This is a genomic window from Pseudomonas sp. NLJ1 (genome assembly GCF_049486705.1).
Taxonomy (GTDB): domain Bacteria; phylum Pseudomonadota; class Gammaproteobacteria; order Pseudomonadales; family Pseudomonadaceae; genus Aquipseudomonas; species Aquipseudomonas inefficax.
Map to the genome: position 1 here is coordinate 1,196,490 of NZ_CP137735.1, position 56,866 is coordinate 1,253,355.

Annotated in this window: 49 protein-coding genes and 1 pseudogene (2 of these 50 only partly in view); 24 read left to right on the plus strand and 26 right to left on the minus strand. The window is 63.6% G+C overall.

What is annotated here, in order from left to right:
* A protein-coding gene (locus R9B85_RS05360) for a Spy/CpxP family protein refolding chaperone (RefSeq protein ID WP_112253174.1) crosses the window boundary here: on the plus strand, positions 1–239 show its 3' portion. The gene continues 178 nt to the left of window position 1, outside the view; 239 of the gene's 417 nt are visible here — the last part of the coding sequence; its start codon lies beyond the left edge, outside the window; the stop codon is at positions 237–239.
* Positions 240–299: 60 nt separating this feature from the next.
* On the plus strand, positions 300–1,640 hold the full coding sequence (locus tag R9B85_RS05365; RefSeq protein ID WP_112253175.1) for a sensor histidine kinase: 1,341 nt from the start codon (positions 300–302) through the stop codon (positions 1,638–1,640).
* A gap of 254 nt (positions 1,641–1,894) precedes the next feature.
* On the opposite strand, the gene R9B85_RS05370 is transcribed toward R9B85_RS05365, so the two are convergent.
* Positions 1,895–2,452, minus strand: a complete 558-nt coding sequence (locus R9B85_RS05370) for an NAD(P)H nitroreductase (RefSeq protein WP_112253176.1) — start codon at positions 2,450–2,452, stop codon at positions 1,895–1,897.
* Positions 2,453–2,554: 102 nt separating this feature from the next.
* On the opposite strand from R9B85_RS05370, the gene R9B85_RS05375 reads away from it, so the two are divergent.
* Entirely contained in the window at positions 2,555–4,009 is a 1,455-nt protein-coding gene (locus R9B85_RS05375; protein WP_112253177.1) for a TrkH family potassium uptake protein, read from the plus strand.
* On the opposite strand, the gene R9B85_RS05380 is transcribed toward R9B85_RS05375, so the two are convergent.
* Positions 3,966–5,027, minus strand: a complete 1,062-nt coding sequence (locus R9B85_RS05380) for an AraC family transcriptional regulator (protein WP_112253178.1) — start codon at positions 5,025–5,027, stop codon at positions 3,966–3,968. The genes R9B85_RS05375 and R9B85_RS05380 overlap by 44 nt on opposite strands.
* A gap of 153 nt (positions 5,028–5,180) precedes the next feature.
* Between R9B85_RS05380 and R9B85_RS05385 the strand changes: the two genes are divergently transcribed.
* The gene (locus tag R9B85_RS05385; RefSeq protein WP_112253179.1) at positions 5,181–5,492 is read left to right on the plus strand and encodes a DUF962 domain-containing protein; all 312 of its coding nucleotides are present in this window, start codon (positions 5,181–5,183) and stop codon (positions 5,490–5,492) included.
* A gap of 19 nt (positions 5,493–5,511) precedes the next feature.
* Here R9B85_RS05385 and R9B85_RS05390 read toward each other — a convergent pair whose 3' ends face one another.
* On the minus strand, positions 5,512–6,324 hold the full coding sequence (locus tag R9B85_RS05390) for a UDP-2,3-diacylglucosamine diphosphatase (RefSeq protein WP_112253180.1): 813 nt from the start codon (positions 6,322–6,324) through the stop codon (positions 5,512–5,514).
* Between the two features lie 130 nt (positions 6,325–6,454).
* Here R9B85_RS05390 and R9B85_RS05395 point away from each other — a divergent pair, with 130 nt between their 5' ends.
* A complete protein-coding gene (locus R9B85_RS05395) occupies positions 6,455–7,222 on the plus strand; it encodes a helix-turn-helix domain-containing protein (RefSeq protein ID WP_112253258.1) in 768 nt (255 codons plus the stop codon).
* A gap of 184 nt (positions 7,223–7,406) precedes the next feature.
* The gene (locus tag R9B85_RS05400) at positions 7,407–8,297 is read left to right on the plus strand and encodes a DMT family transporter (protein ID WP_112253181.1); all 891 of its coding nucleotides are present in this window, start codon (positions 7,407–7,409) and stop codon (positions 8,295–8,297) included.
* Position 8,298: 1 nt separating this feature from the next.
* On the opposite strand, the gene R9B85_RS05405 is transcribed toward R9B85_RS05400, so the two are convergent.
* Positions 8,299–8,580: a SelT/SelW/SelH family protein gene (locus tag R9B85_RS05405; RefSeq protein WP_112253182.1), complete on the minus strand. Its 282-nt coding sequence runs from the start codon at positions 8,578–8,580 to the stop codon at positions 8,299–8,301.
* A gap of 67 nt (positions 8,581–8,647) precedes the next feature.
* Between R9B85_RS05405 and R9B85_RS05410 the strand changes: the two genes are divergently transcribed.
* The gene (locus R9B85_RS05410) at positions 8,648–10,834 is read left to right on the plus strand and encodes a patatin-like phospholipase family protein (protein ID WP_112253183.1); all 2,187 of its coding nucleotides are present in this window, start codon (positions 8,648–8,650) and stop codon (positions 10,832–10,834) included.
* 33 nt (positions 10,835–10,867) lie between these two features.
* Here the strand turns inward: R9B85_RS05410 and R9B85_RS05415 are convergent, their stop codons facing one another.
* Positions 10,868–11,305, minus strand: coding sequence for a MarR family transcriptional regulator (locus R9B85_RS05415; RefSeq protein ID WP_013973685.1), 438 nt, complete (start codon positions 11,303–11,305; stop codon positions 10,868–10,870).
* 150 nt (positions 11,306–11,455) lie between these two features.
* Complete coding sequence (recQ, locus tag R9B85_RS05420) at positions 11,456–13,603, minus strand: DNA helicase RecQ (RefSeq protein ID WP_207876879.1); 2,148 nt, start codon at positions 13,601–13,603, stop codon at positions 11,456–11,458.
* A gap of 246 nt (positions 13,604–13,849) precedes the next feature.
* Between recQ and R9B85_RS05425 the strand changes: the two genes are divergently transcribed.
* The 3 genes from R9B85_RS05425 to R9B85_RS05435 all read left to right on the plus strand — a co-directional run bounded on the left by R9B85_RS05425 (position 13,850) and on the right by R9B85_RS05435 (position 16,479).
* Positions 13,850–14,437 (plus strand): YecA family protein, encoded by a 588-nt coding sequence (locus tag R9B85_RS05425; RefSeq protein WP_112253185.1) that lies wholly within the window; start codon positions 13,850–13,852, stop codon positions 14,435–14,437.
* The gene (locus tag R9B85_RS05430; RefSeq protein ID WP_181457368.1) at positions 14,391–14,810 is read left to right on the plus strand and encodes a YbaN family protein; all 420 of its coding nucleotides are present in this window, start codon (positions 14,391–14,393) and stop codon (positions 14,808–14,810) included. Before R9B85_RS05425 ends, R9B85_RS05430 begins: the two co-directional genes overlap by 47 nt.
* 310 nt (positions 14,811–15,120) lie before the next feature.
* Complete coding sequence (locus tag R9B85_RS05435) at positions 15,121–16,479, plus strand: TolC family outer membrane protein (protein ID WP_112253187.1); 1,359 nt, start codon at positions 15,121–15,123, stop codon at positions 16,477–16,479.
* A 41-nt stretch (positions 16,480–16,520) separates the two neighbouring features.
* Here R9B85_RS05435 and R9B85_RS05440 read toward each other — a convergent pair whose 3' ends face one another.
* The 3 genes from R9B85_RS05440 to R9B85_RS05450 form a co-directional block, all read right to left on the minus strand.
* Positions 16,521–17,120 carry a tRNA-uridine aminocarboxypropyltransferase gene (locus R9B85_RS05440; RefSeq protein ID WP_112253188.1) on the minus strand — a complete coding sequence of 200 codons (600 nt, stop codon included), beginning with the start codon at positions 17,118–17,120 and terminating at the stop codon, positions 16,521–16,523.
* A 164-nt stretch (positions 17,121–17,284) separates the two neighbouring features.
* Positions 17,285–18,850: a methyl-accepting chemotaxis protein gene (locus tag R9B85_RS05445; RefSeq protein WP_207876884.1), complete on the minus strand. Its 1,566-nt coding sequence runs from the start codon at positions 18,848–18,850 to the stop codon at positions 17,285–17,287.
* A 139-nt stretch (positions 18,851–18,989) separates the two neighbouring features.
* Complete coding sequence (locus R9B85_RS05450) at positions 18,990–19,883, minus strand: LysR family transcriptional regulator (RefSeq protein WP_112253190.1); 894 nt, start codon at positions 19,881–19,883, stop codon at positions 18,990–18,992.
* 223 nt (positions 19,884–20,106) lie between these two features.
* Between R9B85_RS05450 and speB the strand changes: the two genes are divergently transcribed.
* Both speB and R9B85_RS05460 read left to right on the plus strand, forming a co-directional pair.
* Positions 20,107–21,057, plus strand: a complete 951-nt coding sequence (gene speB / locus R9B85_RS05455) for an agmatinase (protein ID WP_133974558.1) — start codon at positions 20,107–20,109, stop codon at positions 21,055–21,057.
* A gap of 132 nt (positions 21,058–21,189) precedes the next feature.
* Positions 21,190–22,569 carry a sodium:solute symporter gene (locus R9B85_RS05460; RefSeq protein ID WP_112253191.1) on the plus strand — a complete coding sequence of 460 codons (1,380 nt, stop codon included), beginning with the start codon at positions 21,190–21,192 and terminating at the stop codon, positions 22,567–22,569.
* 188 nt (positions 22,570–22,757) lie between these two features.
* Here R9B85_RS05460 and R9B85_RS05465 read toward each other — a convergent pair whose 3' ends face one another.
* Together R9B85_RS05465 and ptrR are read right to left on the minus strand one after the other, a co-directional pair.
* Positions 22,758–22,886: a PA1414 family protein gene (locus tag R9B85_RS05465; RefSeq protein ID WP_009683677.1), complete on the minus strand. Its 129-nt coding sequence runs from the start codon at positions 22,884–22,886 to the stop codon at positions 22,758–22,760.
* A 124-nt stretch (positions 22,887–23,010) separates the two neighbouring features.
* Complete coding sequence (gene ptrR / locus R9B85_RS05470; RefSeq protein WP_112253192.1) at positions 23,011–23,904, minus strand: putrescine utilization regulator PtrR; 894 nt, start codon at positions 23,902–23,904, stop codon at positions 23,011–23,013.
* Between the two features lie 106 nt (positions 23,905–24,010).
* Between ptrR and R9B85_RS05475 the strand changes: the two genes are divergently transcribed.
* The gene (locus R9B85_RS05475) at positions 24,011–25,183 is read left to right on the plus strand and encodes an MFS transporter (protein WP_112253193.1); all 1,173 of its coding nucleotides are present in this window, start codon (positions 24,011–24,013) and stop codon (positions 25,181–25,183) included.
* Between the two features lie 129 nt (positions 25,184–25,312).
* Here R9B85_RS05475 and R9B85_RS05480 read toward each other — a convergent pair whose 3' ends face one another.
* The 4 genes and pseudogenes from R9B85_RS05480 to R9B85_RS05495 all read right to left on the minus strand — a co-directional run.
* Entirely contained in the window at positions 25,313–26,239 is a 927-nt protein-coding gene (locus R9B85_RS05480) for a DMT family transporter (RefSeq protein ID WP_112253194.1), read from the minus strand.
* A 106-nt stretch (positions 26,240–26,345) separates the two neighbouring features.
* Positions 26,346–26,741 carry a hypothetical protein gene (locus R9B85_RS05485; RefSeq protein WP_013973698.1) on the minus strand — a complete coding sequence of 132 codons (396 nt, stop codon included), beginning with the start codon at positions 26,739–26,741 and terminating at the stop codon, positions 26,346–26,348.
* Between the two features lie 77 nt (positions 26,742–26,818).
* Entirely contained in the window at positions 26,819–27,073 is a 255-nt protein-coding gene (locus tag R9B85_RS05490) for a BrnA antitoxin family protein (protein WP_046614667.1), read from the minus strand.
* Positions 27,051–27,137, minus strand: a pseudogene (locus R9B85_RS05495) (BrnT family toxin); the annotation flags it as partial. The pseudogene R9B85_RS05495 and the gene R9B85_RS05490, both read right to left, overlap by 23 nt.
* Before the next feature lie 229 nt (positions 27,138–27,366).
* Here R9B85_RS05495 and R9B85_RS05500 point away from each other — a divergent pair.
* Positions 27,367–27,639: a hypothetical protein gene (locus R9B85_RS05500; protein WP_112253195.1), complete on the plus strand. Its 273-nt coding sequence runs from the start codon at positions 27,367–27,369 to the stop codon at positions 27,637–27,639.
* A 125-nt stretch (positions 27,640–27,764) separates the two neighbouring features.
* Here R9B85_RS05500 and R9B85_RS05505 read toward each other — a convergent pair whose 3' ends face one another.
* A complete protein-coding gene (locus tag R9B85_RS05505; RefSeq protein ID WP_112253196.1) occupies positions 27,765–29,126 on the minus strand; it encodes a DEAD/DEAH box helicase in 1,362 nt (453 codons plus the stop codon).
* Between the two features lie 103 nt (positions 29,127–29,229).
* On the opposite strand from R9B85_RS05505, the gene R9B85_RS05510 reads away from it, so the two are divergent.
* Positions 29,230–30,531, plus strand: a complete 1,302-nt coding sequence (locus R9B85_RS05510; protein ID WP_039612589.1) for a mechanosensitive ion channel family protein — start codon at positions 29,230–29,232, stop codon at positions 30,529–30,531.
* A 297-nt stretch (positions 30,532–30,828) separates the two neighbouring features.
* On the opposite strand, the gene R9B85_RS05515 is transcribed toward R9B85_RS05510, so the two are convergent.
* The 4 genes from R9B85_RS05515 to R9B85_RS05530 form a co-directional block, all read right to left on the minus strand.
* On the minus strand, positions 30,829–32,205 hold the full coding sequence (locus R9B85_RS05515) for a purine-cytosine permease family protein (RefSeq protein WP_112253198.1): 1,377 nt from the start codon (positions 32,203–32,205) through the stop codon (positions 30,829–30,831).
* 78 nt (positions 32,206–32,283) lie between these two features.
* Positions 32,284–33,159, minus strand: coding sequence for a carboxylate/amino acid/amine transporter (locus R9B85_RS05520; RefSeq protein ID WP_112253199.1), 876 nt, complete (start codon positions 33,157–33,159; stop codon positions 32,284–32,286).
* A gap of 284 nt (positions 33,160–33,443) precedes the next feature.
* Positions 33,444–34,043 (minus strand): FMN-dependent NADH-azoreductase, encoded by a 600-nt coding sequence (locus R9B85_RS05525; RefSeq protein ID WP_112253200.1) that lies wholly within the window; start codon positions 34,041–34,043, stop codon positions 33,444–33,446.
* Positions 34,044–34,152: 109 nt separating this feature from the next.
* The gene (locus R9B85_RS05530) at positions 34,153–34,467 is read right to left on the minus strand and encodes a 3-phosphoglycerate kinase (protein ID WP_207876890.1); all 315 of its coding nucleotides are present in this window, start codon (positions 34,465–34,467) and stop codon (positions 34,153–34,155) included.
* 48 nt (positions 34,468–34,515) lie between these two features.
* Between R9B85_RS05530 and R9B85_RS05535 the strand changes: the two genes are divergently transcribed.
* The 4 genes from R9B85_RS05535 (at position 34,516) to R9B85_RS05550 (ending at position 38,712) form a co-directional block, all read left to right on the plus strand.
* Positions 34,516–35,439, plus strand: coding sequence for a LysR family transcriptional regulator (locus R9B85_RS05535; RefSeq protein WP_012273620.1), 924 nt, complete (start codon positions 34,516–34,518; stop codon positions 35,437–35,439).
* Between the two features lie 13 nt (positions 35,440–35,452).
* Entirely contained in the window at positions 35,453–36,265 is an 813-nt protein-coding gene (locus R9B85_RS05540; RefSeq protein WP_207876892.1) for an alpha/beta fold hydrolase, read from the plus strand.
* Positions 36,259–36,816: a peptidylprolyl isomerase gene (locus R9B85_RS05545; protein ID WP_133974584.1), complete on the plus strand. Its 558-nt coding sequence runs from the start codon at positions 36,259–36,261 to the stop codon at positions 36,814–36,816. The genes R9B85_RS05540 and R9B85_RS05545 overlap by 7 nt, the downstream gene beginning before the upstream one ends.
* A gap of 63 nt (positions 36,817–36,879) precedes the next feature.
* Positions 36,880–38,712, plus strand: a complete 1,833-nt coding sequence (locus R9B85_RS05550) for an ABC transporter ATP-binding protein (protein ID WP_112253203.1) — start codon at positions 36,880–36,882, stop codon at positions 38,710–38,712.
* Positions 38,713–38,838: 126 nt separating this feature from the next.
* Here the strand turns inward: R9B85_RS05550 and R9B85_RS05555 are convergent, their stop codons facing one another.
* On the minus strand, positions 38,839–39,966 hold the full coding sequence (locus R9B85_RS05555; RefSeq protein ID WP_252379255.1) for a GNAT family N-acetyltransferase: 1,128 nt from the start codon (positions 39,964–39,966) through the stop codon (positions 38,839–38,841).
* Positions 39,967–40,229: 263 nt separating this feature from the next.
* Here R9B85_RS05555 and R9B85_RS05560 point away from each other — a divergent pair, with 263 nt between their 5' ends.
* A complete protein-coding gene (locus tag R9B85_RS05560) occupies positions 40,230–41,474 on the plus strand; it encodes a putative porin (RefSeq protein ID WP_114168310.1) in 1,245 nt (414 codons plus the stop codon).
* 199 nt (positions 41,475–41,673) lie between these two features.
* On the opposite strand, the gene R9B85_RS05565 is transcribed toward R9B85_RS05560, so the two are convergent.
* Both R9B85_RS05565 and hrpA read right to left on the minus strand, forming a co-directional pair.
* On the minus strand, positions 41,674–42,795 hold the full coding sequence (locus R9B85_RS05565) for a beta-ketoacyl-ACP synthase III (protein WP_215521073.1): 1,122 nt from the start codon (positions 42,793–42,795) through the stop codon (positions 41,674–41,676).
* Between the two features lie 219 nt (positions 42,796–43,014).
* Positions 43,015–46,920: an ATP-dependent RNA helicase HrpA gene (hrpA, locus tag R9B85_RS05570; RefSeq protein WP_423770888.1), complete on the minus strand. Its 3,906-nt coding sequence runs from the start codon at positions 46,918–46,920 to the stop codon at positions 43,015–43,017.
* Positions 46,921–47,435: 515 nt separating this feature from the next.
* Between hrpA and R9B85_RS05575 the strand changes: the two genes are divergently transcribed.
* Positions 47,436–48,800 (plus strand): glutamine synthetase family protein, encoded by a 1,365-nt coding sequence (locus tag R9B85_RS05575; RefSeq protein ID WP_112253209.1) that lies wholly within the window; start codon positions 47,436–47,438, stop codon positions 48,798–48,800.
* A gap of 23 nt (positions 48,801–48,823) precedes the next feature.
* Positions 48,824–50,131, plus strand: coding sequence for an NAD(P)/FAD-dependent oxidoreductase (locus R9B85_RS05580; protein WP_207876900.1), 1,308 nt, complete (start codon positions 48,824–48,826; stop codon positions 50,129–50,131).
* Between the two features lie 127 nt (positions 50,132–50,258).
* On the opposite strand, the gene fadD1 is transcribed toward R9B85_RS05580, so the two are convergent.
* Positions 50,259–51,956, minus strand: a complete 1,698-nt coding sequence (gene fadD1, locus R9B85_RS05585; RefSeq protein ID WP_423770889.1) for a long-chain-fatty-acid--CoA ligase FadD1 — start codon at positions 51,954–51,956, stop codon at positions 50,259–50,261.
* 359 nt (positions 51,957–52,315) lie between these two features.
* Complete coding sequence (gene fadD2 / locus R9B85_RS05590; protein ID WP_112253212.1) at positions 52,316–54,004, minus strand: long-chain-fatty-acid--CoA ligase FadD2; 1,689 nt, start codon at positions 54,002–54,004, stop codon at positions 52,316–52,318.
* A gap of 218 nt (positions 54,005–54,222) precedes the next feature.
* Between fadD2 and R9B85_RS05595 the strand changes: the two genes are divergently transcribed.
* Complete coding sequence (locus R9B85_RS05595) at positions 54,223–55,167, plus strand: lysophospholipase (RefSeq protein WP_423770890.1); 945 nt, start codon at positions 54,223–54,225, stop codon at positions 55,165–55,167.
* A 34-nt stretch (positions 55,168–55,201) separates the two neighbouring features.
* The gene (locus R9B85_RS05600) at positions 55,202–55,672 is read left to right on the plus strand and encodes a MaoC family dehydratase (protein ID WP_112253214.1); all 471 of its coding nucleotides are present in this window, start codon (positions 55,202–55,204) and stop codon (positions 55,670–55,672) included.
* Positions 55,673–55,798: 126 nt separating this feature from the next.
* Here the strand turns inward: R9B85_RS05600 and R9B85_RS05605 are convergent, their stop codons facing one another.
* Positions 55,799–56,866 carry the 3' portion of an RNA polymerase sigma factor gene (locus R9B85_RS05605; protein ID WP_207876902.1) on the minus strand. Its footprint extends 171 nt past the window's final position, so only the last 1,068 of its 1,239 coding nucleotides appear in the window; its start codon lies beyond the right edge, outside the window — the gene reads right to left on this strand; the stop codon is at positions 55,799–55,801.

Below are 56,866 nucleotides of genomic sequence, written 5' to 3' on the forward strand. Positions count from 1 at the left end.
TGAAACAGCGCCGCGACATCACCGAGCGCTACCTGTCCAAACTGCCGGCCGCCGACCAGAAGGCGATGAAAGACGAACTGCAGGCCAACCGCGACAAGACCGACGGCGCGGTCCGTGCCCTGCTCAAGCCTGAGCAGCAGAAGAAGTTCGACGAACTGCAGAAGGAACGCGCCGCAAAGAAAGCCGAGTGGCAGGAGTTCCAGGCCTGGAAAGCTGAAAAAGGCAACAAGGCCCAGTAAGCTGTCCGCCCGATGCCCGGCCCGCCTCAGTGCGAGCCGGGCTTTTCTTGTTTGCAGGAGGTGCACTTGCGTTCACTGTTCTGGCGCATCCTGGCCAGTTTCTGGCTGGCCATCACCCTGGTTGCGGGCCTGTCGATCCTGCTGGGCCATATGCTCAACCAGGATGCCTGGATCCTCAGCCGCCACCCGGGCCTGAATACCCTGGCCAGCAAGTGGGCCAAGCATTACGAACAGGAAGGCCTGGCTTCGGCACAACACTTCCTGGAACGGCGCAAGGACCGCTACAAGATCGACGTGCAGGTGCTCGACGACAGTGGCGAAGCCGTGGTGCCCGGCACTTTCCCGCGCCGTGCGGCGGCCTTCGAGGCACGCCAGCACAATGACCAGCGGCGCCTGCCGTGGCGCCGGCTGACCGAGGAATACACCAGCCCCGACACCGGTGAGACGTACCTGCTGATCTACCGCATACCCCACCCGGCGCTGGATGCCTGGCACCGCGAAAGCCTGTTGTGGCCGCTCAGTGCGCTGGGCATTGCGCTGGTGGTGCTGACCCTGTTCAGCCTGCTGGTGACACTGTCCATCACCCGCCCGCTCAGCCGCCTGCGCAGCGCCGTGCATGACCTGGGCCAGACCACCTACCAGCAGAACAGCCTGGCGCGGCTGGCGGCGCGGCGTGACGAGTTCGGCGTGCTGGCCAAGGACTTCAACAAGATGGGGGCGCGCCTGCAAAGCACCATCGGCAGCCAGCGCCAGTTGCTGCGCGATGTGTCCCATGAACTGCGCTCACCGCTGGCCCGGCTGCGTATCGCCCTGGCCTTGGCCGAGCGTGCCGAGCCTGAGCAGCGCGAGGCGCTGTGGCCACGCCTGACCCGCGAATGCGACCGCCTTGAGGACCTGATCAGCGAAATCCTTGCCCTGGCGCGGGTCGATGCCGAACAGGCGCATGCCGAGCCGGTCGACCTCAACGCCCTGCTCGGCAGCGTGCGCAAGGACGCCCAGCTCAGCGCACCAGAGCAGGATGTGCGCCTGGAAGCACAGCCGGGGTTGACCTTGCAGGGCTGGCCAACGCTGATAGAGCGTGCCGTGGACAACCTGCTGCGCAACGCCCTGCGCTTCAACCCGCAGGGCCAGCCGATCGAAGTCGGCGCCGTGCGCGAGCAGGGCCGTATCGTGATCAGCGTGCGTGACCATGGGCCGGGGGCAGCGGCGGAACACCTGGCGCAGCTGGGGGAGCCGTTCTTCCGTGCGCCGGGGCAGGATGCGCCGGGGCATGGGCTGGGGCTGGCGATTGCACGCAAGGCGGCGGAGCGGCATGGCGGTAGTCTGATTTTGGACAATCACCCACAAGGTGGATTTGTAGCTCGGCTGGAGTTGCCTGAGGCTGAGGCAATCGGCAGCTGATGATGTGAAGGCCTCTGGCCTCTTCGCGGGTAAACCCGCTCCCACAGGAACTGCGCAAGACTCAAGACTTAAGCCACACCTATGGGAGATTGAGGCAATCGGCAGCTGATGATGTGAAGGCCTCTGACCTCTTCGCGGGTAAACCCGCTCCCACAGGAACTGCGCAAGACTCAAGAATTATGCCGCACCTGTGGGAGCGGGTTTACCCGCGAAAGGGCCAGCGGCCCTGATACTGCAATCAGCCCAAGGCCAGGTTACTCGCCCCAGGCACTGACGAAATCAGCGGTTTCCAGAATCGGCGCGGTGCGCGGCTCGGTCAGCGGCGTACCAACATACAGGTAACCGATGATTTCCTCGTTCGCGGCCAGCCCCAGGCCCTTGTGCACATGGGCATCGAAAGCCATGTCCCCGGTGCGCCATACCGCACCGATACCTTGCGCATGTGCGGCAATCAGGATGCCGTGCGCCGCACAGCCCGCCGCCAGCCGCTGCTCGGACTTGGGTACCTTGAAATGGTCCTGCAGCTTGGCAACCACCACGATCAGCAACGGCGCACGCAGGGGCATGGCGCGGGCCTTGTCCAGGGCAGCCTGGCTGGCATCCCCCCGGTGCTGCAGCGCTTCGGCGAACAGCTCACCCAGCTTCTCGCGGCCCTGGCCTTCGATGGTGAGAAAACGCCACGGCCGCAGCTGGCCGTGGTCCGGGGCGCGCAGGGCGGCCTGGAACAGTGCCTCGCGCTGGGCGGTATTGGGCGCCGGGTCGGTCAGGCGTGGCACGGAAACACGGTTGAGCAATGCGTCGAGAGCCTCCATCGGCTACCCTCCTGGCAGGTAAATGTGTCGCCATTCTAGCGTTTACATCACCAGACCCATAGGTAGAATGGCGCCCTTCCGTTTCGAGTCAGAGCAGATCACATGGCGTTGCCGACCTTAAGGATCATTGGTTTCATCATCGGCATCTTCCTGATTACCCTCGCCGTCAGCATGGCCGTGCCCATGGCTACGCTGGTGGTCTTCGAACGCACCCGTGACATGCCGTCGTTCCTCTGGTCAAGCCTGATCACCTTCATCGCCGGCCTGGCCCTGGTACTCCAGGGCCGCCCCGAACACGTGCACCTGCGCCCGCGCGACATGTACCTGCTGACCGTCAGCAGCTGGCTGGTGGTATGCGTGTTCGCCGCCCTGCCGTTCCTGCTGACCCAGCACATCAGCTACACCGACGCCTTCTTCGAAAGCATGTCGGGCATCACCGCCACCGGCGCCACCGTGCTCAGCGGGCTGGACAACATGTCGCCGGGCATCCTGATGTGGCGTTCGATGCTGCACTGGCTCGGCGGCATCGGCTTCATCGGCATGGCGGTAGCAATCCTGCCGCTGCTGCGCATCGGTGGCATGCGCCTGTTCCAGACCGAATCGTCCGACCGCTCGGAGAAGGTCATGCCGCGCTCGCACATGGTCGCCAAGTCGATCGTGGGTGTTTACGTCGGCTTCTCGATCCTGGGCGCGCTGGGCTTCTGGTGGGCCGGCATGAGCCCGTTCGATGCCATCAACCACGCCATGTCGGCGATTTCCACTGGCGGGTTTTCCACCTCCGACCAGTCGCTGGCCAAGTGGGATATCCCGGCCGTGCACTGGGTCGCGGTGGTGGTGATGATCCTCGGCAGCCTGCCCTTCACCCTTTATGTGGCGACCCTGCGCGGCAACCGCAAGGCACTGATCCGCGACCAGCAGGTGCAAGGTTTGCTAGGCATGCTGGTGGTCACCTGGCTGGTGCTTGGCACCTGGTACTGGGCCACCACCAACCTGCACTGGCTGGACGCCCTGCGCCACGTGGCGCTGAACGTGACCTCGGTGGTCACCACCACCGGCTTCGCCCTGGGTGACTACAGCCTGTGGGGCAACTTTTCGCTGATGCTGTTCTTCTACCTGGGCTTCGTCGGCGGCTGCTCCGGCTCGACTGCAGGCGGTATCAAGATCTTCCGCTTCCAGGTGGCCTACATCCTGCTCAAGGCCAGCCTCAACCAGTTGATCCACCCGCGCGCAGTGATCAAGCAGAAGTACAACGGCCACCGCCTCGACGAAGAAATCGTGCGTTCGATCCTGACTTTCTCGTTCTTCTTCGCCATCACCATCTGCGTCATGGCGTTGCTGCTGTCTTTGCTTGGCGTGGACTGGATGACCGCCCTGACCGGCGCTGCCGGCACGGTCTCCGGTGTAGGCCCGGGCCTGGGTGAAGTGATCGGCCCGTCAGGCAACTACGCCACGCTGCCGGACGCTGCCAAGTGGATTCTCGCCAGCGGCATGCTGCTCGGCCGCCTGGAAATCATCACCGTGCTAGTGTTGTGCATGCCGGCGTTCTGGCGCCACTGACCACCTCAGGCTCGGCACCCAGGCGGGCGCGGTATTCGCTGGGCGTGGCATCGAACCAGCGGCGAAACGCCCGATAGAAGTTGCTGGGGTCGGCAAACCCCAGCAGGTAGGCGGTTTCCAGCAGGGTCATGCCTGGCTGCGCCAGGTACTGTTCGGCCAGTTCGCGACGGGTATCGTCGAGCAAGGTCTGGAAGCTGGTGCCTTCTTCCTGCAGCCGCCGCTGCAAGGTGCGCTGCGACAGGTGCAGGGCCTGGGCCAGGGTTTCGCGCTTGGGTTCGCCTTGCGGCAGGATACGGCACAGTACCTGACGCACGCGATGGGTGACCCGGCTTTCCGAGAAACGCGCCAGGTATTCGCCGGCAAAGCGGTCATGCAGGATGGCCATGGCTTCGTTGGCCGTAGGCAGCGGTGCCTCCATGTCGGCGCGTTCGAACACCAACGCATCGTGCGGCGCACCGAACACCAGCGGCGAGTGGAACGCCACCTTGTATGGCTCGATGTCCTTTGGTTGCGGCCCCTGCACCAGCACCCGGCGCGGTTGCACCGGCCGACCGCTGAGCCAGCTGCACAGCGCCAGCGCGCAGGCCAGCGACGCTTCGGCACTGTGCCGGGTCGGAGGCAGGTGATCGCCGTGTACGGTCAGGATCAGCGAATAGCCCTCGGGGCCGAGGACGAAGCTGAGGTCGGAGCTTTCGGCGATGATGCGCTGGTAACGCACCAGGCGCTCGAAGCCTTCGGCCAGGGTGCGGCTGGACATCAACGCATAACCCACCACATGGAACGAAGCCGGGCGCACCACCCTCGCCATGTTCAGGCCTATGGCCTCGTTGCCCGACAGTTCCACCGCCAGTTGCCAAAGCCGGGTCATGGAATCCTGGGGGAAGCGCGCGTCGGGGTCGTCGAGAGCTGCGAAGTCCAGCCCCAGCTGCTTGAACATGGCCCGACAGTCCAGCCCTTCCAGTTCGAGTGCCTTGACGATCCCTGATGCCCAGCTGGCCGACGTGGTTCTTTCGCTCATGACAGGCATCTTATGCTGACCGCTCCTGCGGTGAACCCCAAGGATATTCAATTGGCGCCTATTGTCACTGATAGGCCTCGCCAGTCACTCTAGACTCGAATCAGGCTCCATGCCGTGCATCTTGTCCAGAAGTATTAATCCCGGAGCACTGCCATGAACAGCACAGCGCAGTTTCGCAGTTTTGCCGAGTTCTACCCTTACTACCTGGGGGAGCACAGCAACCCCACCTGCCGCCGCCTGCACTTCGTCGGCACCAGCCTGGTGATTGCCCTGCTGGCCTATACCATCGGCAGTGGCAAATGGTTGCTGCTGCTGGCCTTGCCCGTGTTCGGCTACGGCTTTGCCTGGGTCGGGCACTTCTTTTTCGAAAAGAACCGGCCTGCGACCTTTACCCACCCGTTGTACAGCCTGATCGGGGATTTCGCGATGTTCAGGGATATCCTGTTGGGCAAGATCAGCCTGTAGATTTTTGGGGCCTCAAACCCTACACCGGTTCGCGCACCGCCGCCGCTGCCTGCGCTTCACGCGCCTGCGCCTCGGCCAACCGGTACAGCTCGATCGTGCCATCCCAATGCTCGATCAGCGCCGTGCACGACTCCACCCAATCCCCGCAATTGAGGTACTCCACCTCCCCCACCTGGCGAATCTCGGCATGATGGATATGCCCACACACCACGCCATGAAAACCACGGCGGGTGCACTCGTGGGCAATGGCATCCTCGAAGTCGCTGATGAAGTTCACCGCGCCCTTGACCTTGTGCTTCAGGTACGCCGACAGCGACCAATAGCCGTATCCATAGCGGGCACGCCAGTGGTTGAGCCAACGGTTGAGCACCAGAGTGAACTCGTAGGCTCGGTCACCGAGGAACGCCAGCCAGCGGTGGTAACGGGTGATTACATCGAACTGGTCGCCATGGATCACCAGCAGGCGGCGGCCATCGGCCGTCAGGTGCTCGGCCTCGTCCACCAGTTGGATGTTGCCGAGGATCAGCCTGGAGTAACGGCGCAGGAATTCGTCATGGTTGCCGGTGACGTAGATCACCTCGGTGCCCCGCTTGCTCATGGTCAGCAGGCGGCGGATCACGTTGGTGTGAGCTTGAGGCCAGTAGATTCCGCCGCGCAGCTTCCAGCCATCGATGATATCGCCCACCAGGTAGACGCGGTCAGCCTGGTAACCCTTGAGGAACTGCGACAGGTGTTCGGCCTGGCAGTCGCGGGTGCCCAGATGCACATCGGAAATCCACAGGGTACGCACGCGTTGCTTGCGCGAGGGGCGGGACAGTTCGGCATGGGTCATGGGCAAGCTCCGGCGCGGTTTGCTGGAGACTGGCAGGCGCGGATGACAGCGCAGTGGCAAAACCGTTACGAGTGATGGACTGCCGGGAATGAGGCACAATGCGTTTCTGCCCTGCGAGGACAACTTTTCCATGACCGCCGGCCCGATCCTCTCGCTGCGCCATTACCGCGACAGCCTGATCGCCCACAGCCACGAACACCCGCAACTGGTGTTCGGCCTGCGCGGTCGCCTGGAGTTCGAGGTGCAGGGGCATGGCGCCGGGATCGATCGACAAGGGCTGATCGTGGTACCGGCGGGCGCCCACCACACTTGCGCCAGCGATGGCGGCAGCGATTGCCTGGTGCTGGATGTACCAGGGGACCACTGGTTGCGCGAGCAACTGGGCGAACATGCCGATGCCAGCCGTCGCCTGCTCGACCGCCCCGCCGCCCTGGGCCTGGATGAACGCCAGCAACAATTGGTGGACTGGCTGGCGACCAGCCCCGTGCACGACCCACTGATTGCCCGGCAAGGGGCAGCGCTGCTGCTGGCCAGCCTCAACCCCACGGTGGCAGCCAGCGTCACGGCCAGCCAGCGTCTGCCTTATGCAGCCTTCGATGCGCATATCGAGCAGCATGCCGCCTACCCGCTGCAAGTGGCTGACCTGGCGCGCATCGCCGGGTTGTCCAGCGCCCGCCTGCATGCGCGCTTCACAGCGGAGTGCGGGATGACGCCAATGGACTACATTCGCCAGCGGCGCTTGCTCAAGGCGCGGCGGCTGGTGACGCAGACCTTGCTACCGATGGGGGAGATTGCGGCGCAGGTGGGGTACAGCTCGCAGAGTGCGTTTTCGGCGGCGATGTTGCGGGCGTTCGGGTGTACGCCATTGGCTTTGCGGCGAGAGTCTGGCGACAATTGACGCCAGTCTTGCGACAGACCGCCTTTGCCTGTGCCTATACACTTTGCCTGTGCCGGCCCTTTCGCGGGTAAACCCGCTCCCACAGGTACTGCACAGGCTTCAAAAGCGGTGCAGTACCTGTGGGAGCGGGTTTACCCGCGAAGAGGCCGGCACAGCCAGCAGAGATCTTGAGCAAGGACCACCCATGAACCACCGTACCGCCCTCGGCGCCCTGCACATCGGCGCGCTGTTCTTCGGCCTTACCGGCGTCTTCGGCAAACTGGCCGCCAGCGCCAGCCCGGCGATCATCGTCTTCGGCCGCGCCGCCTTCGCCGTGCTCGCCCTGGCCCTGTTCGCCAGCCTGGCCGGGCCGGGCTGGCAACGCCTGAGCGGTCAGGACGCCCGCCGCCTGCTGCTCGGCGGCGTCCTGCTGGCCGGGCACTGGGTCAGCTTCTTCATCGCGGTAAAGGTTGCCGGCGTGGCCATCGCCACCCTCGGCTTCGCCAGCTTCCCGGCCTTTACCGTAATCCTCGAGGGCCTGCTGTTCCGCGAACGCATCCGCCGCAACGAGGCTTTGCTGGTGCTGCTGGTCAGCATCGGCCTGGTACTGGTCACGCCGGCATTCGACCTGGCCAGTGAAGCCACCGGTGGCCTGCTCTGGTCATTGCTGTCGGGGCTGCTGTTCTCCCTGCTGTCACTCACCAACCGCGCTGGCTCCGGCCGCCTGCCTGCGGTGCAGGCGGCACTGTGGCAGAACCTGGTGGTGGGCCTGTGCCTACTGCCGTTCGCGGCACCGGGCCTGGCTGGCGTAACCACCATGGACTGGCTGTGGATCGCCCTGCTCGGCATCTTCTGCACCGGCGTGGCACACAGCCTGTTCGTCGCCAGCCTGTCGGTGATCAAGGCGCGCACCGCCGCCGTGGTGTTCGGCATGGAGCCGGTCTATGGCATCGCCGTAGCCTGGGCGGTGTTCGCCGAAACCCCGACCCTGCGCATGCTGCTGGGCGGCGCACTGATCATCTTCGCCATCGTACTGTCCAGCCGCCTGGCCGCCGAACAACCGCCCAGGCAGCCATCACTGGCCGAGGGCGCCTGATTCAGCGGTCGTTGTGGCCCAGGCCACGCTGCGGGTCGATCTGGTCGCGAACCCGCTGCTTCAGTACCTTGGCCTCGGGGAAGCCACCATCGGCCTTGCGCTCCCAGACCTGCACGCCATTGCAGGTGATGCGGAAGATACCGCCGGTGCCAGGCTCCAGTGCCACGCGGCCAAGGTCGTCGGTAAAGGTGCTGAGCAGTTCCTGGGCCAGCCAGGCGGCACGCAGCAGCCATTGGCACTGGGTGCAATACGTGATGACGATTTCCGGTTTGCTGTCGGCCATGGTGGGGCATCTCCAGGTGAGGGGCCGCTTATACTAGCGGTCTTTAGCCCACGGTTTGAGACTCACGATGCGCCGTTTGCTGTTCTGTTTCCTGCTCACCTTCACCTCCCTCACGGCATTCGCCACCGAACCCGCCAGGCCCAAGGTTGGCCTGGTGCTGTCGGGGGGCGCGGCCCGTGGCCTGGCCCACATTGGTGTGCTCAAGGCCCTGGAGGAACAGGGTGTGCGCATCGACGCCATCGCCGGCACCAGCATGGGGGCCGTAGTCGGCGGCCTGTATGCCTCGGGCTACAGCGTCGAAGAGCTGGAAAAGCTCGCCACCACCCTCGACTGGCAACAGGCGCTGTCCGACGCCCCGCCGCGCAAGGACGTGCCGTTCCGGCGCAAGCAGGATGACCGCGACTTCCTGGTCAAGCAGAAGCTCAGTTTTCGCGACGACGGCAGCCTGGGCCTGCCGCTGGGCGTGATCCAGGGCCAGAACCTGGCGCTGCTGCTGGAAAGCAAGCTGGCGCACACCGCCGATACCCGTGACTTCGACAAGCTGCCCATCCCCTTCCGCGCCGTGGCCACCGATATCGCCAGTGGCGAAAAGGTGGTGTTCCGCCGTGGCCACCTGCCCCAGGTGATCCGCGCCAGCATGTCGATCCCCGCGGTGTTCGCCCCGGTCGAGCTGGACGGCCGGCTACTGGTGGACGGCGGCATGGTCGACAACATCCCGGTGGACGTCGCCCGTGAAATGGGTGTGGACCTGGCCATCGTGGTCGACATCGGCACCCCACTGCGTGACCGCAAGCAGCTGGCCACGGTGGTCGACGTGCTCAACCAGTCGATCACCCTGATGACCCGGCGCAACTCGGAAGAACAACTGGCCAGCCTGCACCGCGATGACATCCTCATCCAGCCACCGCTGACTGCCTTCGGCGTGACCGATTTTGGCCGCGCCCAAGAAATGATCGAGGCCGGCTACCGCGCCACCCGCCTGCTCGACCCGCGCCTTGCCGCCCTGCGCCAGCCCGAAGGTGACAGCAGTCTGGCCGTGGCCCGTTCGCCGCGCCAGCGCACGCCGACCATCACCGCGATCAGGATCGAGAACGACTCCAAGGTCAGCGACGAGGTCATCCGCTCGTACATTCGCCAACCGATCGATGCGCCGCTGGAGCTCGGCCGCCTGCAGACCGACATGGGCACGCTGTACGGCCTGGACTACTTCGACCGGGTGCAGTACCGCGTGGTGCACAAGGGCGACGACAACACCTTGGTGATCAATGCCCGTGGCCGACGCGGTGGCACCGACTACCTGCGCCTGGGCCTGAACCTGTCGGACGACCTGCGCGGCGACAGCGCCTTCAACCTGGGTGCCAGCTACCGGGTCAACGGCATCAACAGCCTCGGCGCCGAATGGCTGACCCGTGGCCAGATAGGCGACCAGCAGGAGCTGTACAGCGAGTTCTACCAGCCGCTGGACGTGGGCTCGCGCTATTTCATCGCACCGTATCTGGACTTCGGCTCGCAGAACATCGAAGCCACCCTGGACAACGACCCGGTGGCCGAGTACCGCCTGGAGCGTTACGGCTTTGGCCTGAACCTGGGGCGGCAGATCGGCACCAACGGTGAAGTGCGCCTGGGCGTGGGCAAGGCCTGGGGCGAAGCCGAGGTGCGCATCGGCGACCAGGACCTGCCCAAGGTCAGTTTCAACGAAGGTTTCTACGAGCTGAAGTACTCGTTCGACACCCTCGACAACGTGTACTTCCCGCATCGCGGCGAAGATATCGGCCTGACCTTGCGCAAGTATGACCAGTCGCTGGATTCCGACCAGGATTACCGGCAGTGGATGTTCAACCTGGACAAGGCCATCAGCAGCGGGCCGAACACCTTCGTGCTGGGCGGGCGCTACGGGCGCACGCTGGATGATACCGAGGTGGTGACTTCGAGCTTCGTGCTGGGTGGCGCGCGGGAGCTTTCAGGCTTCCGCCAGGACTCGGTATCGGGCCAGAACGTGAGCCTGATGCGCATGGTCTACTACCGCCGCCTGACGCCACGGGCCTACGTGCCGCTGGACTTCCCGCTGTACATCGGTGGGTCGCTGGAGCGAGGGCGGGCATGGAACAACGATAACGAGTTCGACAGTGGCTACATCAACGCGGCGAGCATCTTCCTGGGGCTGGAGACGCCGCTGGGGCCGTTGAACCTGAGCTACGGGGCCAACAGTGCGCATGAGCAGGCGGTGTACCTGAACCTGGGGCATACCTTCTGAATCCTGGGGCCGCCTTGCAGCCCCAATGGCCCCTCAGGATTTCTCCAGGTTGGCCAGGATCTTCGCATGCACCCGCATGCACACCTGCAATTCCGCTTCATCCACGCCAGTGAACAGCTCGACCCGCAACTGATTGGCAATCGTCTCGATCTGGTCGATCAGTGGCTTGGCCGGCGGGCACAGCACGATCTTCTTCGCCCGCCGGTCCTCCAGCACTGCCTGCCGGCGTACCAGCCCCTGCGCCTCCAGGCTGTCGAGCAGGCGCGCCAGGGTCGGGCCTTCGACGCCCACGCTCTGGGCCAGCTCACGCTGGGTCGGGGCCTCTTCGAAACGGGCCAGGTGCAGCAACACCAGCCAGCGCGCCTGGGACAGGTTGAGCCCGGCCAGGCGGCGGTCCAGCTCGGCACGCCAACCCCGGGACATCTGGGCCAGCTGCATGCCGAAGCGGTGTTGGTTGTCGGTCAGGGGCATAAGCAACTCATTGAACAGATCTAATTATTAGGCAGCTAATCATGCCCCGCCCCACGAGGCAAGGCTCGGGCGCCCTGGAATATCCGATAATCGTCAAAAAACATGACAAAGGTCAGCAGATGGCAGTTCTGCCTTCGAACCTGTCGCCACTTACAGCTCGAATTCGGCCGCCAGCGCAGCCCGCACGCAGTACAGCACGCCCTCCGGCACCCGTGCCCCGAACAGCGGCGCAATCGCCGACACTGGTGGCAACTCGCCCTCGCCATCGAGGAAGGCATCCTGCACCTCCATCATCAGGTCTTCCGGCAGGTCCAGGGCCTGTTCCAGGCTCAATTCCTGGCGGCCCAGCGCCTCGGCCAGCAGGCTGTAGACATTCTTCTCGCTACAGTTGAGCTGGCCGGCGATCTGCGCCGGAGTCATGCCGGCGCGGGCCAGGCTGACCAGTTCGTGGCGCAGGTCGAGCACCACTTTCGGTGCTTCGTCGGTGCCGCCGCTGTTGTTCAGCACCTCGAGGAAGGCCTGGCCATAACGCTCCAGCTTGCGCGCCCCCACGCCGCTGACCTGGGCCATGTCGCTGAGGCTGGCCGGCTGGCTGCGCAGCATCTCCAGCAGCGTCGAGTCGGGGAAGATGACATAGGGCGGCACACTGTGTTCCTCGGCCAGCTTGCGCCGCAGGGTACGCAGTGCTTCCCACAGCTCGCGCTCTTCGGCACGCACCAGTTGGCTGGCCGGGCTGCCGCCACTGGACGAAGAAGTCCTGGCGGTGGTCTGTGGCTTGAGGTCACGGCGCAGCTGCAGGGTCACCTCGCCACGCAACAGAGGCCGGCAGCTGTCGGACAGGCGCAGGCCACCGTAGCCTTCCAGGTCGATGTCAACCAGGCCGCGTGCCACCAGCTGACGGAACAGCGAACGCCACTCGACCTCGGCCAGCCCCTTGCCGACGCCAAACACCGAGAGTTTTTCGTGGCCGAAATTGCGCACCTTCTCGGTGTCCTTGCCCAGCAGCACATCGACCAGGTGACCGACACCGTAGCGCTGGCCAGTGCGGAACACCGCCGACAGCGCCTGGCGGGCCGGCTCGGTGGCGTCCCAGGTCTGTACCTGGTCGACACAGTTGTCACAGTGCCCGCACGGTTGCTCGAGCGTTTCGTCGAAATAGGCCAGCAGCGACTGGCGGCGGCAACGGGTTTCTTCGCACAGGGCCAGCATGGCGTCGAGCTTGTGCTGCTCGATGCGCTTGTGGCGCTCGTCACCTTCGGAGTTCTGCAGCATCTGCTTGAGCATGACCATGTCCTGCAGCCCGTAGGCCATCCAGGCATCGGACGGCAGCCCGTCACGGCCGGCGCGGCCAGTCTCCTGGTAGTACGCCTCGAGCGACTTGGGCAGGTCAAGGTGCGCTACAAAGCGCACGTTGGGCTTGTCGATACCCATGCCGAAGGCGATGGTGGCGACCATGATCAGCCCTTCCTCGTTGAGGAAGCGGTGCTGGTTGGCCGCACGCGTCTCGGCAGCCAGGCCGGCATGATACGGCAGCGCCGGGAAGCCCTGATCGCAGAGGAAGGCAGCGGTTTCGTCGACCTTCTTGCGGGACAGGCAATAGACGATGCCGGCGTTGCCGCGGCGCTCGCCGAGGAAGGCCATCAGCTGCTTGCGCGGCGCCTCCTTGGGCACGATGCGGTAGAAGATGTTGGGCCGGTCGAAACTCGACAGGAAGCGTTCGGCGCCTTGCAGGTGCAGGCGCTGGACGATCTCTTCGCGGGTGCGCATGTCGGCGGTGGCGGTCAGCGCGATGCGCGGCACATGCGGGAACAGCTCGGCCAACTGGCCCAGTTGCAGGTATTCGGGGCGGAAATCGTGGCCCCATTGCGACACGCAGTGGGCCTCGTCGATGGCGAACAGCGAGATATCCAGGTCGCGCAGGAAGTCGAGCATGCGCGGCTGCACCAGCCGCTCGGGGGCCAGGTACAGCATCTTCACTTCGCCACGGCGCAAGCGCCCGGCCAGGTCACGCTGCTGTTCCGGGGTCAGCGTGGAGTTCAGCGCGGCGGCCGGCACACCCAGTTCATCGAGCGTGGCGACCTGGTCGTCCATCAGCGCAATCAATGGCGAGACCACCACCGTCAGGCCCGGGCGCAGCAGCCCCGGCACCTGGAAACACAACGACTTGCCGCCGCCGGTGGGCATCAGCACCAGGGCATCGCCGCCATTGGCCACGCAGTCGATGATCGCTGCCTGGCGCCCGCGGAAACTGTCGTAGCCGAAGACGTCCTTGAGAACGCGCTGAGCCTGTTCGAGCATGTGCAACTCCACAAATCGCCGTACCATCCCGGATACAGGCTGGACGAAAAACCCGCCCCGCACACGCCAAATGCGTAAGCGGTTTTTGCCAGGCAGCCGGCAAAACCTGCCCCTGGATGAAAAATCGCGGAGTATACCGCAGCACCGCCCCGCGCAGGGCACCACTGCGATAGACGTTCCCTTTGCCCCGCCGCCGTCGCAAGGTGCTAGAATTCGTTATCGTTTATTCCCCAAGGTAGCCCTGTAATGTCCTTCGCCGAGCAACTGACCCGCCTGCAAGCCTTCCTCGACGCCGACGAGCTGCACGAAGAAGCTCTGGACTACGTCGCCGCCCACGGCTACCTCACCGCCCTGTCGATCAATGCAGAGGACGTGCCCGAGCGCGAGTGGATCGACGCCCTGTTCGCCGAAGAGCCGCACTACGCCAGCGACGCTCAGCGCACCGAGATCGAGGCCACCCTGGTGGCGCTCAAGGCGCACATCGCCCGCCAGCTGGCCAGCGACGACGAGTTCGAGCTGCCGTGCGACCTCGACCTGACCGACGAACCGGACGATTCCGACCTGCGCGGCTGGTGCATCGGCTTCATGGAAGGCGTATTCCTGCGTGAAGAGGCCTGGTTCGAGAACGCCGAGGAAGAAGTCAGCGAGATGCTGCTGCCGATCATGGTCGGCTCGGGCCTGTTCGACGAGCAGCCGGAGTTCGCCGACATCGCCAGCAACGCTGGCCTGCAGGACGACATGATCGTACAGATCCCCGAAGCGCTGACGGCGCTGTTCCTGCTGCTGCATGCCCCTGACGAAAAGCCGGCGCTGCTCAAGCCACGCCACCACTAAGTCGCCTGTGCGCTACCTGCTGCTGGCCACCGGCTGGCTCAGCGTCGCGTTGGGGGTGTTGGGGATATTCCTGCCGGTACTGCCCACCACCCCGTTCCTGCTGTTGGCGGCCGCCTGCTTTGCCCGCAGCTCGCCGCGCTTTCACCACTGGCTGGTCCATCACCCGAAGCTCGGGCCATGGATCCGGGACTACCTCAGTGGTGAAGGTATCCCCCTCAAGGGCAAGGTCTACGCCATCGGCCTGATGTGGGCCAGCATCGGCCTGTCGTGCTATCTGGTCCCCCTGTTCTGGGCGCGCACCTTCATGTTGGCCAGTGCCGTGCTGGTAAGCCTGTATATCCTCAGCCAGAAAACCCTGCGCAAGCCAAAGTGACAATATTTTGTCGCCAAATATCAACTTCGCCTAACTTTTATCCCACTTATCCGAAATAATTCTGGAACTCTGTGGAAGCCATGTATTACCTGGCTTACATGGATTTTTCCGCTGCCGGAATCTTGTTCTTTCGTAAGTTTGTTAGACAGTTTTTCTATTAAATGGCAATATGATATGAATAAATCTTCTTAGCTATCGCGATGAATGTACTTAGCTGTCTTATTAAAAACCTGCAACACTATATGTAATTTCTTTATCGTCATTTTTTTGGCGATCGGCAGGATCAATTCCAGGATCAGGGAGATGTACCATGCGCGTCTTGAACCCCATCACCAGTGCATTACTGTTGGCCCTGGCGAGTGCCAACGTACAGGCGATGTCGATCACCGAGGCTGTCCAGAGCGCCGTGGATTACCACCCGCAGGTCAGCTCCAATCGCAACAGCAAGCTGTCGGCTGATGAAGATGTGAAGTTTGCGCGTGGTGGCTACTACCCTACCGTGGATCTGGTCGCCGGCTATGGTCGCCAGCGTTCGGACAACACCACGACTCGTGCCGAGGGCAACCACAACAAGGAAACCCTCAACTACACCCAGTCCGAGCTGCGCCTGCGGCAGATGATCTTCGACGGCTTCAACACCTCGAATGAAGTAGGCCGCACCGAAGCGGTCTCCACCTCCCGCGCCTACTACACCCAGGCTGTTGCCCAGGATGTCGCGCTGCGTGCAGTCGAGGTGTACCTGGAAGTGCTCAAGCGCCGCGAGCTGGTGACCCTGGCCAGGAACAACCTGCAAGCCCACCTGCGGGTCAACGACCAGATCGGCCTGCGCAACGAGCGCGGCGTCGGCAGCACCGCCGACCTCGACCAGTCCCGCGCACGTCGCGCCCTGGCGGAAAACAACCTGGACACCGCCGAAGTCGACCTGGCCGATGCCGAGGCCAACTTCTTCAGCGTCGTCGGCCGTATGCCGGACGAGCTGGAAAGCCCACAATCGATCAAGGTGGAAATGCCGGCCGATCTCGAACAGGCGCGTGAAGGCATGCGCCAGAACAACCCTTATATCAAGTCGGCCCAGGCTGACGTGAATGCCGCCGAGAAACAGTACGAAGTGGCCAAGTCGACCTTCTATCCTCGCTTCGATGCCATCCTGGCCACAGGTGCCAACAACAACACCGGCGGCGAGAAAGGTCACAACAATAACGACTGGCAAGCCGGCGTCGAGATGAACTACAACCTGTTCCGCGGCGGCAGCGACAAGGCTCGCCTGAACTCCGACGCACACAAGGTCAACCAGGCCCTGGACATTCGCAACAACGCCCTGCGTGAGCTGACCGAGAACCTGAGCCTGGCGTGGAACGCCATGAACAATGCCAGCAAGCAGCTGCCGACTGCGCGTGAATACGCCGAGACCACCAAGCGCGTGCGCGCGGCTTACCAGGACCAGTTCGGCCTGGGCCAACGTACCCTGCTGGACGTACTGGACAGTGAGAACGAGCTGTACAACGCCGACCGCCGCTACACCGAGGTGCGTTACACCGAGGAGTTCTCGCGCTATCGCGTGCTGGCGACCATGGGCGAGCTGCTTAGCAAGCAACGTATTTCGCTGCCGCCGGAAGCGCTGGCTTCCACCGAAGTACGCACCGAGGCGCGCTTGCCTGACATGCGCTGATCAGGTTTGAGATTTTGGGGCCGCTTTGCGGCCCCCTGCCCTCACTCGCTACCATGGTTACGCTGGAACGTCTCCAAACCCATGGCCTTGATCTGGCCTTCTATCAACGCCTCGAACGGTGCCAGCAGCGCATCGAAACAGGCAGGCTGCTCCAACGCGTTCAACGCCCCCACCACGGCCTCGATAGTCGATAACGCCCCCGCCTGCGGCGCCTTGCGCAACCGGTAGCGTGAAGGCGCGACAGCCCCCAGCGTCACCCGCGGCAATGCTTCCAGCAACGGGTTCAGGTACAGCAGCTTGCGCGCCTTGCGCCAGGTGCCGTCGGGCACGATCAACAGCAAGGGTTGGTCGTCCGTCGCGCCATAGGCCAGCAACTCCTGGGCGTCATCGCCCGGGAACAGCAGGGCTGCCCGGTAACCAGGGGTCGCCAGCAATTCATTCAGGTCATCGAATACCTCGCCTACCCGCAACTCGGCGTTGTTCAGGCCAAGGGCGGCCAGGCGGGCGGTATTCAGGGCATGGGAGCTTTCACTGGGATGCTGCAGCAGGATGACGCGGGTGCGGCTGTCGAGTGCGGGGATCAGTGAGCATAGGCAATGGTCGAGCGGGCGCTGGCAGCGCTCGCAGCGGGGTCTGGGCATGGGGTTCTCCTTGGCGGGAACAGTTTGCCACAGAACCGGGGCCCGCTTTGCGGGCCTTTCGCCGGCAAGCCAGCTCCCACAGGATCACCACAGACCTGGGCCTTGTGCAACACCTGTGGGAGCTGGCTTGCCGGCGAAAGGGCTGCAAAGCAGCCCCTGCGATTTCAGCGGTTGAACCGCTCCGCCAGGCTATGCAGGTACTCCGCCATGCGCTCCAGGTCCTGGCTGATTTCCGCGCCCTGCCTGGCCTGCCCGGCACTCTGGTCGCACAGGTGGGCTATGCGCACGATCTGCTGGTTGATGTCCTCGGCCACATGGCTCTGCTGCTCCGATGCCGTCGCCATCTGCTGGCTCATGCCGGTGATGCGGCTGACCGCCTGGGCAATCCCGCTCAACGCTGCCTGCACCGCCTCGACACTGTGCACACTGTCCCGCGAGATCTGCTCGCCGCGGCTGGCGGTGCTCACCGCACGCTCTGCCCCGGCGCGCAACGAAGCAATGATCTGGTGGATCTCTTCGGTCGAAGCACGGGTGCGCTGGGCCAGTGATCGCACTTCGTCCGCCACCACGGCAAACCCGCGCCCCTGTTCGCCGGCACGCGCCGCCTCGATGGCCGCGTTGAGCGCCAGCAGGTTGGTCTGCTCGGCGATCGAGGTAATCACATCGACCACGCTGCCGATCGACTGAGTCTGCTCGGCAAGCGCATTGACGGCCTGGCCGATATCGTTGACCGCATTGCTCATGCTGCCCATGGCTTGCAAGCTCTGCATGGCCAGCTCGCTGCCCTGCTGCGCCAGCTGGTCGGCATCACCGGCTGCATGCGCCGTGCTCTGCACGTTATGGGTAACCTGCTGGATGGTCGCCGCCATCTGCGCGATGGCGGCGGCGGACTGGTCGGTCTCGTTGCGCTGGCGGTCGAGCATCTGTGCCTGGGCATCGGACAAGTCGGACGACTGCGCCGCCCGCGACTTCACCCCGACCCCTGCATCCACCAGGCGGGTCAGCGCCGTTTGCAGGCGCGCTTCCTCACTGATGATGGCCAGGTCGAGCTGGCCTTGCAGGCCCGGGTTATCGCTGTAGGTCAGCGCCACCAGCGGGCTGGTGAAGGCCTTGGGATGTTCGGCCAGCGTGCGGCGGACGGCCTGGTTCTGCCGGTGCTCGACCAGATACCAGGCCACCAGCAGGCTGGCCATCAACACCCCGAGCGCCGCGTAAGGCGCTAGCCACAGGTAGCCCGCTGCCGACACCAGGCCAGCACCGATCAATGGCCAACCGTGGCCCAGGCCATGCCCCAGGCGGGCCACCCACGGCACCGGTGCGCGGCCGGCCCGCAAGCGCGCGTACAGCGCCTCGGCACGGCGGATCTGCTCACGGGTGGGCACCGAGCGCACCGACTCGTAGCCACTGATGCGGCCCTGCTCGTAGATGGCCGTGACATAGGCGCTGACCCAGTAGTAATCGCCGTTCTTCGCTCGGTTCTTGACCACGCCCATCCAAGGTTTGCCTTGTTTGATGGTTTCCCACATGTGGCCGAACACGGCCGGTGGCATGTCCGGGTGGCGCACCAGGTTGTGGGGTTGGCCGACCAGTTCGTCGTAGGTGAACCCGCTGATCTCCACGAAAGCGTCGTTGCAGTAGGTGATGCGGCTGTTGAGGTCAGTGGTGGAAATCAGGCGTTGGTCGTTGGGAAAGGTTCTTTCGTGCTCAGTGACGGGCAAATTCATGCGCATCTTGGGCAATCCTTGCAGGATTAAAGGGAGGTAGTCAGCAGCACACGCTGATTTGATATATAGCAGGGCGCCATTATGTTGTCGGTCAGCGGCGCCAACAATTTAACGAGCACCGACGAAATACAGCATGTGCCGAACTTCAGCCCACGATGAGCTGGCTTTTGAGCAGGTCGCGGAAGGTCTGGATCAATGGCTCGCGACTGCGCCCGCGGCGAATGATCAGCGAAAACGGTGCCTGGTAGCCGAAGGTCGACGGCGACAGCACGCGCAAGTCGCCCTTGTCGACCCAGGCCTGGGCATAGTGCTCGGGCAGGTAGCCGATGTAGGCCCCGGACAGGATCAGGATCAACTGCGCCTCCATGCTCTCCACGGTTGCCGCGCTGTGCTTGAAACCATGCCGGGCCAGCTCGGCCTGGCTCCAGTAGCCACGCCCGACCATGCGCTGCTGGGTCACCACTTGCTCGGGAATGCGCCGCTCGGCATACAACGGGTGGCGGCTACTGCAGTAAAGCCAGTGCTGCTCACGGTACAGCGGCTGGTAGAGCAGCCCGCTCATGCGCGAGGAAAACGCCCCGATGGCCAGGTCCAGGCGGTTGTCCTGCACGCCCAGTTGCAGCTCGTAAGGGCTGGACACCGACAGGTGAAGATGCACCGCCGGGTGTTCCTGGCTATAGGCGCCGATGGCCTCGGCCAGCGGCAAGGCCCGGTCACCGACCGTGGAGTCGATCACCCCCAGGTTGAGGGTGCCGCGCAACTCGCCCTTGAGGGCGGCGGCATACTGTTCGAAACCGTCCAGCTCGGCCAGCAGGCGCAGGGTTTCCTGGTGGAACAGCTCGCCTTTGCTGGTCAGGCTGAACCCGCCACGGCCACGGTGGCACAGCACAATCCCCAGGGCGCCTTCCAGTTGGCTCATGTAGGTGCTGATGGCCGAGGTCGACAGGTTCAGTTCGCGCTGGGCATTGGCAAAGCCCTGGTGGCGCACCACGCTGACGAAGATGCGCAGCAGTTTCAGGTCGGGCAAGGTCGAGGCCATGGTGCAACGGTTCCGCAAGGGTATTTGCGCGCAGTCTAACCGCTCTGCGCCATTAGTTCAGAAATTCCTGAACTAAGTATTTGCCGGTAGCGATTTTTCCCCGGCACTACCTTCAGCAGACTTGGCCGAAATGTCCCTGCCCGCCAGCAAGACCAAACCTGAAAGGCGCGCGGCGGCACAGGTTCGAACAAACAGAACAATCGACCGACTGATGAGGCCCACCGTGGACAAGATCCTCCACCAACCACTGGGCGGCAACGAAATGCCGCGTTTCGGCGGCATCGCCACCATGCTCCGTCTCCCCCACCTGCAAAGTGCCCAAGGCCTGGACGCCGCCTTCATCGGCGTGCCACTGGATATCGGTACCTCGCTGCGCTCCGGCACCCGCTTCGGCCCGCGCCAGATCCGCGCCGAATCGGTGATGATCCGCCCGTACAACATGGCCACCGGGGCTGCACCGTTCGACTCGCTGTCGGTGGCCGACATCGGTGACGTGGCGATCAACACCTTCAACCTGCTGGACGCCGTGCGCATCATCGAAGAAGCGTATGACGAGGTCCTCGAGCACAACATCATTCCGCTGACCCTGGGTGGCGACCACACCATCACCCTGCCCATCCTGCGCGCGCTGCACAAGAAGCACGGCAAGATCGGCCTGGTGCACATCGACGCCCATGCCGACGTCAACGACCACATGTTCGGCGAGAAGATCGCCCACGGCACCACCTTCCGCCGCGCCGTGGAAGAAGGCCTGCTCGATTGCGACCGCGTGGTGCAGATTGGCCTGCGCGCCCAGGGCTACACCGCCGATGACTTCAACTGGAGCCGCCGCCAGGGCTTCCGTGTGGTCCAGGCCGAAGAGTGCTGGCACAAGTCGCTGGAACCGTTGATGGCCGAAGTGCGCGAAAAGGTCGGCGGTGGTCCGGTGTACCTGTCGTTCGACATCGATGGCATCGACCCGGCCTGGGCGCCCGGTACCGGCACCCCGGAAATCGGCGGCTTGACCACCATCCAGGCGATGGAGATCATTCGCGGCTGCCACGGCCTGGACCTGATCGGCTGTGACCTCGTCGAAGTCTCCCCGCCTTACGACACCACCGGCAACACCTCGCTGCTCGGTGCCAACCTGCTGTTCGAGATGCTCTGCGTGCTACCGGGCGTAGTGCGTCGCTAATACCGCTGTACCCCGGCAGGAGCCATATGGGAGGGCCACTGAGGCCCGCCAACACACGACATGACCGCCGGGCGCCGTGCAAACGCCCGGGTGGTCGATCTCGCCATAATAAAGATAATCGGGAGACCCCCAATGGCCTTGGACATCATTGTTGTAATGATCTATACCGCCGGCATGCTCGGGCTTGGCTGGTATGGCATGCGGCGCGCGAAAACCCACGAGGACTACCTGGTGGCCGGGCGCAACCTCGGCCCGGTCCTGTACATGGGCACCATGGCCACCACCGTGCTCGGTGGTGCTTCCACCGTCGGCACCGTGCGCCTGGGCTACGTCCACGGCATCTCCGGCTTCTGGCTGTGCGCAGCCCTGGGCCTGGGCATCATCGCCCTCAACCTGTTCCTCGCCAAACCCTTGCTGCGCCTGCGCATCTTCACCGTGACCCAGGTGCTGGAGCAGCGCTACAACCCGGCCGCACGCCAGGCCAGCGCCGTGATCATGCTGGCCTACGCACTGATGATCGGTGTCACCTCGACCCTGGCCATGGCCACCGTATTGCAGGTGCTGCTCGACCTGCCGTTCTGGGCCTCGCTGCTGCTGGGTGGTGGTGTGGTGGTGCTGTACTCGACCATTGGCGGCATGTGGTCGCTGACCCTGACCGACATCGTCCAGTTCGTGATCAAGACCGTCGGCCTGATGTTCATCCTGCTGCCAGTGTGCCTGTACAAGGCCGGTGGCTGGGACACCCTGGTGGCCAAGCTGCCGGCGGCCAGCTTCCAGCTGACTACCATTGGCTGGGACACCATCATCACCTACTTCCTGATCTACTTCTTCGGCATCCTCATCGGCCAGGACATCTGGCAGCGGGTATTCACTGCCCGTGACGAGAAGGTCTGCCAGCGCGCTGGCACCACCGCTGGTGTGTACTGCGTGCTGTACGGCCTGGCCTGCGCCGCGATCGGCATGGCCGCGCATGTGCTGATGCCCGACCTGGCCAACCCGAACAATGCCTTTGCCGAGATGATCAAGACCACCCTGCCCGATGGCATCCGTGGCCTGCTGATGGCAGCGGCGCTGGCCGCCATGATGTCCACCGCCAGCGCCGGCCTGCTGGCTGCGTCGACCACCCTGACCGAAGACCTGCTGCCCAAACTGCGTGGCGGCAAGGCGTCGAGCCTGGGCGTCAGCCGCCTGTTCACCCTGCTCACCGGCCTGGTGGTGCTGGGCATCGCCCTGGTGGTGAACGATGTGATCAATGCCCTGACCCTGGCCTACAACCTGCTGGTCGGCGGCATGCTGATCCCGCTGATCGGCGCGATTTTCTGGAAGCGCGCTACCACTGCCGGGGCTATCGCCAGCATGTCGCTGGGCTTCGCGACCGCGCTGCTGTTCATGTTCAAGGATGGGCTGGAGGCCAATACGCCGATCTACTACAGCCTGGCGGTTGGCCTGGTGAGTTTTGTTGTGGTCAGCCTGGTGTCGCGCAAGCCGGCGGCGGCGGTGAAACTGGCCTGACAGATCCGGGCTGCCTGTACTGGCCCTTTCGCGGGTAAACCCGCTCCCACAGGAATATCACAGGCCGAGTGCTGTGGGGGGACCTGTGGGAGCGGGTTTACCCGCGAAGAGGCCGGTACAGGCAACAGATTTTCATCAGGCACAAAAAGGCCGCTGCACCCACCCAGGTGCAGCGGCCTTTGTCTGTATCAGCGACGACGCGGTTGGCGTTTGCGCTGCTCTTCATCAGTCGGGATCGGCACCGGCTGCAAGGGTGGTGGAATCAGCCCCAAGGCGACAGCCAGGTCGTGGAGCCAGTTGGACAGTGGTTTATTCATAATGCCCCCTTGACGGGTCAGCCTCACGGCAATTCAATCCTGCGATGTTTCATACAGATCATAGCCCTATGTCCTGTATTACGCATGCCTCTACAGCTACAGATAAGGGCCATTTTGATACGGATCAAGCCGTACCGGCGCATTCCGACGACTGGTTAATCGTTTCGCTTTGTTGCAGGTCGATCCAGGCCTGCAAATTCGCCCCACGCATGCCCTGGCGCCACATCAACCAGGTGACCGCCTGATCGAATGGCGCCTGCAACGGATGGACCCTTACCTGATCGCGCCCGGGCAGGCTGTCGAGCATCGACCTGGCCATCATTGCCACGCCCGCGCCGGCGATCACGCAGGCCAGCATGCTCTGGTACGACTCGATCTCCATCACCCGGCCCATGGGCGTATGGGCATGGGCATACCAGGCCTCCAGGCGCATGCGGTACGAGCAGCCCTGGCGGAAAGTGAACACCGCCTTGCCCGCCACGTCCTTGGCAGTGTGCACCGCCGGGTGCTCGGGGCTGGTAATCAGCACCAGTTGCTCATCGCACAGCGGCACACCATCCAGCCCGGACAGGCTCGGCGGCCCGTCCACCAAGGCCGCGTCCAAAGTGTGGTTGAGCAGGCCTTCCAGCAGCTCGCCACTGGGCGCCGCACGCACCTGCAGGTTAACCGCCGGGTAGGCCTGGTGATAGCGCGCCAGCAACCTCGGCAAATGGGTCGCCGCGGTGCTGTACATGGTCCCCAGCACGAAGTCCCCGGCCGGTTGGCCACCGCGCACGGCGGCCAGTGCCTCGTCGCGCAAGGCAGACATGCGGTTGGCATAGTCCAGCAGCACCTTGCCCGCCGGCGACAGCTGCAGACGCTGGCGCTCGCGCAGGAACAGCTCGACACCCAGCTGTTCCTCGAGCTGGCGCAAGCGCGTCGACAGGTTCGACGGCACCCGATGCAGGCGCTCTGCGGCACGGGTGACCGAACCTTCCTCGGCCACGGCCTGGAAGATACGCAGTTGGCTGAACTCCACGGCATTCTCCAAAACAGAACAACTTGATCATCATTATTCAATTTTATTGAAAAAGAAACCGCCCTAACCTGCCAGCCATCGCTTACATCCCTGCAGGAGACTTGTCATGTCGCCACTCATTCAACTGCTGGCCAGCGCCGTGGCGCTGATGATGGCCATGGGCATCGGCCGTTTCGCCCTGACTCCGCAGCTGCCGCAACTGATTGCCGAAGGCCAGCTCGACCTGACAGTCGCCGGGCTGGTCGCAGCGGCCAACTACCTGGGTTACTTCATCGGCGCGGTCGATGCCATGTTCGCCCGCTCGCCGGGCCAGGTGCGCCTGCGCCTGCACGGCGGGCTGTGGCTGTGCGTGCTGCTGACCTTGGTCTCATGGGCCGCCGACGGATTCTGGAGCCACCTGCTGCTGCGCTTCGGCACCGGTGTAGCCAGTGCCTGGGTGCTGGTGATGATCACCAGCCTCAGCCAGCAGGTAGCCAATGCCAACAACCGCCAGCGCCTGGGTGCCCTGGTGTTCGCAGGGCCTGGCCTGGGCATTGCGCTGACCGGTTTGCTGGCACTGGTGGCGCACTTATGGGGGTTGGGCTCGGCAGCACTGTGGCTGATCTATGCCGTGGCCGCGCTGGTGATGCTGCTGGCGGTCCGGCCTTGGCTGCCCGGGGCGCTGCAAGCGGCGCCGGTGCCGTCGGCTGCACGCCAGGGCCCGACGGGCAGTGTCGGCATCGGCCGCCTGGGGCTGGTGTATGCGCTGTATGGCGTGGGCTACATCCTGCCGGCCACCTTCCTGTCGCAGATGGCCAACCAGCAGTTTCGTGGGCAGTGGCTTGCCGACCTGTTCTGGCCTGCGTTCGGCCTGGCGGCGGCGCTGGGGGTGCTGGTGGTGAGCATGCGGCGCGGCGGCCGTACCTCGATCTGGCTCACCGCCACCCTGTGGCTGCAGGGGCTGGGTGTACTGGCCTGCCTGATGGGCGGGGGTGTCGGCCTGGCGTTGGGCGTGGTGCTGTGTGGCGGGCCGTTCCTGGCCTGCATGCAGCTGGTGATGCAACGTTCGCGGGAGCTCGCGCCGCATGCCACCCAGCGCAATGCCGGGCTGCTGACGGCCTGCTTTGCCCTGGGGCAATTGAGCGGGCCATTGTTGGCGGCGGTCAGCAGCCATTACAGCGGCGGGCTGCAGCCTGCGCTGATGGTGGCGGCGGGTGGGTTGGTGGTGGCTGGGGGGTTGGTCTTGTTTGCCAGCTCGGTACAGCAGGGCAGCGCCTGTCAGGCCAAGGCCGCATCCTGAATTGAGATTGCCTGATCTGGCCTCTTCGCGGGCTTGCCCGCTCCCACAGGGTATGTCACAGGTCTCGAATATTGTGCAGTAACTTGTGGGAGCGGGTTCACCCGCGAAGAGGCCGGCACAGGCCAGCCCTTACCCCACAAACTTACGCAATTGCTGCTTCACCCAAGGCTCGGCACTCACCAGAACCACCCCCAGCAGCACCATCAACGCGCCAACCACAAAGTTCAGGCTCAGCGGCTCATCCAGCAGCAACACGCCAAAGGTCACCCCGAACAGCGGGGTGATGAACGAAAACACCGCAAGGTTCGACGCCAGGTACTTTCGCAGCAACCAGAACCAGGTCAGGTAGCTGATGAACGACACCACAATCCCCTGGAACAGCACACTGCCCATCGCCAGCGGCGTCAGCGCCACCGCGCCGATCTGCCCGCTGAGCAAGGCAATCAGCAGCAGCCCGGCAAAGCCCACCGCCAGCTGATAGAACAGGGTCAGGGTCGCCGGCGCCTCCGACAGCCGCGAGCAGCGCACCACCACTGTGGTCGCCCCCCAGGCCAGCCCGGCGATCACGCCAAAGGCATCGCCCAACAGGGTGCGGCCATCCATGTGCTCGAACGACATACCGCCGGCAAATGCCATGGCAATGCCGCCGAACGCCAGCAGGATCCCCAGCCACTGCAGCAGCCGCAGGCGTTCGCTGGGCAACCTGAAATGCAGGCCCAACGCGGTAAAAACCGGCGCGGTATAGAGGAACACCGACATGTGCGCCGCCGAGGTCAGCTTCAGCCCCTCTGCAATGAACAGGAACTCCAGGCCGAACAGCCCGCCCGCCACCACCCCGGCACGCCAGGTGCTGCCGACCTGGTTCCAACCCCCGCGCCAGCACAGCATCAGGCCCACCAGCACGGCGGCGATGCCGTTGCGCAACGCCGCCTGCATCACCGGCGCGATATCGATGGCGGCAGTCTTGATCAAAACCTGCTGGCAACCCCAGATCAGGCACAGCCCCAGCATCACCTGGAAGGCAAAGGCATCAGGGTTCTTGCGGACCGCGCTCATAGGCGGGCCTCGACGGTGGTCATTGGCATGGGCGAGGTCTCGGCAGTGTTCATGAACTACCGATTATCGGGTTTCCATGGCCGCCCTTGCCACCCTCAAAACGACCTCAGGCGATCTGTGCCTTCGCCGACACCTGCTCGAAGGTGGTTTCGTCCAGCGCATCTTCCTGCTCGTCCAGCACCTGGCGCGGGTGCTCGAAGCCCGGGATGCTGCTGTCGATCAGGCTCATCAGCCGCGAACCACGCTCGGTCAACACGAAGTTCTCGCCATTGCCGCCATCCTCTTCGGGCCGGGTTTCGATGAAACCACGCTCGAACAACAGCCTTTCATACTCGCAGGCGCGGGTTTTCAGGTGGTCCAGGTCGCCCACCGGCTCACCTTTGGCGGCCAGTGCCGCAGCGTGCTGCTCGGCATAGGGGCGTGGCGTGAAGCTGTGACCGGCGCCGTTCTGCACCTCGTGCAGCAAACGCTCGATCAGGTCCCAGTCGTAGGCGATGCTCATGGCTACGGGCTCCTGCTGTGGACGGAAGGGGTACACAGGTTGGGACCTGTCGAGGTTGCCCGGCGTTCCGAAATATCTCAGCGCTGGCGTTGTTGCGCTTGCATGTACTGGCGCAGCAACTGATTGATCCGGGTCTGGTAGCCGCTACCCTGCTCTTTGAACCAGGCGAGCACATCGGAATCCAGGCGAATGGTCACCGTCTGCTTGGCTGGAACTCGCAGCTCGGCCTCGCGGAAGAAATTTTCATCCAGTTCAGGAATATCCGAGGTATCGATAGCCTGGTCGTCCTGTCGAGCCAGGCGGCTCCAGTCAGTTTTCGATGCTTTGGTCATAATGTTTGGCCTCCCATCTGGTGGCTTTGCGTGCAGAAATGATGCGAATGACATCACCCTGCCTTGGGACGCTCCGTATTTACATCTGTACATACGATACCTCCTGATCCAGGCCAAGGCTAGGGGGCGATCGCACGACCTTCAATAGCCGCAGGAGGCTTTGGGAAATGGATTACAGCCTAGAGCGGAAACGGCCTAGCCAACCGGCTAGCAAGGCCCATCGGTCGAAGGCGCTGAACTAACGGCCAGGCGCATGCCTCCACCGGGCATCACCACCGCCGGAGGTAGGAAGGATGAAACTGCTACTGCCCATTGCCTGCGCCACTGCCCTGTTCTGCGCCCTGCCCGCCTGGGCCTGCACACCGGAAGAAGCGACGCAGAAACGCGAAGAGCTGGCCGGTTTGGTCACCCGGTTGACCGAACAGAACCCGCAGAAGGCCAAGGAGATCAATGACGAGCTTCAAGGGATGGAGCTTGGGACGGCGAGCAAGGATTTGCCCGACAAGTGTCAGCTGATCGACACGCGGATCAAGGAATTGAAAGGGGCGGAGAAAAAGGCTGAATAGTTGTCGCCTGTGCTGGCCCCTTCGCGGGTAAACCCGCTCCCACAGGGATTGCACAGGCCTGGAAGCCTGTAGGGTCACTGTGGGAGCGGGTTCACCCGCGAAGCAGCCAACACCGTTAGCGAGCGTTACTCAGCCGCAGGCTTGCGCTTCTTCAGCGGCGCCAGGCCGTCAGCGCTGGCCAGCGGTGCGTTGGCCTTTGGCTTGGCAGTTGGCTTGCGCTTGGCGGCTGCCTTCTTGTCACCGGTCTTCTTCTCGACCTTTTTCTTCTTGCTGCCAGCCGCCTTGCCCGAGGCCTTGACCTTCTTCGGCCCGTTGTAGGTGCCCTTCACTTCCTTGATCACCCGGCGCTCGAACTGCTGCTTCAGGTAGCGCTCGATGCTCGACATCAGGTTCCAGTCGTTGTGAGTGATCAGCGAGATCGCCAGGCCTTCGCCACCGGCACGGCCGGTACGGCCCACGCGGTGCACGTACTCGTCACCGCTGCGGGGCATGTCGAAGTTGATCACCAGGTCCAGGCCGTCGATGTCCAGGCCACGGGCCGCGACGTCGGTCGCCACCAGCACCTTGGAGCTACCCTGCTTGAAGCGTTCCAGGGCCAGCTTGCGGTCCTTCTGGTCCTTCTCGCCGTGCAGTACGAAGGCCTTCACATCCTTGGCCACCAGGTGGCCGTAGATGCGGTCGGCCAGGGCGCGGGTGTTGGTGAAGATGATCGCCTTGTCGAAGGTTTCGTTGGCCAGCAGCCACTGCACGATCTGCTCTTTGTGCTGGTCGTGGTCGGCGGTGATGATCTGTTGGCGGGTGCCTTCTGCCAGCTGCGAAACGCTGTTGAGCATCAGGTGCTCAGGGTCTTTCAGCACCTTGCCGATCATGTCGCGCAAGACCGCACCACCAGTGGTGGCGGAGAACAGCAGAGTCTGCTGGCGGTTCTCGCACTCCTTGCACAGGCGCTCCATGTCTTCGGCGAAGCCCATGTCGAGCATGCGGTCGGCTTCGTCGAGGATCAGCACCTGCACGTGGGACAGGTCGAGGTTGCCGGCATTGAGCTGCTCGAGCAGGCGGCCCGGGGTGCCGATCAGCACATCCGGCACCTTGCGCAGCATGGCTGCCTGTTCCTTGAAGTCTTCACCACCGGTGACCAGGCCCGACTTGATGTAGGTGAACTGCGAAAACAGCTGCACCTGCTTGAGGGTCTGCTGGGCCAGCTCACGGGTCGGCAGCAGGATCAGCGCGCGGATCTCGACGCGGCGCTCGCGCAGGTCGACCAGGCGATTGAGCAGCGGCAGCACGAAGGCCGCGGTCTTGCCGCTGCCGGTCTGTGCGGTCACGCGCAGGTCACGCCCTTGCAGGGCCAGGGGGATGGCCGCAGCCTGCACCGGGGTAGGCTCGACAAAGTTAAGCTCGGCCACGGCTTTAAGCAGGCGTTCGTGCAGGGCGAATTGGGAGAACACGGAGGTAACCTCAGGCAAGTGCGGGAAATTCAGTTGCATAGGGTAACGTTTTCTGCCGCCTTAGCCGAATTTCTTTTGGCAACTTTGTCGCCATCCGCGCTCTAATGGCGCCTCGTTTGGCAACAAGACTGTAAGCAAGCCCATGGATATTCAACGAATCTGGCGTGACTCCCTCGACCTGTGGGGCACCCTTGACCAACATCCGATGCTGCACGCGGCCATCGGCCTGGCGGTGCTGCTGCTTGTTTCCCTGGTCATCGGCCGCCTGGCGCGCTTCCTGGTGCTGCATGGCGCCCGCCTGCTGGCCCGCCAGCCAGCGCTGAAGTGGCTGGACGACCTGCGCAACAACAAGGTGTTCCACCGCCTGGCGCAGACCACGCCGTCACTTGTGCTGCAGTTCGGCCTGAAACTGGTGCCCGAGCTGTCCGACACCGCCCAGCACTTCCTCGGCAATGTCGCCCTGGCCTTTACCCTGCTGTTCATGACCATGGCGCTGTCGTGCCTGCTGGATGCCCTGCTCGACATCTATGCCCGCACCGAACACGCCCGCACCCGCTCGATCAAGGGCTACGTGCAGCTGGCCAAGATGATGCTGTGGATCTTCGCCTCCATCGTCATCGTCGCCACCCTGATCGACCGCTCGCCATTGTTGCTGCTGTCCGGTCTGGGCGCCATGTCGGCGGTGCTGCTGTTGGTGTACAAGGACACCCTGCTGTCGTTCGTCGCCAGCGTGCAGCTGACCAGCAACGACATGCTGCACGTGGGCGACTGGATCGAGATGCCCCAGGTCGGCGCCGATGGCGACGTGGTGGACATCACCCTGCACACGGTGAAGGTGCAGAATTTCGACAAGACCATCGTCTCCATCCCCACCTGGCGCCTGATGAGCGAGTCGTTCCGCAACTATCGCGGCATGCAGCAGTCCGGTGGCCGGCGCATCAAGCGCAGCCTGTTCATCGACGCGGCCGGCGTGCGATTCCTGACGCGCGAGGAAGAACAGCGCCTGAGCCAGGTGCACCTGCTAGCCGACTACCTGGCCGGCAAGCGTCAGGAGCTGCAGCGCTGGAACGAGGCCATGGGGCCAGTGGCCGAGCTGTCGGCCAACCGCCGCAAGCTGACCAACATCGGCACGTTCCGCGCGTTCGCCCTGGCCTACCTGAAGAACCACCCCAACGTGCACCCGAACATGACCTGCATGGTGCGGCAGATGCAGACCACCGCCGAGGGCGTGCCGCTGGAGATCTATTGCTTTACCACCACTACGGTGTGGGCGGATTACGAGCGGATTCAGGGGGATATCTTCGATTATCTGCTGGCGGTGTTGCCGGAGTTTGGCTTGAGCCTGTATCAACAGCCGAGTGGTAATGACATGCGGGTGGGGTTGAGCGGGCGTGTATCGCAAGAGCCTGTGCCGCGTCGGCTGGAAGACATGAGCGAGGCTTGAGATTGCCGCCTATCGCCAGCGAGCCACACAGAGGTCACGCAGATCGTGAGATCTTCGTTGTACCTGTGGGAGCGGCTTTAGCCGCGAAGAATCCAACGCGGTGCATGGCACCGGCTGCGCCGGTGTTCGCGGCTAAAGCCGCTCCCACAGGGCCCCTGCTAATTCAATGAGTTATGTGCAGTTCAATGAGAGCTGGCTTACCGGCGATGGGCCGCAAAGCGGCCCCAAATTGTTTGACTGACAGGCATGACGCCTTAGGGTGGTGTTTAAGTAGCCCCTTTCCGTGTCAGGGCCGAGTCAGGTGTGCACATTCATGGTTGTCGAAAGCCGGTTACTCTCGCGCCCATGGACCATGCAATACAGCGCGCCCGCCAGGATCAACCCCATCGCCCAACTGATATCCGCCCCCAGCCACTCGGCCACGAAGCCCGTGTAGAACGACAGCTTCATGAACGGGATGGTACCGATGATCGACACGGCGTACACCGCCAGGCTTCGACGATTGAAGCAACCATAACGCCCCTTGGCGTCATACAGCGCCCCCACATCATAGTGCCCTCGGCATACCCAGTAGTAATCCACCAGGTTGATCGCGCTCCATGGAATCAGCAGGTACAGCTGGCCGATCAGGATGTCGGCAAAGAACGTATCGAAATTGTACTGGGTGGCGATGGCGATCACCGTTGCCGCTGCGGTCAGCCCAGCCATTACCAGGGCCTTGGCCGTCGCGGTCACGCGCCGGATGGTCTTGAAGGCGCCAAAGATCGTGACCGATGACATGTAGGCGCTGTACAGGCACAGGACGTTGTACTGGATCACCCCCAGCGCGATAACTGCCAGCGCCAACGGCGCCCATGGGCCAAACAGCGCGGCAATGGCTGTGGCCGGGTCATGTCCCAGTGCCGAGGGCAGTTCCACAGCCACCAGCGCACCGAGCGCCATCATGGCGAAGGAGCCCAGCGCACAACCGCAATAGGTGGCCCAGAACGTGGCGCGCGGGTTGACGTTGGCGGGGAGATAGCGCGAGTAGTCGGCCACATACGGGCCATACCCCAGCGTCCAGGAGGCCGACTGGGCCACGATCAGGTTGAAGGCGGTGAACGAGAAGCCGGTACTCACCGCCGTTGTGGTTGCCATGTCGCCGGGGTGCAGCAGGATCAGCACCAGGGCGCCGGCAAAAACCAGCGTGGACAACAGGCTCATCCACGCGCCCAGGCGGTGGATCAGCTCGTAGCCGACAAAGCCGATGACAAAAGTCAGCAAACCGACCACCACGATCGCCTGGTCATCGCTCATGGGCACCAGCGCCTGCAGGGCATTGCGCATCAGCACGCCGCTGGCGGCGAGGAACAGGACTGCGGCCGTGACCATCACCAGCAGAGGGAGCGCCGCACCATGGACACCGAACTGCGCCCGGCTCTGGATCATCTGTGGCACGCCCAGGTGCGGCCCTTGGGCAGAGTGCGCGGCCATGAACACGGTGCCGATCAGGTTGCCGACCAACAGGGCCAACAAGGTCCAGCCCAGGCTCAGCCCGGACGCCACGCCCAGGGTGCCGACCATCAGGGCGGTTATCTGGAAATTGGAGCTGAACCAGATGGTGAACAATCGTTTGGGCGTACCATAACGCTCAGCGTGTGGGACAAATTCGATACTTCGCGTTTCTAGCTTCACGCCGGACTCCGATTTTTATTTTTTTGATTATCGGGTAGTCACCGACGGGTTACGGGCCCAGTAACGAACGTGTCATAGCTAGCTGCGCCATGCCTTGCCCGATAACGTCAGGCCGCCCAGGCGGCTCATCCACACCGAGGCCAGGATCACCGCCCCGCCGAGGAGCAGCCGGCCCAATGGCTCATGCTGGTTCCAGATCAGCAGGTTCAACAGCAGCCCCACCGGTACATGCAGGTTGTTCATCACCGCCAGCGTGGCCCCGGATACCAGGCACGCGCCTTTGTTCCACCAGTACAGCCCCAGCGCCGTCGGGCACAGGCCCAGGAACAGCAGCACCAGCCACTGCACATCGGTGGTCGGCAGGTGCTGGGCGTTGCCAAACAGCAGGAAGGCCGGCAACACCACGATCAACGCGCCGAGGTAGAAGTAGCCAAAGCGCTTGTAGTGGGGCAGGTCGCTGGGGTGGCGTGCAACCAGGTGGCGGTACAGCACCTGGCCGGCGGCGTAGGTGAAGTTGGCCAGTTGCAGCAGCAGGAAGCCGATGAAGAACTCACCGCTGATGGTATCGAAGCGGATCACCGCCGCGCCGGCCACTGCCACCAGCGCCGCCAGCAGCGCCCACGGGTTGAAGCGCCGGTTCATGGCATCTTCGATCAGCGTCACGTGCAGCGGCGTGAGAATGGTGAACAGCAGCACCTCCGGCACGGTGAGCACGCGGAAGCTCAGGTACAGGCAGACGTAGGTGATGCCGTACTGCAACGCACCGATCAGCAGCATCGAACGCATGAAACGCGGCTCGACCTGGCGCCAGCGGGTCAGCGGCAGGAACACCAGGCCCGCCAGCACCACGCGCGCGAGCACGGCGAAATAGCTGTCGACGTGCCCGGCCAGGTACTCGCCGATCAGGCTGAAGGAAAACGCCTGGATCAGCGCGACGATTATCAGGTAGCCCATGGTTGCCTCTCGTGGATCAAGGCCGCGACCTTAGCGGGTTGCGGGGAATCAGTTCAACCATGGGGAATGTAAGGGCAGTGCCGGCCTATTCGCGGGTAAACCCGCTCCCACAGGGACACCACAGGCCTCAGGTGCCGTGTTATTCCTGTGGGAGCGGGTTTACCCGCGAATAGGCCGGCACAGGCACCCATGAATTTCTGGCATAAAAAAGCCCGGCCATGCAGGCCGGGCAGGTACACCCAAAGGAGCAACAACAGGTGTCAGGGTTGGGAATTCGCCAAGCCTCAGGCCACCGCCGCCAGCTTGGCCTTGGCCTGGTTGACGCCCTTCTCATGGAAGTCAGGGCTCATGTTCAGGCCTTCGGCATGGATGAAGTCGACATCGTGAATACCGATGAAGGCCATTACCTGGCGCAGGTACGGTTCCTGGTGGTCGCTGGTGGCGCCGGCGTGGATGCCACCACGGGCAGTCAGGACGATGGCGCGCTTGCCGGTCAGCAGGCCTTGCGGGCCGGTGGGGGTGTACTTGAAGGTGATGCCGGCGCGCAGCACGTGGTCCAGCCAGGCTTTGAGGGTGCTCGGGATGGTGAAGTTGTACATCGGCGCAGCCATCACCAGCACGTCGGCAGCGAGCAGTTCATCGGTCAGTTCGTTTGAGCGGGCCAAGGCGTCCAGTTCGGCGGCGCTGCGCTGATCTTCGGGCTTCATCCAGCCACCCAGCAGGTTGGCGTCCAGGTGCGGCACCGGATTGACAGCCAGGTCGCGCACACTGATCTGATCGGCCGGATGGGCGGCCTGCCACTGCTGGATGAAATCACGGGTCAGCTGACGGGAAACGGAATCCTGCTGGCGGGCGCTGCTTTCGATGATCAGTACGCGGGACATGGGGTGCCTCCATCGGCAAAAAGGGTTGCGATTCGATGGAGGTGAGATTACGGCTTGACCTATCGATAAAAAAGCGTAAAAAATGGGTTCAATCTATCGATTTATCAGTTTATTCTGCACTGCAGTTCAAGGCGATCCGTAGTTTGATGATCTGCCGATTGAACTTGGCAGTGACATCGACGCTTTTACCGGCCGGTACGTTCACCCGGCGCACCCGTGGTGCCTCTGGGCCGTTGCGAAAGGTTACCTTGCACGCCGCCGGTACCTGCCCATAGTTGTTGAGGGTGATGGCGCCAATGTCATAGGCCGTGTCATAGGCGGTGTAGTCGAGCTTTACCCCGGTCAGGTCCTTCTCCACATCGATGGGATAAGCCATGGCCCCGAGGGGCAGGCACATCAGTATTGCCGCACAACATTTCTTCATGGGCCGCTCTCCTTGAAAGAGCGCAGCTTAGGACAACAGGAGCGAAAGATGAAAGCGCCGCGCGTAACCCTTGACCAGTGGCGAACCCTGCAGGCAGTGGTCGATCATGGCGGGTTTGCCCAGGCCGCCGAGGCATTGCACCGCTCGCAGTCATCGGTCAGCTACACCGTGGCCCGCATGCAGGAGCAACTGGGCGTGCCGCTGCTGCGCATCGACGGTCGCAAGGCAGTGCTCACCGAGGCCGGCAATGTCCTGCTGCGCCGTTCACGCCACCTGGTCAAACAGGCCAGCCAGCTCGAAGACCTTGCCCACCACATGGAACAAGGCTGGGAGGCCGAGGTACGCCTGGTGGTCGATGCAGCCTACCCCAGTGCCCGCCTGGTTCGTGCCTTGGCCGCATTCATGCCGCAGAGCCGCGGCTGCCGGGTGCGCCTGCGTGAAGAAGTGCTTTCTGGCGTCGAGGAAGTGATGCACGAAGGCATCGCCGACCTGGCCATCAGCAGCTACAGCATCGGCGGCTACCTGGGCGCCGAACTGAGCGCGGTGGAGTTCGTCGCCGTCGCCCACCCCGAACACAGCCTGCACCGCCTGGGCCGTGAACTGACCTTCCAGGACCTGGAAAGCCAGTTGCAGGTGGTGATCCGCGACTCCGGCCGCGCCCAGCCACGCGATGTCGGCTGGCTGGGCGCCGAGCAACGCTGGACCGTCGGCAGCCTGGGCACCGCCGCTACCTTCGTCAGCAGTGGCCTGGGCTTTGCCTGGCTGCCCCGGCACATGATCGAGCGCGAGCTGCGCGAAGGCGTGCTCAAGCCGTTGCCGCTGGATCAGGGTGGCAGCCGCCACCCACTGTTCTACCTTTACTCGAGCAAAGAGAAGACCTTGGGCCCGGCCACGCAGATTCTCATCGACCTGCTGCGCAATTTCGATACCGCGCCGCTGGACGTGCCCTTCGCAGCCCCCCCACAAGCTTGAGAGGACCGCGCCCATGGCCTATTTCGAACACGAAGGATGCGCACTGCATTACGCGGAATATGGCCAGGGCGAACCCCTGGTATTGCTGCATGGCCTGGGTTCCAGCTGCCAGGACTGGGAAATGCAGGTGCCGCTGCTGAGCCAGCACTACCGGGTGATCGTGATGGACATCCGCGGCCACGGCCGCTCAGACAAGCCCCACGACGGTTACCAGATCGCCACCTTCAGTGCCGACCTGCTGGCCCTGCTCGAACACCTGCACACCGGCCCGGTGCACTTCGTCGGCCTGTCCATGGGCGGCATGGTCGGTTTCCAGTTTGCCGTCGACCACCCGCAATGGCTGCGCAGCCTGTGCATCGTCAACAGCGCCCCCGAGGTAAAGCGCCGCACCCGCAGTGACTGGCTCTGGTGGCTGAAACGCTGGAGCCTGGCGCGCCTCCTCAGTGTCGAAACCGTCGGCAAGGGCCTGGCCGAACGCCTGTTCCCCAAGCCCGGGCAGGCCGAGCTGCGAGAGAAGATGGCCCAGCGCTGGGCGCGCAATGACAAGCGCGCCTACCTCAAGAGTTTCGACGCCATCGTCGACTGGGGCGTGCAGGAACGCATCGGGCAGATCCACTGTCCTACCCTGGTCATCGCCGCCGACCACGATTACACCCCGATACAACTGAAAGAACGCTACGTCGCCCTGATGCCCCACGCCAGGCTGGTGGTCATCGACGATTCCCGGCACGCTACACCCCTCGACCAACCCGAGGTCTTCAACCAGACCCTGCTGCAGTTCCTTGCAGCCGCTTCCACCTCTCAAGGATCTTTGAGCCCATGCTGAAAAAACTCCTGCTCACCGCCTGCTCGGTCGCCTTCGCCACCAGCGTCATGGCCTCCGACAAGACCCCGCACGTACTGCTGGACACCAGCTTCGGCCAGGTAGAAATCGAACTGAATGCCGAGAAGGCACCGATCAGTACCAAGAATTTCCTCGAGTACGTCGACAGTGGCTTCTACAACAACACCATCTTCCATCGGGTAATCCCGGGGTTCATGGTCCAGGGCGGGGGTTTTACTGACCAGATGGTGCAAAAAGACACCAAGGACCCGATTCGCAACGAAGCCAGCAACGGCTTGCAGAACACCCGCGGCACACTGTCGATGGCGCGCACCTCCAACCCGAACTCGGCCACCAGCCAGTTCTTCATCAACGTCGCCGACAATGATTTCCTCAACCCGGGCCGCGACGCCGGCTACGCCGTGTTCGGCAAAGTGACCAAAGGTATGGAAGTGGTCGACCAGATCGTCAATTCGCCGACCACCATCAAGAAAGGCATGCGTGATGTACCGGCCGACCCGGTCTACATCAAGTCGGCCAAACGCATCGACTGACCGCAGGCTTCACAGGGACGTGAAACCGCCTGAGGGCCGGATGGAACAGGAGTGTCGTTACCCATGCTGTACCGCCGTTTTGAACAACTGATCGATATCTTTCGCGAAGCACCCACTGAATCGCCACCTACCACCGTGTGGCCGTTCTACCTGTATTACCTGCGCCAAGTGTGGCCCAGCTTTCTCGCCCTGCTGGTGGTCGGCCTGGTCGCCTCGCTGATCGAGGTGGCGATGTTCAGCTACCTCAGCCGCATCATCGACCTGGCCCAGGGCACCCCCAATGCCAGTTTCTTCAGCGAACACAGCGGCGAGCTGATCTGGATGCTGGTGGTGGTCCTGCTGCTGCGGCCGGTGTTCTTCGGCCTGCACGACCTGCTGGTGCACCAGACCATCAACCCCGGCATGACCAGCCTGATCCGCTGGCAGAACCACACCTATGTGCTCAAGCAGAGCCTGAATTTCTTCCAGAGCGACTTTGCCGGGCGCATCGCCCAGCGCATCATGCAGACCGGCAACTCGCTGCGCGACTCCGCCGTGCAGGCGGTGGATGCGCTGTGGCATGTACTGATCTACGCCATTACCTCGCTGGTGCTGTTTGCCGAGGCCGACTGGCGCCTGATGCTGCCGCTGTTGCTATGGATCGCCGGCTACATTGCCGCGCTGTTCTATTTCGTCCCCAGGGTGAAGGAGCGTTCGGTGATTTCCTCCGATGCCCGCTCCAAGCTGATGGGCCGTATCGTCGACGGCTACACCAACATCGCCACGCTCAAGCTGTTCGCCCACACCGACTACGAACAGCAATACGCCCGCGAAGCGATCAGCGAACAGACCGAGAAGACCCAGCTGGCCGCACGCGTGGTCACCAGCATGGATGTGGTGATCACCACCCTCAACGGCCTGCTGGTGGTCACCACCACAGGCCTCGCGCTGTGGCTGTGGAGCCAGTCGCTGATCACTGTGGGCGCCATCGCCCTGGCCACCGGCCTGGTGATCCGCATCGTCAACATGTCGGGCTGGATCATGTGGGTGGTCAACGGCATCTTCGAAAACATCGGCATGGTCCAGGACGGCCTGCAGACCATCGCCCAACCGGTCACCGTCACCGACCGGCCCAACGCGCCGGCACTCAAGGTCAGCCGCGGTGCGGTGCGTTTCGATGACGTGGACTTTCATTACGGCAAGGCGGCCAACGTGATCGAAGGGCTCAATCTGGACATCCGCCCGGGCGAGAAGATTGGCCTGATCGGCCCGTCCGGGGCAGGCAAGTCGACCCTGGTCAACCTGCTGCTAAGGCTGTATGACGTGCAGGGTGGGCGCATTCTCATCGACGGCCAGGACATTGCCGAAGTGAGCCAGGCCAGCCTGCGCGCGCAGATCGGCATGATCACCCAGGACACCTCGCTGCTTCACCGCTCTATCCGCGACAACCTGCTGTATGGTCGCCCCGGTGCCAGCGAGGCGGAGCTACATGAAGCGGTGCGCCGGGCCCGCGCCGACGAGTTCATCCCGCAGCTGTCGGACGCCCAGGGACGCACCGGTTTCGATGCCCATGTGGGGGAGCGCGGGGTCAAGCTGTCGGGTGGCCAGCGCCAGCGCATCGCCATTGCCCGGGTGCTGCTGAAGAATGCACCGATCCTGATCATGGACGAGGCCACTTCGGCGCTGGACTCGGAGGTGGAAGCCGCGATCCAGGAAAGCCTGGAGACGCTGATGCAGGGCAAGACGGTCATCGCCATTGCCCACCGGCTTTCCACCATTGCGCGGATGGACCGGCTGGTGGTGCTGGACAAGGGGCGGATTGTCGAAAGTGGCAGCCACACTGAGCTGCTGGAGCAGCAAGGCTTGTATGCCCGGTTGTGGCATCACCAGACCGGGGGGTTTGTCGGAGTGGACTGATTTCCTGTGCCGGCCTCTTCGCGGGCTTGCCCGCTCCCACAGGTACTGCATAGGCCGTGAAGTTTGTGCGATCCCTGTGGGAGCGGGTTTACCCGCGAAGAGGCCGGCAAAGGCAACCCAAACCCCTCAGTCCCGGCGATAGGGCAGCATCCCCCTGGCCTCCTCGGCATACGCCCGCACCCCGTCCCGCTCCTGCACCAGAAAATCCTCCACCGCCCGCCGCAGCCCCGGGTGCAGCAGGTAGTGCCATGACCGCGTCAGCACCGGCTCGAACCCGCGAATCAACTTGTGCTCGCCCTGCGCCCCGGCATCGAAACGCTGCAAACCCTCGGCAATGGCAAAGTCCATGCCCTGGTAGAAACAGGTCTCGAAATGCAGCCGGTCGAATTCATCCAGGCAACCCCAGTAACGACCGAACAGGCTGTCGCCACCCACCAGGCTCAAGGCCATGGCCACATCACGCCCGCCCTGGCGCGCCATCACCACGCGTAGCGCCTCGGGCATGCGCTCGGCCAGCAGGCTGAAGAATTCGCGGGTCAGGTAGGGCGCACGGCGGCGCACCGCATAGGTGTTGGCGTAGCAGCGGTAGACGAAATCCCACTGCGCCTGGTCCAGCTCAGCCCCGCGGTACCAACGAAAATCGATACCCTGCCCGGCTACCTGTTCACGTTCCTTGCGCATTTGCTTGCGCTTGCGTGAACTGAGGCTGTCGAGGAAATCCAGGAAGTCGCGGTAGCCGTGATTGCGCCAATGGAACTGGCAGCCCAGGCGCTCCATCCAGCCTGGCTGGCCAGCGAGCTGTTCGTCCAGCGCCGGGTCAGTGAAATTGATGTGCGCGCCAGACAGCCCGCCCTTGCCCAGGTACTCCGGTAACGCCTGCAGCACCAGCAGGCCATCGGCTGGGTCGGCGGCGAGCAGGCGCGGGCCGCTGACCGGGCTGAACGGCACGGCACCGAGCAGCTTGGGGTAGTAGGCAATGCCGGCCCGCTCACAGGCATCGGCCCAGCCATGGTCGAACACGTATTCGCCAAACGAGTGCCATTTGCGGTACGCCGGCAGCAGCGCCCGTACCTGCCCGTCACGTTCCAGCACCAGGTGCTCGGCAGCCCAGCCGGTGTTGCGCGCGACGCTGCCGCTGTCCTCCATGGCGCTGAGAAACGCATGGCGCAGGAACGGTTGGCCGGCCGGCACCAGGGCATCCCAGGTGGCCGCCGGAAGATCACGCAAATGGGCAAGGCTGTACAGGCTGGTCACGGTTCTGGCTCGCTGTTTCAAGGTACCCAGTATCCCCAAGGAAGGCCCGCCACTCAAATCACGATAGCCGGGACAGATCCTTTCATTCTCAATTACTTAACAGCAGTGCCACTAATTCGACATTAATCTGTCACTCGCCCCCGCAATACTTGCGCCTGTTTTCCGGAACCCCAGAACCTGTCTATTCAGGCCCTTTCCGAAGACATGCCAATACAGGGGCGGGCGCTTGAGCCTCCCCCATCTTATTCAACAGGGAGAACCTTATGCGTCTTGTTTCTACACTTACCGGAGTGAGCCTCACCGGCATGATGCTGGCTCTGAGTACTCCGGCCAGTGCAGCTGTCGACGCCAAGCTGCTCGAAATGCTCCGCGCCAACGGCTCGATCAACCAGGCGCAGTACAACGAACTGCAGGCGGACCTGGCTCAAGAAACCAAGGAAAAGGCCGCTCAGAAAGCTCAGTCCGACCGGATGAGCTCCTTTGAACAGAAAGTGGCATGGGCCGCCAAGACCCAGGTCAAGGGTGATGTGCGCCTGCGTTACGAAGACGTCAACGTCGACAACCCGAACAGCAGCAGCGGCAACCAGGACCGCCAGCGCGTGCGTGCCCGTGTCGGCTTCTACAGCGAAATCAACCCGCAGGTCGACGCCGGCATCCGTATCGCCACTGGCAGCAGCGCCGATCGCCGCTCGACCAACCAGAGCTTCGACAACTACTTCGACAAGAAGTCACTGTGGGTCGACCAGGCCTACCTCGACTGGCACCCGACCGCCGTTCCCAACCTGCACCTGATTGGCGGCAAGATGGCGCAGCCATGGGTGAGCATGGGCGACATCATCTGGGACAGCGACATCAACCCGGAAGGCGTGGCAGCCACCTACAAGACCGACCTGGGCGGGGCCGAAGTGTTCGCCAGCGCCGGTCAGTACACCCTCAAGGACAACGTCGATGGCGACGGTGTGCAATACAAGCATGACGCACAGGTCTATCACGGCCAGCTGGGCGCCAAGTTCGCACCGGCAGATGTGCTCAAGCTGACCGTCGGTGCCAGTATCTATGGCTACGACAACGACAAGGAAGCAACCATTCTGCAGTCGTTCGGCAACACCACCAACGAGTTCAACCTGGTGGAAGGCTTCGGCCAGCTGGACTTCACCGGCTTTGCCATCCCGCTGTCTGCGTATGGCCAGTACGTGAAGAACACCGAAAGCACCGATGGCGAAGACCAGGCCTGGCTGGCGGGCCTGAAAACCAAGGTCGGCGCCTGGAGCCTGGACTACAACTACCGCGACGTGCAGCGTAACGCGGTGGTCAGCCTGTTCACCGACTCCGACTTTGGCAACGGCTTTACCGGTTCGCGCGGGCACAAGTTCAAGGTCGGCTATGAAATCGACAAGAACTTCTCCCTGGGCGCGGCCTACCTGATGGCCAAGACCGATCTGTCGCAATTGCCCAACAGCGATGCCGATGTAGATACCCTGCAGGTAGACCTGGAAGCCAAGTTCTAAGCGATACCCTGCGCTGCGTCACCTGAAGCGGGAAATGCCGACCCCATCCGGCGTTTCCCGCTTTTTTTGCCTGGCAGAAATGCGCCGGCCTCTTCGCGGGTAAACCCGCTCCCACAGGGGATATCACAGTTTCGAATGCTGTGGTGTCCCTGTGGGAGCGGGCAAGCCCGCGAAGAGGCCGGTACAGGCGCCAGATAAATCAGCGCTTGCGCAGAATCACGCTACCAATCGAATACCCCGCACCAAACGAGCTCAACACCCCCAGCGAGCCCTTGGGCAGGTCGTCCTGGTACAGGTGGAAGGCAATCACCGAACCCGCCGAACTGGTGTTGGCGTAACGGTCGAGAATCACCGGTGCATCCTCCTCGGCCACTTCACGTCCCAGCAACTTCTTGACGATCAGGTGGTTCATGCTGAGGTTGGCCTGGTGCAGCCAGAAGCGTTTCACATCGCTGGGCTGCAGCCCGTTTTCCTGCAGGTGCTCACCGATCAGTTCGGCCACCTTCGGGCACACTTCGCGGAACACCTTGCGGCCTTCCTGGATGAACAGCTTGTCCGCTGCACCCTCGCCCTCTTCCGCCGCGCGGTTGAGGAAGCCGAAGTTGTTGCGGATGTTGTTGGAGAACTCGGTCCACAACTTGCTGCTGACGATGTCGAACTGGTGCGCCGAAGTGGCCTTGTCGGCACGTTCGAGCAATACCGCAGTGGCAGCATCGCCAAAGATGAAATGGCTGTCGCGGTCACGGAAGTTCAGGTGGCCGGTGCACACCTCCGGGTTGACCATCAGCACCGCACGCGCCTGGCCCAGGGCCACGCTGTTGGCGGCGGTCTGGATGCCGAAAGTGGCCGACGAGCAGGCCACGTTCATGTCGAAGGCAAAGCCCTGGATGCCCAGCGCCTGCTGCACTTCGATGGCAATGGCCGGGTACGGGCGCTGCAGGTTGGAGCAGGCGACGATCACCCCATCGACATCGGCGGCGGTGCGACCGGCGCGCTCCAGGGCCTGGCGGGCGGCAGCCACGGCCATTTCGCAAAGCACCGACGGCTCGTCGTTGGAGCGCTCTGGCAGGCGTGGTTTCATGCGCTGCGGGTCGAGGATGCCAGCCTTGTCCATGACGAAGCGGCTCTTGATGCCCGAGGCCTTTTCGATGAACGCCGCGTCGGACAGCGGCGCTGCTTCGACTTCAGCGCGCTCGATGGCAGCAGCGTTGTCCTGGTTGAACTGCTGCGACCAGGCGTTGAAGGAAGCCACCAGTTCTTCGTTGGAAATGCTCTGGGCCGGGGTGTACAGGCCGGTGCCGCTGATCACGACGTTATGCACGGTCGTTCCTCTGGTCAAAGGCCATCGCCACGGGGCGCTGGCTGGGAAACATGACAGGTTAATGGCACTTTAGTGCCAATTTAAGGGCGAGGGCTGCGCCCTCGTTCGCGGGCACGCCCGCTCCCACAGGGATCGCGTTGCTCCTGAGAACACTGTGGTACCCGCGAAGGGCCGCCAAGCAGCCCCAAATTGCATCAATATTGCCACAACTGTGGAAGTTTAGCCCTCCACCTGGCTCCATTGCTTGCTCAATCGCTTGTCGGAAATCGGCACCTTGGTCCCCAACTGCTGGGCAAACAGCGAAACCCGGTATTCCTCCAGCCACCAGCGATACAGGGTCAGCTGCTCATCACGCTTGCCTTCCTGGGCATGCTTGTCGGCACGGGCCTTGTACTGCGCCCACAGGTTGGCCAGTTCACCACTCCACACCCGGTCCTTCTGCACCTGCGAACCCAGCTTCTCCAGGCGCAGCTCCACCGCCTTGAGGTAACGCGGCAGCTCCTTGAACCAGCTCCCCGGGGTTTCGCGGACGAAGCCCGGGTACACCAGGTTGCCGAGCTGTTGCTTGATATCGTTCAACGCCACCGCCTGGCTCAGGTCGATCTTGCCCTTGAAGCGCTTCTGCAGCCCATGCCACAGCTTCAGCACTTCCAACGTCTGCCGTGCCAGGCGCTCGGCATGCTCGGCCCAGCTGCCGCGCTTGCGTTCGGCCAGGCCAGCCAGGGCCGCACCATCACGTGGCAACGGCTGTTCGCCTTCAAGGATGCAGCTGTCCAGGCTGGCCAGCAGAATATCCTCGACCAGCGCCTCGACCCGGCCCATTTCACGGTACAGCAGGCCCAGTTCGGTAAGCCCTGGCAGCTTGCCGCGCAGGTACTTGGCCGGCTCGGCCAGCTGCTGCAGCAACAGGCGCTGCAAGGCGCGGCGGTGCTGGAACTCGGCTTCGGCCTGGGTCGAGAAGCGCCCTTCGCGCACGGTGCCGCCCTCTTCCACCAGCGCCGGGTACACGGTCATCGACAGGCCGGCGATCTTCTGCTGCGCGGTCTGCTTGACCTCGCTGAAGGCCTTGGCCTGTACCGGCTGCTCGCTCTTGGCGTCACGCGGCACGGCCAGCGCTGCCTGGCTGGCGGCGGCAAAGCGCGCGGTCAGCTCGGCCAGGTCGCGGCCTTCACCGAGGAACTTGCCCTGGCCATCGACCACTTCGATGTTCATGCGCAGGTGGCCTTCGACCAGGTTGACCGACTCGTCCCAGGCCTCATCGGGCACACGGGCACCGGTCATGCGCAGCAGCTCCTGCCCCAGGGCCTGCGGCAATGCGCCCTGGCCGAAGGTCATGCGCGCCAGCGAGGCCTTGACGAAGTCCGGCACCGGCACGAAGTTCTTGCGCAAGGCCTTGGGCAGGTTGCGCACCAGCGCCACGCACTTGGCTTCCAACAGGCCTGGCACCAGCCACTCCAGGCGCTCGCCCGGCAGGCTCGGCAACAGCGGCGCTGGCACCCGCACGGTCACGCCGTCACGCGGGTGGCCGGGCTCGAAGTGGTAGCTCAGCGGCAGGCGCAATTCACCCACTTGCAGGCTGTCGGGGTACTGCGCAGCGGTCACTTCGCTGGCCTCACGCGCCAGAACGTCTTCCTCGCGCATGATCAGCAGGTTGGCGTCCTTCTGGCTGCCCATGCGGTACCAGGCGTCGAAGGTCGCGGTCTGGTGGATTTCCGCTGGCAGGCGCGCTTCGTAGAAGGCGTACAGCGTTTCTTCGTCAGCCAGGATGTCGCGCCGACGGGCCTTGGCTTCGAGTTCGTCGAGGGTTTCCAGCAGTCGCTTGTTGGCCGCCAGGCACTTGGCCCGCGACTGGATTTCGCCACCCACCAGGCCTTCGCGGATGAACAGCTCGCGTGAGGTGACCGGGTCGATCGGGCCGAAATGCACCGGGCGGCGACCAACCAGGATCAGGCCGTACAGGGTGATCTGTTCATAGGCCACCACTTGCCCGCGCTTCTTCTCCCAGTGCGGCTCGAAGTGGTTCTTCTTGACCAGGTGGCCGGCCAGCGGTTCGATCCAGTCCGGTTCGATCTTGGCCACCATGCGTGCGTACAGCTTGGTGGTCTCGACCAGTTCGGCGGCCATCACCCACTGCGGGCGCTTGCGCCCCAGGCCAGACGATGGGTGTACCCAGAAGCGCCGCTGCCGCGCCCCCTGGTAGTCGCCTTCTTCGGTCTTCTGGCCGATCTGGCTGAGCAGACCACTGAGAATGGCCTTGTGCATCTTCTGGTAGTCGCACGGTTCTTTGTTCACCGTCAACTGCAGGTCACGGCAGATCAGCGCAAGCTGGCGATGGGCATCGCGCCATTCGCGCAGGCGCAGGTAGTTCAGGAAGTTCTTGCGGCACCAGTTGCGCAGCGGGTTGGCGGTCAGCGCCTGACGTTGCTCCTCGAAGCCACGCCACAGGTTGACCAGCGCGGCGAAGTCGGAGTCCACATCCTTCCATTGCGCGTGTGCCTGGTCAGCGGCCTGCTGGCGCTCCGGCGGGCGTTCGCGCGGGTCTTGCACCGACAGCGCACTGGTGACGATCAGCACTTCCTGCAGGCTGCCCAGGCGGGCGCCTTCGAGCAGCATGCGGCCCAGCCGCGGGTCGATCGGCAGGCGCGCCAGCTGGCGACCGATCGGCGTCAGCTGGTTCTCGCGGTTGACCGCCGACAGCTCCTGCAACAGGTTGAACCCGTCGCTGATGGCCTTGCCATCCGGCGGCTCGATGAACGGGAAGGCGTCGATTGCGCCCAGGCGCAGGTGCAGCATCTGCAGAATCACTGCCGCCAGGTTGGTGCGCAGGATTTCCGGGTCGGTGAACGCCGGCCGGCTGTTGAAATCCTCTTCGCTGTACAGGCGCACGCAGATGCCCGGCTCGACCCGGCCACAGCGGCCTTTACGCTGGTTGGCGCTGGCCTGCGACACCGCCTCGATGGGCAGGCGCTGGACCTTGGCGCGGTAGCTGTAGCGGCTGATGCGCGCGGTACCGGTGTCGATCACATAGCGGATGCCCGGCACGGTCAGCGAGGTTTCCGCAACGTTGGTGGCCAGCACCACACGGCGCCCGGTGTGCGGCTGGAAGATGCGCTGCTGCTCGGCCGGCGACAGGCGTGCGTACAGCGGCAGGATCTCGGTGTGGCGCAGTTGCGCCTTGCGCAGGATCTCGGCGGCATCGCGGATCTCGCGCTCGCCCGGGAGGAAGATCAGCACATCGCCGGGGCCCTTGCCCTCGCTGCGCTCGTGCTGCGACAGTTCGTCCAGGGTCGCGACAATGGCCTGATCGACGGTGAGGTCGTCCTCGATCTGGTTGCCCTCCTCGTCCTGCTCGCTGGTCAGCGGGCGGTACCAGGTTTCCACCGGGAAGGTACGCCCGGACACCTCGATGATCGGCGCACCGTCGAAGTGTTGGGAGAAACGCTCAAGGTCGATGGTCGCCGAGGTGATGATGAGTTTCAGGTCCGGACGACGGTGCAGCAGGGTCTTCAGGTAACCGAGCAGGAAGTCGATGTTGAGGCTGCGTTCGTGGGCTTCGTCGACGATGATCGTGTCGTAGCGCTCGAGGAAGCGGTCGTGCTGGGTTTCGGCCAGCAGGATACCGTCGGTCATCAGCTTGACCAAGGTATTGGCGTCGCTCTGGTCCTCGAAGCGCACCTGGTAGCCGACCAGCCCGCCCAGGGGCGTACCCAGCTCTTCGGCAACCCGCGCGGCAACACTGCGCGCGGCGATGCGGCGGGGCTGGGTGTGGGCGATCAGGCCATGGCTGCCACGGCCCAGTTCCAGGCAGATCTTCGGCAGCTGGGTGGTCTTGCCAGAACCGGTTTCGCCGGCGATCACCAGCACCTGGTGCTCGGCCAGGGCCTTCTTGATTTCGTCACGCTTGGCAGCGATCGGCAGGCTGTCGTCGTAGCGCACGGTCGGCACGCTCTGCTGGCGCGCAGTGACCTGGGCACAGGACGCCTGGACCTTTTCCACCCACTGCGCCAGCTTGGCCTCGTCGGGGCGCTTGCGCAGTTCGTGCAATTGCCGGCGCAGGCGATGGCGGTCGGCGATCATGGCGTGGTCGAGGTTTTGCAGCAGTTTGTCGATGGCGTGGTCAGTCATGGGGCTTTTTAGTGATGCAGGTGGGCCTGCTTTTTCATGATCGGCATTCGAAGGATGCGCGATTGTCGCAGATTTGCCGGGTTTCTGCTGCCTGTGCCGGCCTCTTCGCGGGTACCCCACAGCTCTCAGCCTCGATGCGATCCTGTGGGAGCGGGTTCACCCGCGAAGAGGCCAGTTGCAACAGCACATATGTTTAGCCAAATGCGATGTAAAGGTTGCCATTCACTGCTTTAATCAACCTTACGCCGCATGTGAGTATCAAAGGCATGACTCCCGTCCAGCCCATCGCCCCACCGTCGTCCCGCCCTTCGCAAGCGAAGGCCAGGCGCCGTGCCGGTGAAAATCCGCTGGTCCACATCATCCTCGCCTTCTGGGCCCTGTGGCACTGCCGTCACGCACGCCCACCGGATTTCCCACTCTCGCCTTTGTGACCAAACCCGGCCATCGTCTGGCCGTTTGACTCAGCCGGGCCGCCTGCATGCGCGGTGGCCCGTGCATCCGCGAGCGAATCCAACATGCACTTTGCACCCGTAGAGCAGGCCAGCCGTTTTCTGGCCGACAACCCCGATATCGAGCTGTTCGAACTGTTCATCCTCGACGCCAACGGCGTACCGCGCGGCAAGCTGCTACACCGCGAGGAACTGCTGGCCGTGTATCAGACCGGCCGGCCGCTGCCCAGCACCATTCTCGGCCTGACCCTGAACGGCGACGACGTGGAAAACTCCGGCCTGGTGTGGGACGTGGGCGATATCGACTGCCGCGCCTACCCGCTTGAAGGCAGCCTGGTGCGCCTGCCCTGGCGCCGGGTGCCGACTGCCGCAGTGCAGGTGAGCATGCACCCGAACGAAGGCCTGCCGGCCAGCGTCGCCGACCCGCGCCACGTGCTGCTGCGTACCATCGAAGCATTGAAGGCCGACGGCTACCATCCGGTGATGGCGTGCGAGCTGGAGTTCTACCTGCTCGACCAGAAACCTGATGCCCAAGGCCGCCCGCAACCGGCACTGGACAACGACGGCGGCCGCCCACGCACCACCCAGGTATATGGCCTGCGCGAACTGGAGCAGATCGAGCCGTTCCTCGCCGACCTCTACGCCGCCTGCAAGGCCCAGGGCATCCCGGCGCGCACGGCGATTTCGGAATACGCCCCCGGCCAGGTGGAAATCACCCTTGAGCACGGCGACGCCCTGCAGGCGATGGACCAGGCCGTGCGCTACAAACGCCTGGTCAAAGGTATTGCCCACGCCCATGGCATGCAGGCCTGCTTCATGGCCAAGCCGTTCGCGCAACTGGCCGGTACCGGCATGCACATGCACCTGAGCCTTGCCGACAGCGCCGGCAACAACCTGTTCGCCAGTGAAGACAAGGCCGGCACCCCGCTGCTGCGCCAGGCCGTGGCCGGCATGCTGCGCCACCTGCGCGACTCGCTGCTGCTGTTCTGCCCCAACGCCAACTCGTTCCGCCGCTTCCAGGCCAACAGCTATGCCCCGCTGGCGCCAACCTGGGGCGTCGACAACCGCACCGTGAGCCTGCGCATACCTGGCGGCCCGGCCAACAGCCGGCATGTGGAGCACCGCATCTGCGGCGCCGATGCCAACCCCTACCTGGCCGCTGCGGCGATCCTTGCCGCCAGCCACCGGGGCATCCGCGAACAGCTGGACCCGGGGGCACCGGTGGAAGGCAACGGCTATGCCCAGGCCACCGAACACCTGCCCACCGACTGGCTGACTGCACTCGACGCACTGCAGCACTCCAGCTGGGCTCGCGAAGCACTGGGCGAGGACTTCCTTGGCGTGTACCTGAAGGTCAAGCGCGCCGAGTACCGCCAGTTCATGGCCGAAGTCAGCGAGCAGGACTGGCGCTGGTACCTGCACCAGGCCTGAGCCCCAGATTACAAGGAACCCTCATGAATGCAGCATTGAACAAGGGCCCGGCGCAGCGCGCGCCGTCCTACTACAGCGCCACCCTCAACGACCACACCGAGTACCCGCAGCTCAAGGGCACGGTACAGGTGGATGTGGCGATCATCGGCGGCGGCTTCACCGGCGTCGCCACGGCGGTGGAACTGGCCGAGCGCGGCCTGAAGGTGGCCATCGTCGAAACCAACCGTATCGGCTGGGGTGCCAGCGGGCGCAACGGTGGCCAGGTTACCGGCAGCCTGTCGGGCGATGAAGCCATGCGCTCGCAGATGCGCAACCGCCTGGGTGCCGAGGTCGATGACTTCATCTGGCACTTGCGTTGGCGCGGCCACCAGGTGATCGAGCAGCGCGTGGCGCGCTACGGCATCGACTGCGACCTCAAGCGCGGCCACCTGCATGCGGCGATGAAGCCCTCGCACATGGACGAGCTGCGCGCATTCGAAGCCGAGGCCCAGCGCCGGGGCATGAGCGAGGAGGTGCAACTGCTGGACCGCGCCGGCATGGCCGAGCACCTGCAAAGCCCGTTGTACCTGGGCGCGCTGAAGAACCTGCGCAACCTGCACCTGCACCCGCTCAACCTGTGCCTGGGCGAGGCCCGTGCTGCCCATGGCCTGGGGGCGCTGATTTTCGAGAACTCCGAAGTGCTGGAGATCGTCCACGGCCCGCGCCCGGCGGTGGTCACCGCGCACGGGCGGGTCGAGGCGCGCCAGGTGATGCTGGCCGGCGATGTGTACCACAAACTGGAAAAGCGCCAGCTCAAGGGCAAGATATTCCCGGCCATGGGCGGCATCGTCACCACCGCACCGCTGGGGGAGCTGGCCGACCAGATCAACCCGCAGGACCTGGCGGTATACGACTGCCGCTTCGTGCTCGACTACTACCGCCTGACCGCCGACAAGCGCCTGCTGTTCGGCGGTGGCGCCAACTATTCCGGCCGTGATTCACGGGATATCGAAGGCGAACTGCGCCCGTGCATCGAGCGCACCTTCCCGGCATTGAAAGGGGTGCCGATCGAGTTCCAGTGGAGCTGCGCCATGGGCATCGTGGTCAACCGCATCCCGCAGCTGGGCAAGCTGTCGGAGAACGTGTGGTATTGCCAGGGTTATTCGGGGCACGGGATTGCCACCAGCCACATCATGGGCGAGATCATGGCCGAGGCGTTGACCGGGACGCTGGAGAAGTTCGACACCTTTGCCCAGTGCAAGCATGTGCGGGTGCCGATGGGGGACTTGCTGGGGAATCCGCTGCTGGCGGCGGGGATGTGGTACTACCAGATGCTGGAGAAACTGCGCTGATTTTACCGGCCTCTTCGCGGGTAAACCCGCTCCCACAGGTATTGCACAACCCTTGAGAGTTGCACAGAACCTGTGGGAGCGGGTTCACCCGCGAAGGGGCCGGTAAAGCCAGCAGTGATTCAGAAGATCAGGCGATCTTCTTCAAGCCCTGCTTCTTCAGCTCTTCATCGCGCAGTTCACGGCGCAGGATCTTGCCAACGTTGGTGGTCGGCAACGCGTCGCGGAACTCGATCTGGCGCGGGACCTTGTAGCCGGTGACGTTGGCACGCATGTGCTCCATCACCTGCTCCTTGGTCACGGTCATGCCCGGCTTGACCACGATGAACACCTTGATCACTTCACCGGACTTCTCGTCCGGTACGCCGATGGCCGCGCACTGCAGCACGCCTGGCAGGGCCGCCAGCACATCTTCCAGCTCGTTGGGGTACACGTTGAAGCCCGAGACCAGGATCATGTCCTTCTTGCGGTCGACAATGCGCATGTAGCCATCCGCCTGGATCACCGCGATGTCACCGGTCTTCAGCCAGCCATTGCTGTCGAGGATCTCCGCAGTGGCATCCTCGCGCTGCCAGTAGCCCTTCATCACCTGAGGGCCCTTGATGCACAGCTCACCAACTTCGCCCAGCGGCAGTTCGTTGCCGGCGTCGTCGATCACCTTGCACAGGGTCGAGGGTACCGGAATACCGATAGTGCCAACCTGGTTGGCCTCCGACGGGTTCACCGCGGCCACCGGGCTGGTCTCGGTCATGCCATAGCCTTCGCAGATGGCGCAACCGGTCACGGCCTTCCAGCGCTCGGCCACGCTCAGCTGCAGGGCCATGCCGCCGGACAGGGTGATCTTCAGCGCCGAGAAGTCCAGGGCCCGGAACGCCTCGTTGTTGCACAAGGCAACGAACAAGGTATTGAGGCCGACGAAGCCACTGAACTTCCACTTGCCCAGCTCCTTGACCATGGCCGGCAGGTCACGCGGGTTGCTGATCAGCACGTTGTGGTTGCCGATCAGCATCATCGCCATGCAATGGAAGGTAAAGGCATAGATGTGGTACAGCGGCAGCGGCGTGATGAGGATTTCGCAGCCTTCGTGCAGGTTGGAGCCCATCAGCGCCCGGCACTGCAGCATGTTGGCCACCAGGTTGCGGTGGGTCAGCATCGCGCCCTTGGCCACGCCGGTGGTACCACCGGTGTATTGCAGCACCGCCACATCGTTGGCCTGCGGGTTGGCCTCGGTCACCGGCTGGCCCTTGCCCAGCGCCAGTGCGTCGTTGAAGCGCACGGCCTGCGGCAGATTATAGGCCGGCACCATCTTCTTCACGTACTTGATCACACTGTTGATCAGCAGGCGCTTGAGCGGCGGCAGCAGGTCGGCCACTTCGGTGACGATGAAATGCCTGACCTGAGTCTTGGGCACCACCTTCTCGGCCAGGTGGGCCATGTTGGCCAGGCACACCAGCGCCTTGGCGCCCGAGTCGTTGAACTGATGTTCCATTTCCCGTGCGGTGTACAGCGGGTTGGTATTGACCACGATCAGCCCGGCACGCATGGCACCGAATACCGCCACCGGGTATTGCAATACGTTAGGCAGTTGCACGGCAATGCGGTCACCTGGCTTGAGGTCGGTATGCTGCTGCAGCCAGGCGGCAAACGCCCCCGACAGCGCATACAGCTCGCCATAAGTGATAGTCTTGCCCAGGTTGCTAAAGGCCGGTTTGTCGGCAAAGCGTTGGCAGGATTGCTTGAGTACCGCCTGGATATTGGGGAATTCGTCAGGATTGATTTCCGCCGTAATCCCGGCTGGGTACTTATCCTTCCAAAAATGTTCGATCATGGAAGCCCACTCCTTCAGCAACAGCGAAGTTCGATTCACGCGTCGATGCGCTTATTATTGATATGTGATGACGGCTCATTGCAAACCGGATCATCTGAAAGCGGGCCGAGAGTAACAGCTTTGCCAGGGGTCGCCTAGAGGCCAAAACAGGCCTCACGGTCACAAAAATGACTCAATGAACAATACAGGTCATTTTTAGAGTATTTATCCAAAATGTCGCAGATCGGGCTGTAAATAGCCTGTTAGAGCGGTTTGAAAGCATTCGCGGGTGAACCCGCTCCCACACAGGTACTGCACAGGCCTTGAGAACTGCAAGCCCCTGTGGGAGCGGGTTCACCCGCGAAGAATCCAACTCGGTCTCAAGCTATGTCGCGCAGCTCCCGCCGCAGGATCTTGCCCACCGGCGTCATTGGCAACGACTCACGCAGCACGATGTGCTTGGGCACCTTGTAGCCGGTGAAGTTGGCCTTGCAGTAGGCCTTCAGCTCATCCACGCTCAGCCCGCCCTCACGCGGTACCACGAACAACTTGACCGCCTCGCCGGAACGCTCGTCCGGCACGCCGATGGCCGCACAGTTGGCAACCTTGGGGTGCCCCATCACTACATCCTCGATCTCGTTGGGGTACACGTTGAAACCCGAGACGATGATCATGTCCTTCTTGCGGTCGACGATGCGGGTAAAGCCGTCCGGGTCGATCACTGCGATGTCGCCGGTCTTGAACCAGCCCTCCGCATCCAGGGCCTGGGCCGTGGCCTCGGGCTGCTGCCAGTAGCCTTTCATCACCTGCGGGCCCTTGATGCACAGCTCGCCCCGCTCGCCCAGCGGTAGCTCGTTGCCGTCATCGTCGATCACCTTGAAGGCGGTGCCCGCCACCGGGATACCCACCGTGCCCAGGCGCGCCAGCTGGCCATAGGGGTTGGTGCTGGCCACCGGCGAGGTTTCGGTCAGGCCGTAGCCTTCGACGATGCGGCAACCGGTAAGCGCCTCCCAGCGCTCGGCCGTGGCCTTGACCAGCGCGGTGCCGCCAGAGTTGGTGACCTTCAGCGCCGAAAAGTCGAGCTGGCGGAAGCCCGGGTGGTCCATCAGTGCGACGAATAGCGTGTTCAGGCCCAGCAAGGCGGAGAAACGCCATTTGCCCAGCTCCTTGATGAAGCCGGAGATATCCCGCGGGTTGGTGATCAGCACGTTGTGGTTGCCGGTGACCATCATGCACATGCAGTTCGCGGTAAAGGCATAGATATGGTAAAGCGGCAGCGGCGCGATCATCACCTCCTGGCCGTCCTTGATCAGCTTCTGCCCGTCCGGCCCGTGCTGCGAGAAGCAGGCCAGCACCTGCAGCATGTTGGCCACCAGGTTGCCGTGGGTGAGCATGGCGCCCTTGGCCAGGCCGGTGGTGCCACCGGTGTATTGCAGCACGGCAGTGTCGTCCAGGCTGAGCGGCACCGGCTTGTGCGACAGCTCGCGGCCCTGACGCAGTACCTGCTTGAACGACACCGCCTGGGGCAGCTGATAGGCCGGGACCATCTTCTTCACTTTGTCGACCACGGTGTTGACCAGCCAGCCCTTGGCGGTGGGCAGCAGGTCGCCCATCCTGGCCTCGATCAGGTACTCGATGCCGGTATCGGGCAACACCTCCTGCACGCGCTTGCCGAACATGTTCAGGTACACCAGCGCACGCGCGCCGCTGTCCTTGAACTGGTGGCGCATCTCGCGCTCGGTATACAGCGGGTTGGTGTTGACCACGATCAGGCCTGCGCGCAGGGCACCGAACACGGCGATGGGGTATTGCAGCACGTTGGGCATCTGCACCGCGATGCGGTCGCCCGGCTTGAGGTCGGTGTGCTGCTGCAGCCAGGCGGCGAAGGCCGCCGATTGGCGCTCCAGCTCTGCGTAGGTCAGGGTCACGCCCAGGTTGCTGAAGGCCGGGCGGTCGGCGAAACGTTTGCAGGAGCGCTCGAACACCTCGACGACCGAGGTGTAGGCATTGATGTCGATGGTGGAGGGCACGCCCGCCGGGCGCTTGTCATTCCAGAAGTCGGCTTGCATTTATTATTGTTCCTCTGCCTGGACTGCTGCGAGTCCTGTAGTCCTTTCACCTGCCCGCCCGAAAGCGAAAAGGCGTTGACCCGACGTTAGCAGGTAAGCCCAAGGCGGCATATACGCCAAGTGCCGCCATTAACATTGTGAATCTTATTTGTGCTCTTCCTGCAATCCGGTCGGTTGTGCATACACTGTTCGGGTACCTGTGCGCACAAGGACCCGCCATGCCTCACGACGCCTTCTGGTTGCCCGCCAGCGAGCACTGCAGCCTGTATGTGCACCAATGGTTGCCGGCCAAACCGGTAAAAGCCGTGGTCCTGCTGGCCCACGGCATGGCCGAGCATGCCGGGCGCTACCAGCACCTGGGCCATGCCCTGAGCGAGGCCGGCTTCGCCCTGTTCGCCGCCGACCAGCGCGGCCATGGGCGCACCGCCGAACTGGGCAGCCTCGGCCTGTTCGCCCGCAGTCATGGCTGGAATGCCGTAGTCAACGACCTCGGGCTGCTGGCCCAGCACATCGGCCAGCAATACCCGGGCACGCCGCTGTTCCTGTTCGGCCACAGCATGGGCAGCTACATCGCCCAGGCCTACCTGCTGCACCACAGTGGCAGCCTGCAGGGGGCGATCCTCAGCGGCTCCAACTACCAGCCGGCGGCGCTGTACCGCGTGGCGCGGCTGATTGCCCGGCTGGAGGCCTGGCGCCAGGGGCCGCTGGGCAAGAGCGCGTTGATAGAGTGGTTGTCGTTCGGCTCGTTCAACAAGGCTTTCAAGCCCAACCGCACGGCGTTCGACTGGCTCAGCCGCGACCCGGCGCAGGTCGACCTGTACGTCAACGACCCGTTGTGCGGCTTTCGCTGCAGCAATCAATTGTGGCTCGACCTGCTGCAAGGCTTGGCGCAGATCAGCCAGCCGAGTAACCTCGCGCAGATCGATCCGAACCTGCCACTGCTGGTAATCGGTGGTGAATGTGATCCGGTCAGTGCCGGCAAGCGTCTCACCCTTCTGGCCGACGCCCTGCGCGCGACCGGCAATCGACATGTACAGCTGCGCGTCTATCCTGAGGCGCGGCACGAAGTACTCAACGAAACCAACCGTGACGAGGTCACCGCCGATATCCTCGGCTGGCTCGAACAGGCACTGGCCCTAGGCCGCCCTGTGCGCAGTGAATGATAGCCGCCCTCGCCTACCGCTTAAGGAAGCCCCGATGTCCCAGGTCACCAACACGCCTTACGAAGCCCTCGAAGTCGGCGACAAGGCCGAGTACAAGAAGTCCGTCGAAGAACGCGACATCCAGTTGTTCGCCGCGATGTCCGGTGACCACAACCCGGTACACCTGGACGCCGAGTTCGCTGCCAAGAGCATGTTCCGCGAGCGCATTGCCCACGGCATGTTCAGCGGCGCGCTGATCAGTGCTGCAGTGGCCTGCACCCTGCCTGGCCCTGGCACTATCTACCTGGGCCAGCAGATGAGCTTCCAGAAGCCGGTGAAAATTGGCGATACCCTGACCGTGCGCCTGGAAATCCTGGAGAAGCTGCCCAAGTTCAAGGTGCGCATCGCCACCAATGTGTACAACCAGAATGATGAGCTGGTGGTTGCCGGTGAGGCCGAGATCCTTGCACCGCGCAAGCAGCAGACCGTCGAGCTGGTGTCGCCGCCGAATTTTGTGGCTAGCTGAAGATTGATGCAGGCAGTACCGGCCCTTTCGCGGGTAAACCCGCTCCCACATGGACCTCACAGCATCAAGCCGTGACGCAATCCTGTGGGAGCGGGTTTACCCGCGAAGAGGCCGGCGCAGCCAACATCATTCGATCGCCTGCAACCGCCGCTCGATATGCCTGCGCTCCGGCTCCTGCCGGGTCAGCGCCAGCGCCTGCCGCCAGGCCGCACGGGCCTCTTCAATATGCCCCAGCTGGTAATGCAGCTCGCCCCGCGTCGCATGTGCCAGGTGATAGTCCAGCAACTCCCCCCTCGCCAGAATACCGTCGACTTCCCGCAGGCCAACCTCCGGCCCATCCCGCTTGGCCAACGCAACAGCCCTGTTCAGTTCCACCACCGCCGACGGCCAATGCCGCTGGAGCACGTCATACAGCCCGACAATTTCCACCCAGTCGGTCTCTTCCGCCGTCGCCGCTTCGGCATGCACCGCCGCTATCGCCGCCTGCACGGTATACGCACCGAACGCGCGGCTTTGCAGGGCCTGGCGCACCAGCTCGCAACCTTCGTCAATGCGTCGCCGGTCCCACAGGCTACGGTCCTGCTGCTCGAGCAATACCAGGTTGCCCTGGCCATCGGTACGCGCCCGCTGCCGGGATGCCTGCAGCAACATCAGGGCCAGCAGGCCGACCGCCTCCGGGTCGGGCAACAATTGCACCAGCAGCCGCGCCAGGCGAATGGCTTCATCGCTCAGTTCCTGCTGCAACAGCGCCTCGCCTGACGACGCCGAATAGCCCTCGTTGAACACCAGGTAGATCACCCGCAGCACGCTCTCCAGGCGCTCGGGCAGTTCGCTGAGCTCCGGCACCTGATAAGGGATGCCCGCATCACGGATCTTGGCCTTGGCACGCACGATACGCTGGGCGATGGTGGCCGGGCTCTGCAGGAAAGCGCGAGCGATCTGCTCGGTGGTCAGGTCGCAGACTTCACGCAGGGTCAGCGGTACCTGGGCATCGGCGGACAACGCCGGGTGGCAGCAGGTGAAGATCAGCCGCAGACGGTCGTCGGCCAACAGCTCTTCTTCGCTTGGGTCCTGCGCGTGGCCGTCGAGCTGCATGCTCAGGTCCGCCTGGGAACGGTCGAAACGGGCGCGCCGGCGCAGCGCATCGATGGCCTTGAAGCGGCCGGTGGAGACCAGCCACGCCCGCGGGTTATC

Bases quoted from the DNA above. Each gene is read 5' to 3' on its own strand.
- R9B85_RS05370 (WP_112253176.1), bottom strand. From the start codon at position 2,452: ATGGAGGCTCTCGACGCATTGCTCAACCGTGTTTCCGTGCCACGCCTG.
- R9B85_RS05375 (WP_112253177.1), top strand. From the start codon at position 2,555: ATGGCGTTGCCGACCTTAAGGATCATTGGTTTCATCATCGGCATCTTC.
- R9B85_RS05380 (WP_112253178.1), bottom strand. From the start codon at position 5,027: ATGAGCGAAAGAACCACGTCGGCCAGCTGGGCATCAGGGATCGTCAAG.
- R9B85_RS05385 (WP_112253179.1), top strand. From the start codon at position 5,181: ATGAACAGCACAGCGCAGTTTCGCAGTTTTGCCGAGTTCTACCCTTAC.
- R9B85_RS05390 (WP_112253180.1), bottom strand. From the start codon at position 6,324: ATGACCCATGCCGAACTGTCCCGCCCCTCGCGCAAGCAACGCGTGCGT.
- R9B85_RS05395 (WP_112253258.1), top strand. From the start codon at position 6,455: ATGACCGCCGGCCCGATCCTCTCGCTGCGCCATTACCGCGACAGCCTG.
- R9B85_RS05400 (WP_112253181.1), top strand. From the start codon at position 7,407: ATGAACCACCGTACCGCCCTCGGCGCCCTGCACATCGGCGCGCTGTTC.
- R9B85_RS05405 (WP_112253182.1), bottom strand. From the start codon at position 8,580: ATGGCCGACAGCAAACCGGAAATCGTCATCACGTATTGCACCCAGTGC.
- R9B85_RS05410 (WP_112253183.1), top strand. From the start codon at position 8,648: ATGCGCCGTTTGCTGTTCTGTTTCCTGCTCACCTTCACCTCCCTCACG.
- R9B85_RS05415 (WP_013973685.1), bottom strand. From the start codon at position 11,305: ATGCCCCTGACCGACAACCAACACCGCTTCGGCATGCAGCTGGCCCAG.
- recQ (WP_207876879.1), bottom strand. From the start codon at position 13,603: ATGCTCGAACAGGCTCAGCGCGTTCTCAAGGACGTCTTCGGCTACGAC.
- R9B85_RS05425 (WP_112253185.1), top strand. From the start codon at position 13,850: ATGTCCTTCGCCGAGCAACTGACCCGCCTGCAAGCCTTCCTCGACGCC.
- R9B85_RS05430 (WP_181457368.1), top strand. From the start codon at position 14,391: ATGCCCCTGACGAAAAGCCGGCGCTGCTCAAGCCACGCCACCACTAAG.
- R9B85_RS05435 (WP_112253187.1), top strand. From the start codon at position 15,121: ATGCGCGTCTTGAACCCCATCACCAGTGCATTACTGTTGGCCCTGGCG.
- R9B85_RS05440 (WP_112253188.1), bottom strand. From the start codon at position 17,120: ATGCCCAGACCCCGCTGCGAGCGCTGCCAGCGCCCGCTCGACCATTGC.
- R9B85_RS05445 (WP_207876884.1), bottom strand. From the start codon at position 18,850: ATGCGCATGAATTTGCCCGTCACTGAGCACGAAAGAACCTTTCCCAAC.
- R9B85_RS05450 (WP_112253190.1), bottom strand. From the start codon at position 19,883: ATGGCCTCGACCTTGCCCGACCTGAAACTGCTGCGCATCTTCGTCAGC.
- R9B85_RS05460 (WP_112253191.1), top strand. From the start codon at position 21,190: ATGGCCTTGGACATCATTGTTGTAATGATCTATACCGCCGGCATGCTC.
- R9B85_RS05465 (WP_009683677.1), bottom strand. From the start codon at position 22,886: ATGAATAAACCACTGTCCAACTGGCTCCACGACCTGGCTGTCGCCTTG.
- R9B85_RS05475 (WP_112253193.1), top strand. From the start codon at position 24,011: ATGTCGCCACTCATTCAACTGCTGGCCAGCGCCGTGGCGCTGATGATG.
- R9B85_RS05480 (WP_112253194.1), bottom strand. From the start codon at position 26,239: ATGAGCGCGGTCCGCAAGAACCCTGATGCCTTTGCCTTCCAGGTGATG.
- R9B85_RS05485 (WP_013973698.1), bottom strand. From the start codon at position 26,741: ATGAGCATCGCCTACGACTGGGACCTGATCGAGCGTTTGCTGCACGAG.
- R9B85_RS05490 (WP_046614667.1), bottom strand. From the start codon at position 27,073: ATGACCAAAGCATCGAAAACTGACTGGAGCCGCCTGGCTCGACAGGAC.
- R9B85_RS05500 (WP_112253195.1), top strand. From the start codon at position 27,367: ATGAAACTGCTACTGCCCATTGCCTGCGCCACTGCCCTGTTCTGCGCC.
- R9B85_RS05505 (WP_112253196.1), bottom strand. From the start codon at position 29,126: ATGCAACTGAATTTCCCGCACTTGCCTGAGGTTACCTCCGTGTTCTCC.
- R9B85_RS05510 (WP_039612589.1), top strand. From the start codon at position 29,230: ATGGATATTCAACGAATCTGGCGTGACTCCCTCGACCTGTGGGGCACC.
- R9B85_RS05520 (WP_112253199.1), bottom strand. From the start codon at position 33,159: ATGGGCTACCTGATAATCGTCGCGCTGATCCAGGCGTTTTCCTTCAGC.
- R9B85_RS05525 (WP_112253200.1), bottom strand. From the start codon at position 34,043: ATGTCCCGCGTACTGATCATCGAAAGCAGCGCCCGCCAGCAGGATTCC.
- R9B85_RS05530 (WP_207876890.1), bottom strand. From the start codon at position 34,467: ATGAAGAAATGTTGTGCGGCAATACTGATGTGCCTGCCCCTCGGGGCC.
- R9B85_RS05535 (WP_012273620.1), top strand. From the start codon at position 34,516: ATGAAAGCGCCGCGCGTAACCCTTGACCAGTGGCGAACCCTGCAGGCA.
- R9B85_RS05540 (WP_207876892.1), top strand. From the start codon at position 35,453: ATGGCCTATTTCGAACACGAAGGATGCGCACTGCATTACGCGGAATAT.
- R9B85_RS05545 (WP_133974584.1), top strand. From the start codon at position 36,259: ATGCTGAAAAAACTCCTGCTCACCGCCTGCTCGGTCGCCTTCGCCACC.
- R9B85_RS05550 (WP_112253203.1), top strand. From the start codon at position 36,880: ATGCTGTACCGCCGTTTTGAACAACTGATCGATATCTTTCGCGAAGCA.
- R9B85_RS05560 (WP_114168310.1), top strand. From the start codon at position 40,230: ATGCGTCTTGTTTCTACACTTACCGGAGTGAGCCTCACCGGCATGATG.
- hrpA (WP_423770888.1), bottom strand. From the start codon at position 46,920: ATGACTGACCACGCCATCGACAAACTGCTGCAAAACCTCGACCACGCC.
- R9B85_RS05575 (WP_112253209.1), top strand. From the start codon at position 47,436: ATGCACTTTGCACCCGTAGAGCAGGCCAGCCGTTTTCTGGCCGACAAC.
- R9B85_RS05580 (WP_207876900.1), top strand. From the start codon at position 48,824: ATGAATGCAGCATTGAACAAGGGCCCGGCGCAGCGCGCGCCGTCCTAC.
- fadD1 (WP_423770889.1), bottom strand. From the start codon at position 51,956: ATGATCGAACATTTTTGGAAGGATAAGTACCCAGCCGGGATTACGGCG.
- fadD2 (WP_112253212.1), bottom strand. From the start codon at position 54,004: ATGCAAGCCGACTTCTGGAATGACAAGCGCCCGGCGGGCGTGCCCTCC.
- R9B85_RS05595 (WP_423770890.1), top strand. From the start codon at position 54,223: ATGCCTCACGACGCCTTCTGGTTGCCCGCCAGCGAGCACTGCAGCCTG.
- R9B85_RS05600 (WP_112253214.1), top strand. From the start codon at position 55,202: ATGTCCCAGGTCACCAACACGCCTTACGAAGCCCTCGAAGTCGGCGAC.